The organism is Brevibacterium picturae, from assembly GCF_030453725.1.
Lineage (GTDB): Bacteria > Actinomycetota > Actinomycetes > Actinomycetales > Brevibacteriaceae > Brevibacterium > Brevibacterium sandarakinum_A.
The window spans coordinates 1-57,174 of record NZ_JAKDJU010000003.1; the positions used below are offsets into that span (position 1 = coordinate 1).

53 protein-coding genes and 2 tRNA genes are annotated in these 57,174 nt (G+C 62.8%); 13 read left to right on the forward strand and 42 right to left on the reverse strand.

Annotation, left to right across the window (positions count from 1 at the left end; translation table 11 throughout):
- Positions 1 to 84: 84 nt before the first annotated feature.
- Positions 85 to 486 carry a globin gene (locus tag L0G76_RS00675; RefSeq protein ID WP_304355512.1) on the forward strand — a complete coding sequence of 134 codons (402 nt, stop codon included), beginning with the start codon at positions 85 to 87 and terminating at the stop codon, positions 484 to 486.
- Between the two features lie 88 nt (positions 487 to 574).
- On the opposite strand, the gene L0G76_RS00680 is transcribed toward L0G76_RS00675, so the two are convergent.
- The gene (locus L0G76_RS00680) at positions 575 to 1,246 is read right to left on the reverse strand and encodes a DUF8185 domain-containing protein (protein ID WP_304355513.1); all 672 of its coding nucleotides are present in this window, start codon (positions 1,244 to 1,246) and stop codon (positions 575 to 577) included.
- Positions 1,243 to 1,692 carry an acyl-CoA thioesterase gene (locus L0G76_RS00685; protein WP_487246973.1) on the reverse strand — a complete coding sequence of 150 codons (450 nt, stop codon included), beginning with the start codon at positions 1,690 to 1,692 and terminating at the stop codon, positions 1,243 to 1,245. The genes L0G76_RS00680 and L0G76_RS00685 overlap by 4 nt, the downstream gene beginning before the upstream one ends.
- 184 nt (positions 1,693 to 1,876) lie before the next feature.
- On the opposite strand from L0G76_RS00685, the gene L0G76_RS00690 reads away from it, so the two are divergent.
- A complete protein-coding gene (locus L0G76_RS00690) occupies positions 1,877 to 2,785 on the forward strand; it encodes an acyl-CoA thioesterase (RefSeq protein ID WP_304355515.1) in 909 nt (302 codons plus the stop codon).
- Positions 2,782 to 3,012 (forward strand): hypothetical protein, encoded by a 231-nt coding sequence (locus L0G76_RS00695; protein ID WP_304355516.1) that lies wholly within the window; start codon positions 2,782 to 2,784, stop codon positions 3,010 to 3,012. The genes L0G76_RS00690 and L0G76_RS00695 overlap by 4 nt, the downstream gene beginning before the upstream one ends.
- A 122-nt stretch (positions 3,013 to 3,134) precedes the next feature.
- On the opposite strand, the gene ettA is transcribed toward L0G76_RS00695, so the two are convergent.
- The 9 genes from ettA to L0G76_RS00740 form a co-directional block, all read right to left on the reverse strand.
- Positions 3,135 to 4,817, reverse strand: a complete 1,683-nt coding sequence (gene ettA / locus L0G76_RS00700; RefSeq protein ID WP_304355517.1) for an energy-dependent translational throttle protein EttA — start codon at positions 4,815 to 4,817, stop codon at positions 3,135 to 3,137.
- 66 nt (positions 4,818 to 4,883) lie between these two features.
- Positions 4,884 to 5,570, reverse strand: a complete 687-nt coding sequence (locus L0G76_RS00705; protein WP_304355518.1) for a DUF6993 domain-containing protein — start codon at positions 5,568 to 5,570, stop codon at positions 4,884 to 4,886.
- Between the two features lie 142 nt (positions 5,571 to 5,712).
- The gene (locus L0G76_RS00710; RefSeq protein ID WP_304355519.1) at positions 5,713 to 6,312 is read right to left on the reverse strand and encodes a single-stranded DNA-binding protein; all 600 of its coding nucleotides are present in this window, start codon (positions 6,310 to 6,312) and stop codon (positions 5,713 to 5,715) included.
- A 208-nt stretch (positions 6,313 to 6,520) separates the two neighbouring features.
- The gene (locus L0G76_RS00715; RefSeq protein WP_304355520.1) at positions 6,521 to 8,101 is read right to left on the reverse strand and encodes a GTPase; all 1,581 of its coding nucleotides are present in this window, start codon (positions 8,099 to 8,101) and stop codon (positions 6,521 to 6,523) included.
- Positions 8,098 to 9,795, reverse strand: a complete 1,698-nt coding sequence (locus tag L0G76_RS00720; RefSeq protein ID WP_304355521.1) for a dynamin family protein — start codon at positions 9,793 to 9,795, stop codon at positions 8,098 to 8,100. Before L0G76_RS00720 ends, L0G76_RS00715 begins: the two co-directional genes overlap by 4 nt.
- A 118-nt stretch (positions 9,796 to 9,913) precedes the next feature.
- Positions 9,914 to 9,987 (reverse strand) — tRNA-Arg (locus L0G76_RS00725).
- Positions 9,988 to 10,133: 146 nt separating this feature from the next.
- Complete coding sequence (locus L0G76_RS00730) at positions 10,134 to 10,340, reverse strand: hypothetical protein (RefSeq protein WP_304355522.1); 207 nt, start codon at positions 10,338 to 10,340, stop codon at positions 10,134 to 10,136.
- 129 nt (positions 10,341 to 10,469) lie between these two features.
- Positions 10,470 to 10,784 (reverse strand): thiamine-binding protein, encoded by a 315-nt coding sequence (locus tag L0G76_RS00735; RefSeq protein ID WP_304355523.1) that lies wholly within the window; start codon positions 10,782 to 10,784, stop codon positions 10,470 to 10,472.
- 23 nt (positions 10,785 to 10,807) lie between these two features.
- Positions 10,808 to 11,998, reverse strand: a complete 1,191-nt coding sequence (locus tag L0G76_RS00740; protein WP_304355524.1) for an acetyl-CoA C-acetyltransferase — start codon at positions 11,996 to 11,998, stop codon at positions 10,808 to 10,810.
- A 228-nt stretch (positions 11,999 to 12,226) separates the two neighbouring features.
- Between L0G76_RS00740 and L0G76_RS00745 the strand changes: the two genes are divergently transcribed.
- The gene (locus L0G76_RS00745; protein WP_304355525.1) at positions 12,227 to 13,762 is read left to right on the forward strand and encodes a cell division protein; all 1,536 of its coding nucleotides are present in this window, start codon (positions 12,227 to 12,229) and stop codon (positions 13,760 to 13,762) included.
- A gap of 424 nt (positions 13,763 to 14,186) precedes the next feature.
- Positions 14,187 to 14,882: an endonuclease NucS gene (nucS, locus tag L0G76_RS00750; RefSeq protein WP_304355526.1), complete on the forward strand. Its 696-nt coding sequence runs from the start codon at positions 14,187 to 14,189 to the stop codon at positions 14,880 to 14,882.
- 17 nt (positions 14,883 to 14,899) lie between these two features.
- On the opposite strand, the gene murA is transcribed toward nucS, so the two are convergent.
- The 29 genes from murA to guaB1 form a co-directional block, all read right to left on the reverse strand.
- Positions 14,900 to 16,213: a UDP-N-acetylglucosamine 1-carboxyvinyltransferase gene (gene murA, locus L0G76_RS00755; protein WP_304355527.1), complete on the reverse strand. Its 1,314-nt coding sequence runs from the start codon at positions 16,211 to 16,213 to the stop codon at positions 14,900 to 14,902.
- Positions 16,213 to 16,680: a DUF2550 domain-containing protein gene (locus tag L0G76_RS00760; RefSeq protein WP_092101682.1), complete on the reverse strand. Its 468-nt coding sequence runs from the start codon at positions 16,678 to 16,680 to the stop codon at positions 16,213 to 16,215. The genes murA and L0G76_RS00760 overlap by 1 nt, the downstream gene beginning before the upstream one ends.
- Before the next feature lie 22 nt (positions 16,681 to 16,702).
- Positions 16,703 to 16,963, reverse strand: a complete 261-nt coding sequence (locus L0G76_RS00765) for a F0F1 ATP synthase subunit epsilon (RefSeq protein ID WP_304355528.1) — start codon at positions 16,961 to 16,963, stop codon at positions 16,703 to 16,705.
- Between the two features lie 3 nt (positions 16,964 to 16,966).
- Positions 16,967 to 18,415 carry a F0F1 ATP synthase subunit beta gene (gene atpD, locus L0G76_RS00770; RefSeq protein WP_304355529.1) on the reverse strand — a complete coding sequence of 483 codons (1,449 nt, stop codon included), beginning with the start codon at positions 18,413 to 18,415 and terminating at the stop codon, positions 16,967 to 16,969.
- A gap of 27 nt (positions 18,416 to 18,442) precedes the next feature.
- Complete coding sequence (locus L0G76_RS00775) at positions 18,443 to 19,375, reverse strand: F0F1 ATP synthase subunit gamma (protein ID WP_304355530.1); 933 nt, start codon at positions 19,373 to 19,375, stop codon at positions 18,443 to 18,445.
- Between the two features lie 31 nt (positions 19,376 to 19,406).
- Complete coding sequence (gene atpA / locus L0G76_RS00780) at positions 19,407 to 21,041, reverse strand: F0F1 ATP synthase subunit alpha (protein ID WP_304355531.1); 1,635 nt, start codon at positions 21,039 to 21,041, stop codon at positions 19,407 to 19,409.
- An 84-nt stretch (positions 21,042 to 21,125) separates the two neighbouring features.
- Positions 21,126 to 21,932, reverse strand: a complete 807-nt coding sequence (locus L0G76_RS00785) for a F0F1 ATP synthase subunit delta (RefSeq protein WP_304355532.1) — start codon at positions 21,930 to 21,932, stop codon at positions 21,126 to 21,128.
- Positions 21,932 to 22,483, reverse strand: coding sequence for a F0F1 ATP synthase subunit B (locus tag L0G76_RS00790; RefSeq protein WP_092101697.1), 552 nt, complete (start codon positions 22,481 to 22,483; stop codon positions 21,932 to 21,934). The genes L0G76_RS00785 and L0G76_RS00790 overlap by 1 nt, the downstream gene beginning before the upstream one ends.
- A 19-nt stretch (positions 22,484 to 22,502) precedes the next feature.
- The gene (atpE, locus tag L0G76_RS00795; RefSeq protein WP_025776917.1) at positions 22,503 to 22,727 is read right to left on the reverse strand and encodes a F0F1 ATP synthase subunit C; all 225 of its coding nucleotides are present in this window, start codon (positions 22,725 to 22,727) and stop codon (positions 22,503 to 22,505) included.
- 79 nt (positions 22,728 to 22,806) lie between these two features.
- Positions 22,807 to 23,619: a F0F1 ATP synthase subunit A gene (atpB, locus tag L0G76_RS00800; RefSeq protein ID WP_304355533.1), complete on the reverse strand. Its 813-nt coding sequence runs from the start codon at positions 23,617 to 23,619 to the stop codon at positions 22,807 to 22,809.
- 206 nt (positions 23,620 to 23,825) lie between these two features.
- Positions 23,826 to 24,272, reverse strand: a complete 447-nt coding sequence (locus L0G76_RS00805) for a Cg1360 family ATP-synthase-associated protein (RefSeq protein ID WP_304355534.1) — start codon at positions 24,270 to 24,272, stop codon at positions 23,826 to 23,828.
- On the reverse strand, positions 24,269 to 25,378 hold the full coding sequence (locus tag L0G76_RS00810; protein WP_304355535.1) for an MraY family glycosyltransferase: 1,110 nt from the start codon (positions 25,376 to 25,378) through the stop codon (positions 24,269 to 24,271). The genes L0G76_RS00805 and L0G76_RS00810 overlap by 4 nt, the downstream gene beginning before the upstream one ends.
- Positions 25,379 to 26,029: an L-threonylcarbamoyladenylate synthase gene (locus L0G76_RS00815; RefSeq protein WP_304355536.1), complete on the reverse strand. Its 651-nt coding sequence runs from the start codon at positions 26,027 to 26,029 to the stop codon at positions 25,379 to 25,381. It lies immediately after the preceding gene.
- A gap of 54 nt (positions 26,030 to 26,083) precedes the next feature.
- Positions 26,084 to 26,971, reverse strand: a complete 888-nt coding sequence (gene prmC, locus L0G76_RS00820; protein ID WP_304355537.1) for a peptide chain release factor N(5)-glutamine methyltransferase — start codon at positions 26,969 to 26,971, stop codon at positions 26,084 to 26,086.
- Between the two features lie 34 nt (positions 26,972 to 27,005).
- A complete protein-coding gene (gene prfA / locus L0G76_RS00825) occupies positions 27,006 to 28,085 on the reverse strand; it encodes a peptide chain release factor 1 (RefSeq protein ID WP_304355538.1) in 1,080 nt (359 codons plus the stop codon).
- Between the two features lies 1 nt (position 28,086).
- Positions 28,087 to 30,231 (reverse strand): transcription termination factor Rho, encoded by a 2,145-nt coding sequence (gene rho, locus L0G76_RS00830; RefSeq protein WP_304355539.1) that lies wholly within the window; start codon positions 30,229 to 30,231, stop codon positions 28,087 to 28,089.
- A gap of 225 nt (positions 30,232 to 30,456) precedes the next feature.
- Positions 30,457 to 31,359 (reverse strand): homoserine kinase, encoded by a 903-nt coding sequence (thrB, locus tag L0G76_RS00835; RefSeq protein WP_304355540.1) that lies wholly within the window; start codon positions 31,357 to 31,359, stop codon positions 30,457 to 30,459.
- A 2-nt stretch (positions 31,360 to 31,361) separates the two neighbouring features.
- On the reverse strand, positions 31,362 to 32,450 hold the full coding sequence (gene thrC, locus L0G76_RS00840) for a threonine synthase (protein ID WP_304355541.1): 1,089 nt from the start codon (positions 32,448 to 32,450) through the stop codon (positions 31,362 to 31,364).
- A complete protein-coding gene (locus L0G76_RS00845; RefSeq protein ID WP_304355542.1) occupies positions 32,447 to 33,760 on the reverse strand; it encodes a homoserine dehydrogenase in 1,314 nt (437 codons plus the stop codon). Before L0G76_RS00845 ends, thrC begins: the two co-directional genes overlap by 4 nt.
- A 37-nt stretch (positions 33,761 to 33,797) precedes the next feature.
- Entirely contained in the window at positions 33,798 to 35,228 is a 1,431-nt protein-coding gene (gene lysA, locus L0G76_RS00850; protein ID WP_304355543.1) for a diaminopimelate decarboxylase, read from the reverse strand.
- Complete coding sequence (locus tag L0G76_RS00855) at positions 35,229 to 36,131, reverse strand: DALR anticodon-binding domain-containing protein (protein ID WP_304355544.1); 903 nt, start codon at positions 36,129 to 36,131, stop codon at positions 35,229 to 35,231. It lies immediately after the preceding gene.
- 85 nt (positions 36,132 to 36,216) lie between these two features.
- Positions 36,217 to 37,392 (reverse strand): MFS transporter, encoded by a 1,176-nt coding sequence (locus L0G76_RS00860; RefSeq protein ID WP_304355545.1) that lies wholly within the window; start codon positions 37,390 to 37,392, stop codon positions 36,217 to 36,219.
- 45 nt (positions 37,393 to 37,437) lie between these two features.
- Positions 37,438 to 39,987 carry an ABC transporter permease gene (locus L0G76_RS00865; RefSeq protein WP_304355546.1) on the reverse strand — a complete coding sequence of 850 codons (2,550 nt, stop codon included), beginning with the start codon at positions 39,985 to 39,987 and terminating at the stop codon, positions 37,438 to 37,440.
- Positions 39,984 to 40,739 (reverse strand): ABC transporter ATP-binding protein, encoded by a 756-nt coding sequence (locus L0G76_RS00870; protein ID WP_304355547.1) that lies wholly within the window; start codon positions 40,737 to 40,739, stop codon positions 39,984 to 39,986. The genes L0G76_RS00865 and L0G76_RS00870 overlap by 4 nt, the downstream gene beginning before the upstream one ends.
- Before the next feature lie 94 nt (positions 40,740 to 40,833).
- Positions 40,834 to 40,909, reverse strand: a tRNA-Arg gene (locus L0G76_RS00875).
- A gap of 87 nt (positions 40,910 to 40,996) precedes the next feature.
- On the reverse strand, positions 40,997 to 42,034 hold the full coding sequence (locus L0G76_RS00880) for a M15 family metallopeptidase (protein WP_304355548.1): 1,038 nt from the start codon (positions 42,032 to 42,034) through the stop codon (positions 40,997 to 40,999).
- 278 nt (positions 42,035 to 42,312) lie between these two features.
- A complete protein-coding gene (locus L0G76_RS00885) occupies positions 42,313 to 43,368 on the reverse strand; it encodes a hemolysin family protein (protein ID WP_304355549.1) in 1,056 nt (351 codons plus the stop codon).
- Positions 43,368 to 44,696 carry a hemolysin family protein gene (locus L0G76_RS00890; protein WP_304355550.1) on the reverse strand — a complete coding sequence of 443 codons (1,329 nt, stop codon included), beginning with the start codon at positions 44,694 to 44,696 and terminating at the stop codon, positions 43,368 to 43,370. The genes L0G76_RS00885 and L0G76_RS00890 overlap by 1 nt, the downstream gene beginning before the upstream one ends.
- 131 nt (positions 44,697 to 44,827) lie before the next feature.
- Positions 44,828 to 46,285: a GMP reductase gene (guaB1, locus tag L0G76_RS00895; RefSeq protein WP_304355551.1), complete on the reverse strand. Its 1,458-nt coding sequence runs from the start codon at positions 46,283 to 46,285 to the stop codon at positions 44,828 to 44,830.
- Between the two features lie 101 nt (positions 46,286 to 46,386).
- On the opposite strand from guaB1, the gene L0G76_RS00900 reads away from it, so the two are divergent.
- The 3 genes from L0G76_RS00900 to L0G76_RS16305 all read left to right on the forward strand — a co-directional run bounded on the left by L0G76_RS00900 (position 46,387) and on the right by L0G76_RS16305 (position 50,910).
- On the forward strand, positions 46,387 to 50,148 hold the full coding sequence (locus tag L0G76_RS00900) for a multifunctional oxoglutarate decarboxylase/oxoglutarate dehydrogenase thiamine pyrophosphate-binding subunit/dihydrolipoyllysine-residue succinyltransferase subunit (RefSeq protein ID WP_304355552.1): 3,762 nt from the start codon (positions 46,387 to 46,389) through the stop codon (positions 50,146 to 50,148).
- Positions 50,145 to 50,759 carry a GDSL-type esterase/lipase family protein gene (locus tag L0G76_RS00905; protein WP_304355553.1) on the forward strand — a complete coding sequence of 205 codons (615 nt, stop codon included), beginning with the start codon at positions 50,145 to 50,147 and terminating at the stop codon, positions 50,757 to 50,759. The genes L0G76_RS00900 and L0G76_RS00905 overlap by 4 nt, the downstream gene beginning before the upstream one ends.
- A gap of 76 nt (positions 50,760 to 50,835) precedes the next feature.
- Positions 50,836 to 50,910: a 50S ribosomal protein bL37 gene (locus tag L0G76_RS16305; RefSeq protein ID WP_371860662.1), complete on the forward strand. Its 75-nt coding sequence runs from the start codon at positions 50,836 to 50,838 to the stop codon at positions 50,908 to 50,910.
- 99 nt (positions 50,911 to 51,009) lie between these two features.
- Here L0G76_RS16305 and rsrA read toward each other — a convergent pair whose 3' ends face one another.
- Together rsrA and L0G76_RS00915 are read right to left on the reverse strand one after the other, a co-directional pair.
- Positions 51,010 to 51,282, reverse strand: coding sequence for a mycothiol system anti-sigma-R factor (gene rsrA / locus L0G76_RS00910; RefSeq protein WP_092101759.1), 273 nt, complete (start codon positions 51,280 to 51,282; stop codon positions 51,010 to 51,012).
- The gene (locus L0G76_RS00915; RefSeq protein WP_304355554.1) at positions 51,279 to 51,887 is read right to left on the reverse strand and encodes a sigma-70 family RNA polymerase sigma factor; all 609 of its coding nucleotides are present in this window, start codon (positions 51,885 to 51,887) and stop codon (positions 51,279 to 51,281) included. The genes rsrA and L0G76_RS00915 overlap by 4 nt, the downstream gene beginning before the upstream one ends.
- 197 nt (positions 51,888 to 52,084) lie before the next feature.
- Between L0G76_RS00915 and L0G76_RS00920 the strand changes: the two genes are divergently transcribed.
- The 5 genes from L0G76_RS00920 to L0G76_RS00940 are packed head-to-tail and all read left to right on the forward strand — an operon-like array spanning position 52,085 to position 57,059.
- Complete coding sequence (locus tag L0G76_RS00920; RefSeq protein ID WP_304355555.1) at positions 52,085 to 52,582, forward strand: DoxX family protein; 498 nt, start codon at positions 52,085 to 52,087, stop codon at positions 52,580 to 52,582.
- Positions 52,575 to 53,891 (forward strand): 3-phosphoshikimate 1-carboxyvinyltransferase, encoded by a 1,317-nt coding sequence (gene aroA / locus L0G76_RS00925; protein ID WP_304355556.1) that lies wholly within the window; start codon positions 52,575 to 52,577, stop codon positions 53,889 to 53,891. The genes L0G76_RS00920 and aroA overlap by 8 nt, the downstream gene beginning before the upstream one ends.
- Before the next feature lies 1 nt (position 53,892).
- A complete protein-coding gene (gene rsgA, locus L0G76_RS00930; RefSeq protein WP_304355557.1) occupies positions 53,893 to 54,930 on the forward strand; it encodes a ribosome small subunit-dependent GTPase A in 1,038 nt (345 codons plus the stop codon).
- A 9-nt stretch (positions 54,931 to 54,939) separates the two neighbouring features.
- Positions 54,940 to 55,746, forward strand: coding sequence for an inositol monophosphatase family protein (locus L0G76_RS00935; RefSeq protein WP_304355558.1), 807 nt, complete (start codon positions 54,940 to 54,942; stop codon positions 55,744 to 55,746).
- Between the two features lie 41 nt (positions 55,747 to 55,787).
- A complete protein-coding gene (locus L0G76_RS00940; RefSeq protein WP_304355559.1) occupies positions 55,788 to 57,059 on the forward strand; it encodes an aminotransferase class I/II-fold pyridoxal phosphate-dependent enzyme in 1,272 nt (423 codons plus the stop codon).
- Positions 57,060 to 57,174 lie beyond the last annotated feature (115 nt).

The window sequence follows — 57,174 nt, forward strand, 5'->3', positions numbered from 1 at the left end:
GCCCTCTCCGCTGCCCAGCGATGATGAGATCCGGTCGAGCGCCGATGAAGCCGGCACCGATTCCGCAGACGGAGAGGGCTGAGCGTGACGCAGACATCGAACGAGACCATCTTCGACGCCGTCGGTGGCCACCCCACCTTCACGCGACTCGTCGATGTCTTCTACGAGCACGTCGATCGGGACGAAGTCCTCATCGCCATGTACCCGGAGGGGCACGACCTCACCGGCGCCAAGCACCGCCTGCAGATGTTCCTCGAACAGTACTTCGGCGGGCCAACGACCTACCAGGAGGAACGGGGGCACCCGCGACTGCGGATGCGCCACTTCCCGTTCCCCATCGACTTCGATGGCCGTGACCGGTGGCTGACTTCGATGCGGGCGGCCCTCGACGATGTGGCTCTTCCACCGATGTACGACGAGATCTTCTGGGACTACTTCCAGCGTGCGGCCACGGCCATGGTCAACACCAACAGCAATCCGGTCTGAGCAGACAACTTCGAAGCGTCTTCTCGAGTCGTCGCCGTATCGTGAGGGTCACCGTCATATCGTGACAGGGCCGCCTCTGCGGGGCGTGTCAGGCTCGGGTGAGCAGATGCCCGCCCGGTGTCGAGATCCGCAGCCACCCCGAGGTCCCGAAGACGTCATATTCCTCGGATTCCCCCGCCGAGGCGTTCGCCTCCTCGGGCACGAAACGCAGCGCATCTGCAGCGAACGCGAGCCCGCCGGGCAGTTCAGTGCCGCCGACAGCGGTCATCGGCTTCGACCACACACGCGAACGCAGCGCCTTCACCGCGTGTGAGCCCGCGCCTTCCGGGGCACCGTCGCTGATCTCGGCGACTCCCGCCTCGGCGGTGGAACGAATGACATCACCGGAGATTCTGTCGCGGGACGCCCACTGGCCCTTCGGGGGCGCAATTCCGGTCCAGGACACCAGCACCGAATTGGGCGGCACCGGCAGTCGGGTGGCGTTCTCCGCTCTGGCGAAACGATCCTTGAGGTTGGCCAGAGGCACGACCTCATCGAGTCCGTCCTGCTCCGGTCCGCTCAGACGCAGCATGCGCATCGCGAGCACCAGCGGTGTGGAATCTCCGAGCCCATGGGGGTACAGGGGCGCAACGGTGGCGACAAGGACTGTCGCGGACACGTGCAGACGCATGGCTCCGTCGGGATCGAGCCTGTGGGCCAACGCGGTGAACGCGGCCAGGTCCTTCATCGCCAGCGGATCGGCGATCTCGAGTTCGGTCATCGGCGGCCCCGCATCGGAACGGCAGGTCGAATGACGTCTTCCATACTCAGTTTCTCCTTTTTGCTCAGGCGACGTGGGCGAGAGTTCTCTCTGTCCACGAAGACGATGACGGTCTCGGCCAGCGTATAGCCGACCGAACCATCGGGCTCGGCGATGACGTAGCCGATCGTCACGGACGCCGGCTTGACTTCACTGATGACCAGATCGATGGCGATGGGCCCCGCGCGGTAGCGAATCGGGCGGCGATATTCGATCGCGTGCGAGGCGACGAGCAGTTCGGTCGTCTCCGAGGCCTCGGCGAAGACCGCAGGGATCGTGATTCCCGATACCGTCTCCGCGATGCCCGGCTGACCCGGTGTCGTGGGAGCGTCGGTGCTGTGCGTCGGTGAGCCGAGGGCCCGGACGCGGGCCTCTTCGAGCAGACGCAGCTGGGTGACGTTATTCACGTGGCCATAGGCATCCATGTCACCCCATCTCAGCTCCAGCAGTACTCGCGTGAATTCGTTCAGATGGGGATCCGTGGTGCCAATGTGCATATGTCCCATCATGCCACTTTCACCGTTGCGGCAACGGCCGCGATAGGATCGTGACCACACGTTGGACAATCATTGTCGCAGGCTGGAGGCCCAAATGAGCGATGCGGAAGATACCACTGCCGAGGCGAACGTCGACACGCTGCGCAGAGTCTTGGAACTCGAGAGCCTGAGCTTCACCTCGGCGTCCCGAGAGAGTGACTACTTCATCGGACAGAACCAGTACAAACCCGATGGGCGAGTCTTCGGCGGTCAGGTCGTGGCTCAATCAGTGGTCGCTGCCGCTGCGACCCTGCCGGCGGACCGGCTCATCCACTCCCTGCACGGCTACTTCTTGCGCGCCGGCGATGTCAGCGAACCGATCGAGTTCGGAGTCGAACGCCTGCGTGACGGACGCTCGTTCTCTGCCCGACGCGTCCACGCGTATCAGAAGAACGCGCCGATCCTGTCACTGATCGCCTCGTTCCAGGAGGAGCAGGAGGGGTTCGAGCATGCCGAAGCCATGCCGGCCGGGCTGCCCGGCCCCCGGGAGTGTCCGGAACTGCGCGACATTCTGGCAGGCCAGGACTCTCCTCAGGTGACCGAATGGCTGAATAAACGTCCTTTCGAGATCCGTCCAGTTCAAGCTTCGCTGTATCTCAACTCCACCGATGACCGACAGCGCGAGCAGCAGCACATATGGTTCCGTGCGAGCTCGCCGTTCGGTGATGATCCTGTGCTCAATGCCGCTGCTTTGGCCTACGCCAGCGATTTCAACCTGCTGGAGCCGGTTCTGCGTCGTCAGGGACTGAGCTGGACCAGCCCGGGATTGAGGGTGGCCAGTCTGGACCATGCGATGTGGTGGCATCGCCGGGTCCGGGTCGATGAGTGGATGCTCTACGTTCAGGAGTCTCCCGCGGCGCAGGGCGGTCGCGGTCTCGGTTACGGTCGCATCTTCGCTCAGAGCGGGGAGCTGCTGGCCACTGTCGCTCAGGAGGGCATGGTCCGCATCAAGGCGCCACGGTGAGCAAAGACACCGCGATGATTGAGATTCTCGGGACGATCCTGTCTCGCCTGGTCAATGTCGCGCTCTTCATCATCATCACCATTGTGGTCCTGGTGTTCCTCCGGGAGGCCATGGACGTGAATCTGGGGGTGATTGCACTCATATCGATCGTCATCGGAGTCATCGGCACCGTCGCCGTCCGGTATCTGATCAAGCTCCTCAAGCGGGTCGGCGAGCTGTTCTCCTGACCGTCGGCAGCCTGAAGGCTGACCTATTCCAACAGATGATGCCCCGGTTGTGGACCGGGGCATCATCTGTTGGAACTCGGCTCTGCGTTCTGCATCGACTGCCCGCAGAGCACAGGGCTCGATCAGTCGCGAGTGAGACGACGGTGGGTCACGCGGTGGGGACGCGCCGCGTCTTCGCCGAGTCGTTCCACCTTGTTCTCCTCGTAGGACTCGAAGTTGCCTTCGAACCAGTACCATTTCGCAGGGTTCTCTTCCGTGCCTTCCCAGGCCAGGATGTGTGTCGCCACACGGTCGAGGAACCAACGGTCGTGGGAGACGACCACGGCGCAGCCGGGGAACTCCAGGAGTGCGTTCTCCAAGGAGCCGAGTGTTTCGACGTCGAGGTCGTTGGTCGGCTCATCGAGCAGCAGCAGGTTTCCGCCCTGTTTGAGGGTCAGCGCCAGATTGAGGCGGTTGCGCTCACCACCGGAGAGGACGCCGGCCTTCTTCTGCTGGTCCGGTCCCTTGAATCCGAACGCGGAGACATATGCCCGAGAGGGCATCTCGACGTTGCCCACCTGGATGAAGTCGAGTCCGTCGGAGACGACCTCCCAGAGGTTCTTGTTCGGGTCGATTCCGCCACGGGACTGATCGACGTAGGAGGTCTTGACGCTCTCGCCGATCTTGAGGTCTCCCCCGTCGAGCTCTTCGAGCCCGACGATGGACTTGAACAGAGTCGTCTTGCCGACGCCGTTGGGGCCGATGACACCCACGATTCCGTTGCGCGGCAGTGAGAAGCTGAGATCATCGATGAGCAGACGACTGTCGTAGCCCTTCTGCAAGTCGGAGGCCTCGATGACGATGTCGCCGAGGCGAGGTCCGGCGGGGATCTGAATCTCTTCGAAGTCCAGCTTCTTGGTCTTCTCTGCTTCTGCTGCCATCTCCTCGTAGCGAGCCAGACGAGCCTTCGACTTCGTCTGCTTCGCCTTCGGATTCGATCGCACCCATTCGAGTTCGTCCTTGAGGCGCCTCGACAGCTTGGCGTCCTTCTTCCCCTGGACCTGCAGACGTTCCTGCTTCTTCTCGAGATACGTCGAGTAGTTGCCCTCATAGGGGTAGAGGTGTCCGCGGTCGATCTCGGCGATCCATTGGGCCACGTGATCGAGGAAGTACCTATCGTGAGTGATCGCGATGACGGCGCCCGGGTAGGACGTCAGGTGCTGTTCCAACCACAGCACGGATTCCGCGTCGAGGTGGTTGGTGGGCTCATCGAGCAGGAGCAGATCGGGCTTTTCCAACAGCAGTTTGCACAATGCCACTCGACGACGCTCACCGCCGGAGAGCACACTGACTTCAGCATCCGGCGGGGGGCAGCGCAGCGCGTCCATCGCCTGCTCGAGCTGGGAGTCGAGATCCCAGGCGTCAGCGGCATCGATCGCCTCCTGCAGCTTGCCCATCTCCTCCATGAGAGCATCGAAGTCTGCATCCGGGCTGGCCATCTCTTCTGAGATCGCGTTGAAACGGTCGAGTTTCGCTTTGATCTCACCGACGCCCTCTTCGACGTTGCCGAGGACCGTCTTCTCCTCGTTCAGGGGTGGTTCCTGCAACAGGATGCCCACGCTGTAACCGGGGCTGAGGCGAGCTTCACCGTTCGACGGGTGTTCAAGCCCGGCCATGATCTTGAGAATCGTTGACTTACCGGCGCCGTTCGGACCGACCATGCCGATCTTCGCCCCGGGGTAGAAGGACATCGACACGTCATCCAGAATGACTTTGTCACCGTGCGCTTTGCGCGCCTTGTGCATGGTGTAAATGAATTCGGCCATAATATCTTCAGGCTATCGGTTAGGCACACCCAAGTGCCAATTGGGTCGCACTGTGAGAATCAGGTGTCAGCCGCCGCCCAGTGAGGGCGCTTCGCCGGACGCAGAACCCTCCGCGGATTCGCCTTCCGACGAAGAGTTTCCGGACGTGCTCCCCTCGGATGACGAGCCATCTGACGAGGTGCCTTCGGACGACGATTCCTCCGCTCCCCCGTCAGCTGATGACGGGCTCTCAGTGGGCCCGTCTTTGCCGTTGATGTCCTCACCGGGCATGTGGCCGGCGCCGTTCGAGTCGCCGTCCTCTTCACGTTTGTCGCCCTCGGGTGCCTTGACACCCTTCGGACGCTCGACCTCGCCGAGCAGACATGACCCGGTCGATTCGCTTGGTGGCATCAGCTCTGCCGTGGCCTTGCCCTTCCGAATCTCCCCGATGACGCAGCCCTTATCGGTCTTGACACCGAACATCTTCGCAGGAACGTCGTTGCCCAAGGGCGAGTCATCGATCGTAGCTTCGAGCTGATCCGCATCGTACCCGGCATCGATCATGGTCGTGAAGAACTTCTTCGTCGACGGAACGGTGTCTTCGTCGCCGGTCAGCGGTTCGAGCGCTGAGACCACCTTGTCGACCTCAGCGGCCGGCGTTTCCGGAGTGCGAACAGGCGTGGGCTGAGAATCATCACCGCCGAATCCCAGCAGCGAACAACCCGACAGAGCTAAGGTCAGAGCTCCGAGACTCACGAGGGGAACGAGACGCATCAACAACCTCAGCAGATGGGAATGATTAACAGTCTCACCTTAGCCGATTGCTGGCACATTCACGCCCAGATCCGACATGATCGCGCGTTGACCAGCCCACGAATCACTCCCACGGCGAGGCCCGCCCCGAGGACGGCACGGTTCAGAACGGTGCTGCTGCGCTGACCGTGTCACGTGCGATCGCATCAGCGACGTCACCGGAGTCGCCCCCGTCTTCGTGCCCGGCCTCATCTTCCTCGGTCCCATCCACGTCGTGCGCAGAGTCGGGACTCGTTTCACCGGAGCTCTCCGGCGCGCCGCCCGAGACCTCACCGTCGAGACCTGCCCAGCCTGATTCACTGCCTGGTGCTGCCTGTTGTTGACCCTCCTGCTGCCGGTTGGCACTGCTGGCCTTCTGGTAGTTCGCGGTCCCGTACCGGAGGTCCGGGCCGATGTGTTCGGCAACGACTGTCGGAGCGATACCGCTCTTCTCCTCCGTCGACCATTCTCGGATCTTCAGAGTTCCCTGTACCACGACGAACATGCCCCGTTGCAGACTCATCGAGCAATTGCTGGCCAGGGGCCCATAGCAGTCGACGCTGAACCACGAGGTCGTGTCGGCGGCATACTCTCCTGTCGTTTTGTCGAGTCGCCAATGATTGACGGCCAGGCGGAAGGAAGCGCAGGCCCTGCCCGACGGCAGCGTCCGGCTCTGCGGATCGGCGGCCAAAGTACCGCTGAGATTGATCGGAATGATGGACATTGTGCTGCCTCGTTTCTTGGGAACGGCTCATGATGGTCCTGATGGATCACCCATAGGGGGCGAAACAGCCTGTATCGGCCGATCAGGTGAACCACCATTGAGCGTGCCGGGCAGCGACGGTGTCCAGGCATGAAAAATGCCCTGTGGATGAGCGTCGGCCATCCACAGGGCATCTGCGCATGAGTCGGGGCTCATGTGCACAGAAGTGTCAGTGCAGGGTTTCGTAGGCGTGCCGGTGCTCGTTGATCACAGCATTGACCGGTTCCAGATAGGAGCTTTGGGCAACACTGCCAACGGCGTCGCGAAGCTTGCGATCGACTTCATCGGCAGCCTCGTCTGCTCCCTTGCTGCGCGCGGATTTGGCGATCATCGACGTCACAACGGATCCGATGATGCCCACCACCAGCAGCCCGATGGTCACGAACCAGCCCCACCCCGGGAGAGTTCCCGGGGCAAGGACGGCGAGGAGCGCAGCGGCGATGACGCCCAGCAGACCGAGGATCGTGGCGACGAAGAAGACGATCTGCAGCACGTTGGCCACAGACCACCATCCTGGAGTCCGAGGCTTGATATCCACAGCGGTGACGGCCGAGTCGAGAGTTTCGGACAACTCAGTCGTGCTGGCCTTCTCAGCTTCCGCGACGGCGCTCTGCCATGGTCTGGGCAGGGTGGACACGGACTCTGCGATGAGCTCATGCGCCATCAGGCGCACCTGAGAGCTCTGCGCCCTGCTTGTCGCCGGCACCGAGGCGCGGATGAGCTCGTCCCTGCCCTGGCCGTGCTTAGCACCCAAGGGGTCGGGCGCATTTCTCTGCATCCATGCCAGCACCGGATAACCGGTCTTGCGGTAGGCACGGCGAATATAGTCTTCGTGGACGGTCTGCGCGACAGCCTCGACTCCGGCGGCATCAGACATGGTCTCCACCAGGCGTGATGCCCCCGGGCGCTCGCCCGGTGCAACCACGGGCTCGCTGAGTTCGCTCTGCAACCTCTTGGACATGGCCTGCATGTCTGCCAGGAGCCTCTCGGAAGCCGCCTGCTTGGAGTCGACCGTGTCGGCCAGGATCGACCTGACCTGAGGAATTCCCTCACGTGAGACCGCCGAGGTCATATGCACCTTGGTGTCGGTGAGTCCGTCCTCGACGAGCAGCTGCTGCAGGTGATCGGCGGCCGCCTTCTGCTCTTCCGCGCTGAGTTTGTCGATCTGATTGAGAACAACGACCATGTTCGAACTGTTCTCTGCCAGCTTCGCCAGGTATTCCGAATGCAGCGAGAAATCTGCGTACTTCTGCGGATCAACGACCCAGAAGACGACGTCGACGAGTCCGACAAGTCGGTCTGACTCGACTCGGTGCTTGACCGCAGTCGAATCGTGGTCTGGCAGATCAAGCAGGATCAGGCCATGGAGCTTGCGCTGATCGTCACCGTCGAGTGCCGATTCTCGCCACGTGCGACTGCGTTCGGGGACATGCAGCCAGTTGAGGATGTCGTTGCCGCCTTCGCCCCACACGCACGCGGTGGGACGTGAAGTCGTCGGGCGCCGGACACCGACTCTGGCGATGTCCAATCCGGCTACGGCATTGAACAGTGAGGATTTCCCGGAGCCGGTCGATCCGGCGAAGGCCACAACGGTGAACTCCTCTCCCAAGCCGAGGCGATCCTCGGCACGGTTGAGCAGGTTCTGTGCGTCCGTGCGGACATCTGGACTCAGTTTGTCTGGCCCCAGAGTCAGGGTCTGTCGGATGCCTTCGGCCCGACGCCTGATCTCGGACTGTGCAGGATCATTCACAATGCCACCTCAAGTCGATCACCGGAGGCGCGCAGAGCGCCCGATTGCCGCGCCGGTACCGCGGATAGTCGTAGTACGTTGTCAAAAGGCTCGCGGCAGCCGCCGACGATTCCTGCGGCCGTCGACAGGAACCGATCCCTGATCGATCCGATCAGGTTGACCGCTTCCTGCTCACCGAAGATCGTGCCCGCGAGGCTGAGGGCGACATTCGCGTCATTGCGCGAGGCAGGGTCGTCGCCGTACGTGTACTTCGGGTCCCAGAATGCCGCGTATTCGACGACAGCACACACACCGGCCACGCCGAACGAAAGGATCCTCGCCTTGGACTTCTTGCCCTGACCGATGTCTCGCACCAGCGCGTTCACCTCGTTCGACCATCCGCTGACTGCAGATTTGACCGAATCCTCGAGATCCTTCGCACCATGATGCAGTTCGGGATGAGCATCCAACAAGGTCGCTCCGGCCGGATCTCGCACCCACTGAGCGCCGATCTCATCGACAACGCCGATCGCCTGCTCCCGCAATGAGATCGCTGCACTGCGCAGAATCGCGACGTGCAGGGGCGAGGCGGCATCGTGTCTGCCGGTCACAGCGGAGGAGATCCTGTCGCGCATACGTGCCATCGTCGGCTCCAACCCGCGGAACAGCTGACCTGTTCCCACGAAGTCCTGCCACCGTGCATTGACCTCGCCTTGCAGCACCCGACCGTCGGAGAAGACTTCGGCCAGGCCCGCATCAGCTGCGTCGAATGTCCGATCAAGGCTGAGCTGCAGACGATCGAAGGTCGACTCCTGAGACTCTGCGAAGTCGGCCAGGGATTTCACCTGCGCAGGCATCGCACCGATCGAACCGGCGAGAGTGCGCTGCCGTATCCGCTCCTGCGAGCGGCCTTCCGAACTCACCTGGCTGATCCAGGACCGGATCGGGTAGATCGCCGAATGCGGCAGCAGCCCCTCTTCCAATTCGAGTTCGGCCACTGCGAAGATCGGGGAATTCGCCAGTCCCGATTCGGACAGCAGACTGGAAAGGTGGTGCCTGACCTCACGGTTCGCCTGCGGCGGTACCCGATCGAGCACGATGGCCACCGAGGTGTTGCGGGCCGCGGCATCCTTGAGCAGCGCCCAGGGCGCGGCATCGGCATAGCGGTTTGCCGTGGTCACGAACAGCCACAGGTCCGCGCTCATCAGGATGCGGCGTGCCAGCTCACGGTTCGTCTCGGCAATGGAGTCGATGTCCGGGCAGTCGAGGATGGCTGTGCCCGGCTCGACGTCGTCATCGGCGATGAGCACGACGGACGGAGTCGACGTCGCGGGGTCCGTGCTTCTCGGCAGATCGGACAGGAAGGACTGAGATTCGAAGAACTTGGCGTCAGCGGGATTGTGGATCACGATCGGGTTTCCCGTCGTCGGCCTGCGCACCCCGGCCGGACTCACGGATCGTCCCACCAGAGAATTCACCAAGGTGGACTTCCCGGCACCGGTCGACCCGCCGACGGCGATCATAAAGGGCATCTGTGTCCGATTGATCCGCGGCAGAAGGTAGTCCGTCAACTCTGAGGAGAGCTGACGGTGAAGTTCGCGACCGTCGGCGAAGTCATCGGTCTGCAGGGTGAAGCGGGTTTCTGAGACTCGCTTCGCGATATCGCTCAGCGCCCCTCCCACTGGTGGCGTCACGGCACTCTTGCTGTCTGTCATCACGCATCCACTCTCTACGTTTTCCCAGCTGTGCACCAATTGCCACGCCGTGTCGGAAGGTAATTGCTCACTGCGGGCAAACATCATAGGGCCCGTGGGGCCCTCAGCTCACGAAAAGTACCCCCGGCGGGGCTCGAACCCGCGACCTACCGCTTAGAAGGCGGTTGCTCTATCCAACTGAGCTACGGAGGCTCAAATATCCTAACCGATGCCCGATCCAGAACAGAAAGCGGTCCTCGTCGGTGTTTCGGACAATGGTATCCGAAACACCGACGAGGACCCTTGCAATCAGGCAGTCACTCGAACCCCACCGCATCAGGGGGTGATCAACGCGTGAGTCAGTACTGGCGAGCGACACGCTCCAGCGACTTCCGCACGGTCACGAATGCGACCATCACAAGTCCGGTCAGCGCCAGTATGACTGCCACTGCTTCGATGGCGAAGGCGAAGTCGACTATGACCGGAAAGAATCCGGCAGCCATGAAACCAAGCAGGGCCACCATCGTCAGTGCGGTGGCTGTAGTGAAATACGTGGAACCATTCATTGTTCATCTCCTTCTTCCTTAATAAAAGAGTAAACCCGAATGAGACCTGCGTCACCAGAAAGTGCCCGTAAAGTTCATGAGCACGCAACTTACCGACCGGTACCATCTCAGACCCGGCCTGGTCTCAGATCAGCTCCCACCGCGGACGTCGATAGCCTTCTCCAGCCGCTCGAGTTTGCCATCGATCTCACCCGTGTACCCAGGACGGATGTCGGCCTTCAGCACCAACGCCACTCGTGGTCCGAACTCACTGACAACCTCGGTGGCGGCTTTGACCACGGCGAACACTTCGTCCCATTCGCCTTCGATCGTGGTGAACATCGAATCGGTTCGGTGCGGCAGCCCCGAACGTCGAACCACCTCCACAGCAGCGGCAACTGCATCGTGGACGGATGCGTCCGCATTGTCACCGCCGCTGGGGGCGATGGAGAATGCAACGAGCATGATGCTCTCCTTTCAGCTCAGGTTCAGTTCTGTCCGGGCACGGACACGATGAGCGAGTCACCCTGGCCGCCCCCGCCGCAGAGTGCAGCGACACCCGTGCCGCCACCTCGGCGCTGGAGTTCGAGGACCAGAGTCAGAACGATGCGCGCTCCGGATGCTCCGATCGGGTGGCCCAGCGCAACAGCACCACCATTGACGTTGACCTTCTCCGGATCGAGGCCCAGGTCCTTCGAACTGGCGAGTCCGACTGCAGCGAAGGCTTCATTGATCTCATAGAGGTCGAAGGAATCAGCCGCAACTCCTTCCTTCGCGGCAGCCGCCTGAATTGCTTGTGAGGGCTGATGCTGGAGCGAGGAGTCCGGACCTGCAGTCCAACCGTGCGACCGGATCTCAGCGAGGATCGGCGCACCGAGGGCCTCGGCCTTCTCACGAGACATGACAATGACCGCGCATGCGCCATCGGAGATCTGTGAGGCGTTGCCGGCCGTGATCGTGCCGTCCTTGCGGAAGGCGGGCCGCAGCTTGGCCATCGACTCCGGGGTGGTCTCGGCGCGCACGCCCTCATCGGTGGAGACGGTCACGTCTCCCTTGCGTCCGGCAATGGTGACGGCTTCGACCTCTTCGCCGAATGCGCCCGATTCCCACCCCTTGGCCGCACGCTGATGAGATCGGGCGGCGAAGGCGTCCTGGTCCTCACGGGAGAATTCGAAGTCACCGGCGTTGGCTTCCTCGGTCAGACCGCCCATCGCCTGGTCGGTGAAGGCATCCCAGAGACCGTCGTAGTCCATATGGTCCTTGACCACGACGTCACCGTATTTGTAGCCCGAACGCGACTTCTCCAGCAGGTGGGGAGCCAGACTCATCGACTCCTGCCCTCCGGCGACCACAACGTCGTATTCCCCGGCCCGAACCAGCTGGGCAGCCTGGGTGATCGCGTTGATGCCTGACAGACAGAGTTTGTTCACGGTGACACCGGGGACTCGCATCGGGATGCCGGCTTCGACAGCGGCCTGCCTCGCCGGCCCCTGACCGAGTCCGGCCTGCAGAACCTGGCCCATGATGACGTACTCGACGTCCGCGCCCGTAATGCCCGCCCGGCCGAGTGCGCCGGCAATCGCCTTCCCGCCCAGCTGCACAGCTGTCAGCGACGACAGGCCTCCCTGCAGACGCCCGAACGGAGTGCGCGCACCCGCGACGATCACTGCTTCAGCCATATTTCCTCCTCAGGTATTCGAACCCCGCTCACGCACGGGGAAGTCGATGAAATGCTGTCTGCCCCAAGGGTAGTCCAGCTGTCTGTGGCCTCGATCACGGGGTCCATGTCACATGCTGGGAGGACGGGTCCGGACTTGAGGATTCGCACCCAACACTCATGGTGCGTCCGTTACAGTAGGGGGTGGACGATTTGACCACATCCCTTGACACGACAGGAGTCCACTTCAGTGACGCCCACCGAAGAATTCCGCACAGCGATGCGCGGCTATGAAAAAAGTGAAGTTGATTCTCGCCTACAACAGCTGCGCACCGAGGTCGAGTCCGTCCGAAAGGCCCTCTCCGATGCGCGTAGTCAGGTCATCAACGCCGATCGTGCGAAACTTCAGATCGCCGGTGAACTCTCCGAGTCCAAAGCCCAGCTGAAGAAGGCCGCCAATGACAGCGCCGAGGCGGCAGGCCCTCCCGGAAGCCGCATCGATCATCTGCTCAAAATCGCAGAGTCACAGGCACGTGAGACCCTCTCCCAGGCGAATTCCGATGCCGAAACGATCCGCAACAAGGCGCGGGCCGAAGCGGCGTCTGCCCGCGCCCGCATGCACACAGAGAGCAACGACACTCTGTCCAACGCCCGTTCAGAAGCCGATGCGATCATCAGTTCGGCCGAGATGCGCGCAGACGAGACCGTGAAGGCCGCTGAGAAGCGTGCCGACGAGCTCAAGGCGACTGCGGAGCGTGAGTACAACCAAGCCAAGGAAGCCAACGAGGCTGCCACGAAGGAAGCCCGCGAGAGCCTCGAGCACGAGCTCGCCGAGCTCAAGGCCACCTCGGAGAAGCAGGCTGCCGACGTTCGGGCCGAAGCCAAGACCCAGGCCGATGAGTCCATCAGCGCCGCTCAGGCACAGGCGGATGAACTCCTCGCCGCTGCCAAGGCCCGTGACGAGGCGTCGACCAAGGCTTCTGACGAGCTGGATGTCGAACTGGCTGGGAAGCGGCAGGCAGCCGAAGCGGAGCGCAAGAAGCGCTACGACGAGGCTCAGGTCGAGAACAAGAAGGTCATCGACGAGGCTCAGGCACGTGCGGCGAAGGCGGACACAGAGGCCAAGGAAGCCGCTGAGAGGGCCGAGACGACACGCTCCGATGCGGTGAAGAAGGCCGACGAGATCATTGCCGACGGCAAGACCCGCGCACAGTCCCTCATCGGCGAAGCCCGAGCGACGGCCGAGGCCACGATCGAGGAGTCGGCTGCCGAAGCCAAGCGCAACGTGGCATCGGCTCAGTCACAGGTCGACCTGTTGACCAAGCAGCGCAAGACGATCACTGCTCAGCTCGATCAGCTCCGTTCGCTGTTCGCCATGCCCGGTGTGATGGGTGGCGATTCCGTCGACCCGGACAAAGCTGAGTCCGCATCCCACGCCACCGAACAGATCGCCGATGAGCAGGAGCTCACCGATCTTCTGGCAGAAGACCCCGAAGAAGCAGACGACGCTGAAGACGTCGCTGCCGACGATGCGGACGCCGGATCGACGAAGGCGAAGGACTCAGCCGACGCTTCCGAGGAATCGGAGGCTCCGGCGGCTTCGGACAAGGACAGCTCGGCCGAGGCAGCGCAGTCCGAGACCGACGAAGCCGTCTCAACTGACGACGAGGACGAGTCGGAGGACTCGGACCTGCCCAACGGAGCCACCGATGCCGACACGATAGCCATCGACGCTCAGGTGTCAGGAGCGTCCAAGGCCACTCCGTCGAAGAACTCGCTGCGCTGAGGACTGCAGTCGTCACCAGCCCGCGCTATTGAGAAGGGGCCAGTTCGCAATGAACTGGCCCCTTCTTGCGTCCCGATCTCACCTGTGTCGATGCCAGTCACCGGAATCGCTGAAAACATCTCGTATGCCAGTGCCGGCGAGACTCCACCCCAACCTCCGTGCCGTGATCGGCCGCCTGCCGCCAAGCGACGATGTGCGGAGTCGACGATGCCACGTTCTGTCCGCATCCGGGACAGACATAGACCTTGCCCTGCGAATTGCCGGCGACATTCTGCACCGACCACGTCCCGTCGGGCAGATTTCGGCTTCTGCGCAGCCCGTTGACGGAGTCGGAGAGCTCACGTGGGGCCTGTTGCCATTTGTTTTTGCGACGCGAGGAGGTAGATCGTGGCATCTGCCCATTCTCTCACGTAGGGTGAAGCGCGTGCGTCTCGTCATTGCTGAATGCTCCGTTGATTATGCTGGTCGTCTGACCGCCCATCTGCCGATGGCCACCCGTCTCATCATGCTCAAGGCCGACGGCTCGATCCTCATCCATTCGGATGGCGGGTCGTACAAGCCCTTGAACTGGATGACTCCCCCGTGCTCGATCAACGTCACCGATCCGAGTCAGGAGCAGACTGCGGCCGGTCTCACCGAGATATGGACGGTGTCACAGACCAAGACCGGTGACAAGCTCGTCATCTCCATCGCCGAGGTGATCGCCGATGACCAGCATGAGTTCGGGATCGATCCCGGACTGGTCAAGGACGGCGTGGAGGCTCACCTGCAGGAGCTGCTGGCCGAGCACATCGAGACCCTCGGAGACGGCTACAGCCTGGTTCGGCGTGAATACATGACTGCCATCGGCCCCGTCGACATCCTTGCCCGGGACCACGGGCACACTTCCGTTGCCGTTGAGATCAAACGTCGCGGCGACATCGACGGGGTGGAACAGCTGACCAGGTATCTGGAACTGATGAATCGCGATCCACTGCTCACGCCTGTGCGGGGAGTATTCGCCGCACAGGAGATCAAACCGCAGGCCCGGACCTTGGCCGAAGACCGTGGTATCCGCTGTGTCGTCTTAGACTATGACGCGCTGCGGGGTATGGACGACCCTGACTCACGGCTGTTCTGAGTCCTGCTCGAAACGTCCTATTCGAAGCTGAGGATGTCCGCCTTCTCGACGCGTTCGATAGTGGCGCCGAGACTGCGCAGATTCGTGACGAAATTCTCGTAGCCGCGTTCGATGTGGTCGACACCGGAGACTTCTGTGACTCCGGCGGCTCGCAGGCCCGCCATCACGAGGCCGGCGCCGGCGCGGATATCGGAGGCTTCCACCTCGGCGCCGGAGAGACTGTCGCTGCCGGTGATCAGGGCATGGTTGCCGTCGACTCGCACCTTCGCCCCCAGCCGGGCGATCTCCTGGACGAATCTCCAGCGGGCTTCGAACAGGTTCTCCGACAGCAGACCGACTCCGTCTGAGACCGAGTTCAAGGCGATGACGAACGGCTGCAGATCCGTGGGGAAGCCGGGAAACGGCATCGTCGCGACACGAATCGCGTGCGGCCGTTCTGCACCGATGACACGGAACCCTCCCCCGCGCGTGCCGTCGCCCAGCTCGATCTCGCCGAGGTCGTCGACCGTGGCACCGGAGTCGCGCAGTTTGATAGCGATGTTGGGCATCAGTTCCAAGCCGACGCCTTTGACTCTCACATCGCCACCGGAGAGTGCTGCGCCGAAGGCATAGGTTCCTGCCACGATCCGGTCCCCCACCGTACGATGGTCCACGGGACGGAGCTCATCGACCCCGGTGATCGTGATGTCGGCCGTGCCGATTCCACTGATCTGGGCACCCATGCTCACGAGCATTGTGCAGATATCGACGATTTCCGGCTCCTTGGCCGCATTCGAAATCGTCGTCACTCCGTGAGCGAGCGTTGCCGCCATCACGAGATTCTCCGTCGCTCCGACGGAGGGAAATTCGAGAACGATCTCGGTTCCACGAAGCCCGCCGGGTGCTTCCGCGACGAAGTAGCCGTGGTCGAGATGCACCGTTGCACCGAGGGCCTCGAGGCCTGCCTGATGCATGTCGAGGCCGCGGGAGCCGATCGCGTCGCCGCCGGGCAGCGCTACGTGCGCTGAACGCATCCGTGCGGTCAGGGGGCCGAGGACCGAGATGGATGCCCGCATTGCGCGCACCAATTCGTAATCGGCTTGGATGCCGACCTCAGCAGGAACGTCGATGCTGACCGTGCCGCGATCGGCATCGTAGTCGACGACGCAGCCCAGCCGCATGAGCAGCTGAGCCATGATTCGCACGTCGAGGATCGCGGGCACATTGGTGATCGTTGTCCGGCCAACGGCCAGCAGACTGGCCGCCATGAGTTTGAGGACGCTGTTCTTCGCTCCCCTGATGTCGACATCGCCGAGCAGTCGACTCGGACCGGTCAAACGAAAGACATCCATCAGGTGAACCTTCCCATCGTCGGGTTGAATCCAGGCGGCGATGATTCCAACCAGGAGGCCATTGTCGACAGTGACTCGGTGTCCATGGCCAGTGATACGGAACGAGGGCGGCCGTCGGCCTTCCCGTAGGAGCAGTCCACCACAACTGCATCGGGCAGCACCGAGTACTGTTCCCCGGACGTGGGCTTGCGGCGGACGAGAATATCGAGATCGGCGCGCGGCAGACGAACTGCGGCGCGCCGAGTCAAGGCAAAGACGGGGTACCAGTCCAGTGATGCCACCGAGAACACTGCTACGCCCAAACGCCAACGTGGGCGAGAAGCGGATTCCTCGCCCACGTTGATGGAGCAGTCAAAAGCACCGGACAGCTTCGAAATCGACCTGCGTCGAATCGTCACCACAACGATCAGAGCAAGGGCGAGTCCCACTAACGAGAGCAGAACGATCAGCAGGACGGAAGGGTTCACGGTTGCCAGTGTAATTGACGGATCAGAGAAGTTCGGCCTGATCAGCGGCGATGATGACGCGATTATTCTCGACTGAGAGGAATCCGCCATCGGCCTGGACCCGGATGGTCTCCTCATTGCTCGTGAGAATACGTGCTTCACCATCGGCTACAACACCCAGGACAGGCTCGTGGCCTGGGAGTATGCCGATCTCACCGTCCGAGGTACGGGCGATGACGCGCTTGGCCTCACCGGCCCATACCTGCTGGTCGGCTGCTACGACGTTCACATCGAGGACAGCCATGGCTTACTTCTGCATCTCTTCGTAGTTGCGCATGACGTCGTCAAGCCCACCTACGTTGTAGAACGCCTGTTCCGGAATGTGATCGACCTCGCCCGCGCAGAGCTTCGAGAACCCTTCGATGGTGTCGGCCAGCGGAACCGTCGAGCCGGGCACCTGGGTGAACTTCTCAGCGGTGTAGGTGTTTTGTGACAGGAACTGCTCGATGCGACGCGCACGGTGCACGACGAGCTTGTCCTCTTCACCGAGTTCGTCGACGCCGAGGATGGCGATGATGTCCTGCAGCTCCTTGTTCTTCTGCAGAATCGCCTTGACCTCATTGGCCACGCGGTAGTGCTCGTCACCGACGATCAGCGGATCGAGGATGCGCGAGGTAGAGGTCAACGGGTCGATGGCCGGGTACAGGCCACGCGAGGCGATGTCACGGTTGAGCTCGGTCGTGGCGTCCAGGTGAGCGAACGTCGTTGCCGGTGCCGGGTCGGTGTAGTCATCGGCGGGAACGTAGATCGCCTGCATCGAGGTGATCGAGTGACCACGCGTCGAGGTGATGCGCTCCTGCAGAAGTCCCATCTCGTCAGCCAGGTTGGGCTGGTAGCCCACGGCCGACGGCATGCGGCCCAGCAGGGTCGAGACCTCGGAGCCGGCCTGCGTGAAACGGAAGATGTTGTCGATGAACAGCAGCACGTCCTGATTCTGGACATCGCGGAAGTACTCCGCCATGGTCAGCGCCGACAGCGCCACGCGCAGACGGGTGCCTGGCGGCTCGTCCATCTGGCCGAAGACCAGGGCGGTGTCCTTGAACACGCCTGCTTCGTCCATCTCCATGATGAGGTCGTTGCCCTCACGGGTGCGCTCACCCACACCGGCGAACACCGAGGTGCCGCTGTGGTTGTGTGCGATACGGAAGATCATCTCCTGGATGAGGACGGTCTTGCCGACGCCCGCACCACCGAAGAGACCGATCTTTCCACCCTGGACATACGGGGTGAGGAGGTCGATGCTCTTGATGCCGACCTCGAGCATCTCAGTCTTCGACTCGAGTTCGTCGAAGGCAGGCGCGGGCCGGTGGATCGGCCAGCGCTCACTGATCTCGAGCTGTTCACCGTCCTCGAGGTTGAGGCAGTCACCGGTGACGTTCCACACATGGTTCTTGGTCACGTCGCCGACCGGAACGGTGATCGGAGCGCCGGAGTCGACGACCTCCTGGCCGCGGACCAGTCCATCGGTGGGCTGCAGGGACACGGCACGCACGATGCCGTTGCCCAGGTGCAGTGCAGTCTCGAAGGTCAGCTTGCGCGTGCCTTCGGAGAGTTCCACCGACGTGGACAGGGAGTTGTAGATCGCTGGCACGGAGTCGAGCGGAAACTCGATGTCGACAACCGGGCCAATGACTCGGGAAATCCGGCCGAGGGCTGTGCCCTGCGCCGGGGAGGTATCCGTAGCTGTGGCAGTCATGGTCTCTTTCTTCTCTGCTCTCGCCGGTCAGTCGCCGGCTGACGATGCCGCGAGGGCATCGGCCCCACCGACGATCTCGGTGAGTTCCTGGGTGATTTCCGCCTGGCGAGCCGTGTTGGCCAACCGGGTATAGGTCTTGATGAGATCATCCGCATTTTCGGTCGCGGTGTGCATCGCAGCCTGACGCGAAGCCTGTTCGGATGCCGACGCGCTCAACAGCGCGGACAGGATCCGCGAGTCGATGTAGCGCGGCAGCAATGAGTCCAGGACGGCCTCGGCACTGGGTTCGAACTCGTAGAGAGGAAACGCAGCCGAGTCCTTCGCCGGTTCGGACGCGCCGTCGGAGGCGACCTCGTCCGCATCGACGACCTCGAGCGGAAGCAATCGCCGGTATTCCGGATCATGCTTGACGCTGGAGACGAACTTCGTGAACACAATGTAGATCTCATCCACACCGTTCTCCGCGGAGTCGGCGTTGAAGCTCTGCAAGAGGGCTTCGCCGATCTCCCGAGCATTCTCAGGAGTCGGCATCTCGGAGATGCCGGTCCAGGCCTGTTCGATCGCACGATCGCGGAACGTGTAGTAGTTCTCAGCCTTACCGCCGACGGTGAAGAGCGCAACGTCCTTGCCCTCGCTGCGCAGCAGCCGAATGAGTTCCTCGGCTTCGCGCAACAGGTTCGCCGAGTAAGCACCGGCGAATCCACGGTCTGGGCCGACCACCAGCACTGCGGCTCGGCTGACAGACTCAGGCTCGGTCGTCAACACGTGGTCGACGTTGGACTCACTCGACACCGCCGAGACCGCACGGGTCAGGGCGTTGGCGTATGGGCTGGCAGACTGCGAACGTGCAATGGCCTTCTGAATCCGTGAAGCAGCGATGAGCTCCATGGCCTTGAAGATCTTCCTCAAGGACGAGGTGGAGCGGATCTTCTGCTTGAAGACCCTCTGCTGGGCTCCCATCAGTTCTTCCTTTCGCTGTTACGGATCAGATTCAACGCTTCTGCCGAACGATCTGCTCCTGCTCGACCTCATCGGAGGAGGCGGCGGCAGTGTCTTCGCTGCCGGCCTTGGATCCGCTGGAGTCGGAGCTGACGAAGTTCTTGGTGAACTCGGCCAGGGCTTTGTCCAGCTCTGCCGAGGTGTCGTCATCGAGCTTGAGCGTCTCACGAATGGTCGTGAAGACGCCGGTCCTGCGCTCGATATGATCATGGAGCTCGGTTTCGAACTTGAGCACGTCCGATACAGGAATCTCATCCAGGTAGCCATGAGTACCGGCGAAGATCGACACGGTCTGCTTCTCGAAGGGCATCGGGGTGAACTGAGACTGCTTGAGCAGCTCCGTCAGGCGTGCACCACGAGCCAGATCGCGCTTGGTCGTCTCGTCGAGGTCGGAGGCGAACATAGCGAACGCTTCGAGAGAACGATACTGGGCCAGCGAGATCTTCAATGTGCCGGAGACACTCTTGAGTGCCTTCGTCTGTGCAGCGCCGCCGACACGGGACACGGACACACCGACATCGACAGCTGGACGCTGGCCTGCGTTGAAGAGGTCCGACTGCAGGAATATCTGACCGTCGGTGATCGAGATCACGTTGGTCGGAATGAACGCACCGACGTCGTTCGCCTTGGTCTCGATGATCGGCAATCCGGTCATCGAACCGCCGCCGAACTCATCGGAGAGTTTGGCACAACGCTCCAGCAGACGCGAGTGCAGGTAGAAGACGTCACCAGGGAAGGCCTCACGGCCCGGCGGACGACGCAGCAGAAGGGAGACTGCACGGTATGCTTCTGCCTGCTTCGAGAGATCATCGAACACGATGAGGACGTGCTTGCCGTCGTACATCCAGTGCTGGCCGATAGCCGAACCTGAGTACGGGGCGAGGTATTTGAAGCCTGCAGGGTCGGAAGCGGGAGAGGACACGATCGTGGTGTATTCCAGGGCACCCGCTTCTTCGAGCGAACGGCGGACGCCGGCGATGGTCGAACCCTTCTGGCCGACGGCGACGTAGATGCAGCGGACCTGCTGCTTCGGATCGCCCGTCTCCCAGTTGGCCTTCTGGTTGATGATCGTGTCGATCGCCAGAGCGGTCTTACCCGTCTTGCGGTCGCCGATGACGAGCTGACGCTGACCACGGCCAACCGGGATCATCGCGTCGATGCTCTTGTAGCCGGTCTGCAGAGGCTCGCGCACCTCCTGGCGATCCATCACACCTGCGGCCTGGAGCTCGAGCTCACGCTGACCGACGGTCTCGATATCACCGAGGCCGTCGACCGGCTGACCCAGAGGATCGACCACGCGACCGAGGTATCCGTCGCCGACGGGAATGGAGAGAACCTCACCGGTCCGGTAGACGTTCTGCTCCTCCGCGATCCCGGAGAACTCTCCGAGGACGACGACGCCGATCTCGCGCTCGTCCAGGTTCTGTGCCAAGCCCAAAGTGCCGTCTTCGAACCGGAGGAGTTCGTTGGCCATGGTGCCGGGCAGACCCGATACGTGGGCAATTCCGTCACCAGCGGTGACGACCTTGCCGACTTCGGACTTTACCGAGCTCTCGGGGTTGTACGAGTCAACGAACTTCCCAAGAGCGTCCCGGATCTCCTCCGGGCGAATTGTCAGTTCCGCCATCTGGTTTCCCTGCTTCCTTTACTCAAAACTTGTGTCCGACGACCGGTGGGCCGCCTGTGCTGCCGGACTGACCGGCCCCTCGATTTACTTAGCGAGCTTGCGCTGTACTTCGGCCAGACGATCAGCCACTGTGGAGCTCATCATCTCGTCGCCGACCTGGACCCGGACTCCCCCGACGACTGCGGGATCGACCTGGACGTTGAGGACGAGCTCACGTCCATAACTCGCAGCCAGAGCGGTGCCGAGCTTCTGGGTCTGGGCTTCGCTCAGCGGTTTGGCGACTGTGACATCGGCAACGGAACGCTGCTGTCGTGCGGCGAGGATATCGCTGTACTGATCCAGAGCCACTGCCACGTGGAGTCCACGCGGGTAGAGCGCCGCCTGCTCGATCAGCGTGATGGTGTCGGCCTGCGCCTTACCTGCCAGCAAGTCTGCGATCAGCGCACGTTTCGTCTCTGCCGACGCATCGGAATCCAAGGCGCGCGCCAGCTCATGTTCGCTTTCGCACAGACGGGCGAAGCGGAAGACCTCTTCTTCCACCTGTCCGAGTTGACCATTCGCCTGAGCAGCGGCAGCCATCGCTGTCACTCCGACGACTTCAAGGCTGGTCACCAAGTCCTGAGTTCTGGCCCAACGCTGACTCACGGCCAGTTCGCCCAGACGCAGAACAGTTTCGGTGGTCCGAGTCGAGAACAGAGTCCGCAGCAGCTGCTGCTTCTTCTCGGCTGACTCGGACGAGTCGGCCAAGGCCTTGCGCAGCGTCACGTTCTCGGCGAGAACCGCAACGATTGCCAGCTCCCCCGTACCGATTTCTCGCGCGTCGCCACGAGAGATCTCAGCATTGGCGGCTTCGAGTACGGCCTGCAGGGACAATCTGCTCGACTGGAGCATCACGCCCCCTTGACCGGCTGTGCCGAAGACTGTGACTCAAGATCGGAGATGAAGCGGTCGACCACGTTGGCAGAACGCTGATCGTCGGTGAGAGATTCGCCGACGATGCGCGATGCCAGATCAGTGGCGAGCGTTCCGACTTCCGAGCGCAGCGACACCATGGCGGACTGACGCTCAGCTTCAATCTGGGTCTGAGCCTGAGCGACGATGCGCTCGGACTCCGAATGAGCCTGTGTCTTCATATTGGCGATGATCTGGGCGCCTTCTTCCTGAGCCTCGGCGCGCAGTCGTGCAGCTTCTGCACGGCCGTCGGCGAGCTGCTTCTGATACTCAGCCAGAGCCTGATCGGCTTCGGCCTGCACCTTCTCGGCCTTCTCAATTCCACCCTGAATGCGCTGGGCGCGCTCGTCAAGGGTTTTGTTGAAGGCCGGGAGGACGTACTTCCAGACAACCAGGAAGACGATCAGCAGACAGATGGCACTCCAGATGATGTCGTACCAGGCCGGGAGAAGCGGGTTCTCAGCCGAGGCAAGAATGTGTACCGGAGTCATCGATTAGTCCTCTTCGTGATCAGGGCAGGAAGAACGGGGTGGCGATGCCGATCAGGGCCAGGGCCTCGATCAGCGCGATGCCGAGGAACATGTTTCCGCGCAGTGCGCCGGCCATTTCAGGCTGACGTGCGGTTCCCTCGATGGTCTTGCCGATGACGATACCGACACCGACGCCCGGGCCGATAGCGGCAAGGCCGTATCCGATAGTGCTGACACTGCCGGAGACTTCAGCGAGCATATCCATTGAATGCTTTTCCTTTCATAAAGAAGTCGGGTGGTTGGCCCGACCGTGCAACTCGTGAGTTACGGTTCTGGGTGTTAAATCAGTGGTCGTCCGCGATAGCGGCATTGATGTAGACGCAGGACAGAAGAGCGAAGATGTAGGCCTGCAGGACGACGATGAGCATCTCGAGGATGAAGACGAAGAATCCGCCGGCGAAGGTGATGATCGAGAAGAACTGGAAGCCGTTGGCCGCATCGATGAGGAAGAAGCTCGTCGCTGAGAAGCAGAGCACGAGAAGCAGGTGGCCGACCATCATGTTGGCGAAGAGTCGGATCGCCAGGGTGAACGGCTGAGTGACGAACTTCGTGATGAACTCGATCGGGATGAGAAGAATGTGCATCGGCCATGGGACGCCGGGCAGGATGAGCGAATCCTTGAGGTAGCCGCCGAGTCCTTTCTCGGCGATGCCGGCCCAGTGATAGGTCACGTAGACGACGAGGGTGAGGACGATCGGCAGACCGATGACGCCGGTGCCCGGCATATTGAGGAATGGGATGAGCTTCGTGACGTTCCAGAACAGAATGCCGAAGAAGATCGCCACGATGAGCGGCATGAACTTCTTCGCCTTTTCCTTGCCCATGGTGTCCTCGGCAATGCCGACGGTGACGAATTCCATGGCCAGCTCCATCGCGGACTGGAAGCGACTGGGAACGAGCTTCATCCTCTTCGCCCACACTGCGAGCAGAACGACGACTGCCACTGTGGCAATGACGCGAATGAGCATCACCCGGTTCATTTCAAAGGGAGTGCCTTCGAAGAGGAACGCGGCGGGGAAGAACTCCGCCATGGACGGGGCGTGATAACCACCTTCAGCGGCTTGGATCATTGTGTTCGCAGCGTTGAGTGTTCCCACGTTTCCTTAACTCTCCCATGGTCAAAAGCCTTGATGGCCTGGCCTCATCCACGCATGACCTGCGTGGCATTAGGTTCAGGAGCGACATGGAGCGACAAATGGCTCCAGCACCGCAACAACTCTACCAATTGTAGAGAGCTGCCGACAAATCCATCACCTTTGACTGTACATCTTCTGGCAGCGGTTTTCGTGCTGGTCGCGCGCGTCTATTTCGCCTCGGGATCCACATAGGGCACGCGCCCTTTGACCACTGTCAGGGCTTCGACCAGCGAGGATCCGATCACGGCGGCGACAATCGTGAAGAATGCCACAGTTCCGTCCAGCCAGACTGCGTCTTTGAGCCGCCAGATCACGATCATGAAGATGAAGGCCTTGAAGAGAAAGCCCATCCCTAAGAATCCGGCGATCGCTGTCAGCCCCATGTTGCGGCCCGCATACATGATGACCAGAGTGATGATGATGAAGACCGCGGCCAGGCCCCCGCCCACGGCGCCGCCGTTGAGGCCCTGTGTTCCGGCGGCCAGGTATCCGATGCCCATTCCGAGCACGGCGACCGCGACGACCAGAATGATGCCGCGGACAAGCATCGTCTTCCAGACTCTGGTCCACGCTGCCTGAACGTAGGTTTCCTGACGGGCAGACTCATCGGTCATGAGATTTCCTCTCTGGCTTTCTGTCGGACCCGCAGTGGGTAGAAGGTGAAGATCAGGGTGATGGCGAACAGTCCGCCGACGATGCAGACCACGTAGATCCAGGGCATCAGCAGCAGCATGACGGACCCGAATGCGATGAGCGCGGTCCACGTGTAGAGGATGAGCACCGCCCGCGCATGCGAATGTCCCAGGCTGAGCATTCTGTGGTGGAGATGTTTCGCGTCTGCGGAGAAGGGAGATTGACCGGCCAGGAGTCGACGGACGACTGCCAGTCCCAGATCGAGCAGGGGCAGGAACATCACCGCGATCGGCAGGATGATGGGCAGGAAGGTCGCGAATGCTCGTTCTTCGCCGATCAGCGCCGGGTCGACCTGTCCGGTCACGCGGATCGTGGAAGCGGCGAGCAGCAGGCCGATCAGCATCGAGCCGGAGTCGCCCATGAAGATCCGTGCCGGGTTGAAGTTGTGCGGCAGGAATCCGACGCAGGCGCCGACGAGAATCGCGGTGATCAGCGACGCGAGATTCGCGTACGAATCGGGTGAGGCATCGCGGGCCAAACCGTATGAGTAGATGAAGAATGCGCTGCCGCCGATCGCGACCACTCCAGCCGCCAGTCCGTCGAGACCGTCGACGAAGTTCACGGCGTTGATCGTCACCAGGACCACCAGGATGGTGATGATGATCGACATCCTCGGCGACCCGATGATGACTCCGCCGAAAGGGATCGACAGCAGGGCCACACCGTTGATCGCCATGAAGCCGGCAGCCAGCGCCTGCCCGGCCAGCTTGGTGATCCAGTGGAGGTCCCAGATGTCGTCGATGATGCCCAGTATGCACAGCACGGTGGCGGCGCCGGCGATGCCGATGATAGGGGCCATATCGACGAAGATCCGCTGCAGGAACGGCGTCTGTGAAGCAAAGGCGAGGGCCACGATCACTGCGCCGAACATTGCAACTCCGCCCAGCCTCGGCGTCGGAACGGAATGGACATCCCGTTCGCGCAGGGGCGAGAAGATGAGGCCGCGTTCGGCCACCCGCTTGACCATCGGGGTCAACAGGTAGGCCACAAGGGCCGAGATGATGAGGATGAAGAGGTAGGCGCGCACTCAGCCGTCCAGGTCGAGGATGTCGGGGACGATCTCGCGCAGCTCGGCGATGGAAACCGGCCCCTCGCGCACGATTCGCGGGACATCGCCGGTGAGGTCGATGATCGTCGAGGATGCTCCCGACGTCCGCGCTCCCCCGTCGACGTAGATGTCGACGTCATCGCCCAACATCTCCATTGCCTCATCCGCCGAGGTGGCCGCGGGCTCTCCGGATATGTTGGCACTCGATACGGCCAGTGGGCCGGTTCGGCCCAACAGTGCCAGAGCGTATTCGTCATCGGGCATGCGCACCGCGACGGTGCCGTGAGTGTCGCCGAGGTCCCAATCCAAGGACGGCTGGGCATTCGCGATGATCGTCAACGGTCCGGGCCAGAAACGGGAGGTCAGCGCCAGCATCGTCTCATTGACCCCGTCGACGAGGCCGAACACGGTTTCCGCACGCGGCACGAGGACGGGCGGCGGCATGTCGCGTCCGCGTCCCTTCGCTGCGAGAAGAGCGGATACCGCGGAGGCGCTGAACGCGTCTGCGGCGATCCCGTACACGGTGTCCGTGGGTATGACGAGCAGGTTGCCCGTCTCACTGACCCTGGCGCATTCGTCAAGGACAAGATCACGGATGTCGCTTTGTGTGACGTCGAATCGTCTCGACACGAATTCTCCGTTTCGAATCGTGGTTGTCAGTGGCCGGAACCGGGCTGTCCACGGTCACGGGTCGACCTCGCTGACACGGTGAGCCACCGTGTAGCGGTCGCGTCCAGTGTAGTCCGGGTAGGTGACGGGGTGTCTGAGACTGGCCGTCGACATGATGAGTTCACAGGCTGCGCGGCCCTGTTCCTCGGAATGCTCCATGATGAAGAACCCACCGGGTCGCAGCAGCTTCTCGGCCTGCAGCAGGATGAGTGCCGGGATCTCAAGGCCGGTCGAACCTCCGTAGAGTGCGGCCGAGGGATCGTGATCGCGCACCTCGGCGTCGCGGGGAACAGCCTCATCAGGCACGTAGGGAGGGTTGGTCACGACGACATCGGCGCTGCCCCACAGCTCGGGACTGTCATCGGCGAATGTCGTCGCGTCGCCGGAGATCAGGTCGACGATGGAGCCGGAGAGGTTCACCGCCGCCAGATTCTTCAGCGACCAGTCGAGGGCCTCGGCTTCACGCTCGACGCCGATGATGCGAAGTTGCGGATATTCGGTGGCCAGGGACAACGTGATCGCGCCCGAACCCGAGCACAGATCGATGACGAAGGGCACGTGTGTGTTCTGCTGCCGCTCCAGCTCCTCGAGGACCTCTGTGACGAGCAGTTCGGTCTCGGGCCGTGGAACGAAGACACCGGGCCCGACCTGCAGCTCGAGGTGGCGGAAGGCCGCGGTGCCGATGAGGTGCTGGAGGGGAACACGCAGACGTCGCCGATCGATCAGCTGAGCGAAGATCTCGGTGACCTCAGTGGGAACGGTATCGCCCAAGAGTCGTCTGTGTGCCAGCACGGAGGCATCGATCCCCCACGCGTGGGCGAGCAACGCGGTGGAGTCGGGGTCGGGATTGGGCACGTACGAGTCGGCCAGCAGTCTTGCCGCACCGCGCAGAACCGTCGACACGTCCCCCTCGGGGGCGGGCGGGCGCTGATTCAGGTCAGTCCCCCAGCGCGTCGAGTCGCGCGGCTTTGTCAGCCGCACGGCATGAATCGATGACAGGATCGAGCTCGCCGCCGAGAACCTGGTCGAGGTTGTAGGCCTTGTACCCGGTCCGATGGTCGGTGATCCGGTTCTCGGGGAAGTTGTAGGTGCGGATCCGTTCCGAACGGTCAACAGTGCGTATTTGGGAACGTCGAATGTCCGCCGCCTCGGCTGCGGCTTCCTCCGCTTGCTTGGCCAGGATGCGGGCCCGGAGCATGCGCAGTGCCGCCTCTTTGTTCTGCAGCTGCGATTTTTCGTTCTGGCAGCTCGCGGTGATGCCTGTGGGCACGTGGGTGATGCGCACAGCGGAGTCGGTGGTGTTCACGGACTGACCGCCCGGGCCCGAGGACCGGTAGACGTCGATGCGCAGATCGTTGTCGTCGAGCGCGACTTCCTCTGGTTCGTCCACTTCGGGAAACACCAGCACTCCGGCAGCGGAGGTGTGGATGCGTCCTTGGGATTCGGTCACGGGAACGCGTTGGACCCGGTGGACTCCGCCTTCGAATTTCACCCACCCGTAGGCACCGTCGTCCTTGGCCTTCAGCGCCAGGGTCACGTCTTTGTATCCGCCGAGATCCGAATGCGTGGCATCCAGGATCTGGGCGGACCATCCGCGCGAGTCGCTCCAACGCTGGTACATGCGCAGGAGATCTCCGGCGAACAGCGCCGATTCGTCTCCACCCTCACCAGCCTTGATCTCGATGATGGCATCACGCGCATCGTCGGGGTCGCTGGGAACCAAGAGGTCTCTGAGTTCGGCCTCCACGTCGGTGGCCTCTTCATGCAGGCGTGCGGCCTCAGCGCCGAAATCGGCGTCGTCGGCGGCGAGTTCTTCCGCGGCGACGGCGTCGTCTTCGAGCTGGGCGAACCGACGGGCGGCGATCGCCACCTTGTCGAGTTCTGCGTAGCGCCTTGTCAGCTTCTTGGCGCGGCCAGCGTCAGCGTGCACGGCAGGATCGGAGAGTTCCGCCTGCACACGCGCATGCTCGTCGAGCAGTGCGCTGACGCTGGCCTTGAGGGTGTCATCGTCAGCCATCTCAGTTGTTGTCGGTGGAGGACTTCTGCAACGGTGTCGTCTTCTGCACCTGCATGAGGAATTCGACGTTCGAGCCGGTTTCCTTCAGCTTCGACATGAGGAGCTCGACAGCCTGCTGCTGTTCGAGTCCGGCCAGCAGACGACGCAGCTGCCACATGACCTTGGTCTCTTCGGACGTCATCAGCATCTCTTCGCGACGGGTGCTCGACGCGTTGACGTCGACTGCCGGGAAGATGCGCTTGTCGGCGAGCTGACGCGACAGGCGCAGCTCCATATTGCCGGTGCCCTTGAACTCCTCGAAGATGACCTCGTCCATCTTGGATCCGGTCTCGACGAGCGCCGTGGCCAGAATGGTCAACGAGCCGCCGTTCTCGATGTTGCGGGCAGCACCGAAGAATCGCTTCGGCGGGTAGAGCGCGTTCGCGTCGACACCACCGGAGAGGATCCGACCCGAAGCGGGCTGAGCAATGTTGTAGGCGCGGCCGAGGCGAGTGAGGTTGTCAAGGAGCACGACGACGTCGGAGCCCATTTCGACGAGACGCTTGGCGCGTTCGATCGCCAGTTCTGCGATCGTCGTGTGGTCATCGGCTGGACGGTCGAAGGTCGAAGCGATGACTTCACCCTGCACCGCCCGCTGCATGTCCGTGACTTCCTCGGGACGTTCGTCGACGAGGACGACCATCAGGTGGACTTCCGGGTTGTTCTCGGTGATCGCGTTGGCCACCTGCTGCATGATCATCGTCTTGCCCGCCTTCGGAGGCGCCACGATGAGACCACGCTGGCCCTTGCCGATGGGAGTCACGAGATCGATGAGTCGCGTCGAGTGCAGCTTCGAGGTCGTTTCGAGACGCAGCCGCTCCTGTGGGTAGAGCGGTGTCAGCTTGGAGAAGTCGACACGGCTTCGCGCGTCGTCGATGGTCAGACCGTTGACGGAATCGAGGCGCACCAGGGCGTCGAACTTCTCACGCTTGCTGTTGCGGTCGTTGTCTCGCGGCTGCCGGATGGCACCGGCGACGGCGTCGCCCTTGCGCAGCTGGTTCTTGCGCACCATCGAGGCCGAGACGTAGACATCGTTGGGGCCGGGCAGGTAGCCCGAGGTGCGCAGGAATGCATAGTTGTCATGCACGTCGAGGATGCCGCCGACCGGGATGAGCACGTCATCATTGCGGATCTCCGGCTCGTCGTTGCCGCGTCCTCCGCGACGTTTGCGGTCGCGTCCGCGGCCGCGGCGGTTGCCGCGATCGTCGTCATCGTTGTTGCTGCGGCCCCGACGGCCGTTGTTCCGGTCGTTGTTGCGATCGTTCCCACGGTCGTTGCGGTCGTTGTCGTCGTTCTGACGGTTGCGACCATTTCCGCGGTCGTTGTTGCGGTCATTCCCACGGTCGTTGCGATCGTTGCTGCGGTCATTCCCACGGTCGTTGCGATCGTTCCCACGGTCGTTGCGGTCGTTGTCGTCGTTCTGACGGTTGCGACCATTTCCGCGATCGTTGCTGCGGTCATTCCCACGGTCATTGCCGCGGTCGTTGCGATCATTGCCGCGGTCACTGCGGTCGTTGCCGCGGTCGCTGTCATCGTCCTGACGACTGCGGTCGTTTCCGCGATCGCTGTGGTCCGAACGTTCGCCCGAGTCTTCGGAGCTGTGTCCGCTGTCCTCGTTCTGGCCCTCGGAGCCACGTGAACGCGAGCGGCCGCGACGCGAACGCTGTTTGTCGGGTTCACCAGCCGAGTCGGACGAGGTGTCGTCTGCGTCCGAGGTCTCGGTGACCGCGGAGGAATCGGCGGAAGTCGAGGCGGCATCTGCGTTCTGCGAGCCGGCGGCGTCATCCTTCGACGCCGAGGCTGTGCTGCGACGAGACGGACGTCCCTTTGCTTCGGCCGGTGCCTCGTCGGAACCGCCGGAATCTTCCTTAGCTTCCTTCTCGGAGGCTGCAGATGAGGCCGGTGCGGTCTTCGGGGCTGCTTGAGCCTGGCCCGAACCGCCCTCTGAGCCTTTGTGGTTGTTGATGGCGTCGATCAGTTCGCCTTTGCGAAGTCGACGGTACCCTTTGATCCCGAGTCCCGCCGCCATTTCCTGGAGCTGGGGCAGACGCAAAGCGGTCAGACTGCCGGTGCGTGGTGTGGAATCTTGAGTAGTGGTTTCAGACACGAAGGTCCTTCTCCCTCTTTCGGCCGTGCGGCAAGAGCCGTTTACTCACGGCGACGGAAACACCGTTGACGGTGCATTGTGAAAGATAACCTGCCTAAGAATGAGCAGGAGACGTTCCAGAATGTGTGAAATAGACAGTGGGTTCTCGATGCATACCGCAGAACCCGATCACTGACGGAACTCCCTCAGTTTACGTGCTCAACGGCGATCATGCGAATCCGATGCCTAATTCTTTTGCTTCACCCGATATCCTCCAAGGTCAATGGAGGTGTGTATGAGCGTGACTGCTGCAGGAACCAGCGTCCGGGGAACCGACCCCGCAAGCACGAGGACGGTTGGTCCGGCGCCTGAGATCACCGCGGGCAGGCCATCGGCTCGCAGCGCGTCGACGAGTGCCATCGATTCCGGGTACGCGTCACGCCGGTATTCCTGATGCAGGCGTTCGTCGGTGGCCTCCAGCAGAACTGAGGCATCGGTGACGAAACCGTGGATGAGCAGCGCGGCTCGAGCGGAGTTCTCCGCAGCGACTGAATGGTCGACGGATGCGGGGATCACGCTGCGGGCGATCTGGGTGTCCAGTCGCACATCGGGCACCAGCACGGTCACCTCGGCGACGGTGTTTGCCGGGATCTGCCACGACCGTGCAGGGTCCGGAAGGGCGATCGTCAGTCCCCCGGAGACTGCGGGCGCTGCATTGTCCGGGTGTCCCTCGAGATCGGAGGCGAGTTCGAGCACCCGCTGTCTGCTCAGTCTCTCACCACCGGCATGGGCACCGACCTCACCGGCCAATGCGATTGCACCCACGATCGCGGCCGCTGAGGAACCGAGACCGCGGGAATGCGGTATCCGATTGACACACTCCAGGCTGAGTCGCTCCACCAGATCGACGGGAGCCTTCGGGTACTCGGCTCGGAGCACATCGCCGATCACTCGCATGATGAGATGGGACCGATCCGTCGGCAGGGTCTCGGCACTCTCCCCCGCCACTCTCACGCAGCTGCTGGGGTCGACGGGTCCGTCATGGATCGTCAGGGTCAGTGTGTCGAAGATCCCCAGTCCGAGACCGAAGGAGTCATAACCGGGGCCCAGGTTCGCCGAGGTGGCAGGAACCTCGATCTGGATCCTCACGCTCACCTGTCTTCGAGCCCGAGAGCCCGTGCGGCACTGACGGCATCGACAGAGACCCGCTGCGGCTCGATCTCGGATCCATCGGCCATGTGCAGTGCCCAGCTGGGATCCTTGAGCCCGTGACCGGTCACGGTGACCGCGATCCTCGCCCCGGCAGGGACCTTCCCCGCTTCGGACATCTTCAGCAGTCCAGCCACCGATGATGCCGAACCGGGTTCGACGAAGATGCCCTCTTCTCGGGACAGGATCTTGTGTGCGCGAAGGATTTCGTCGTCAGTGACCGAGTCGATGACTCCGCCGGAGGAGTCACGGGCCTCGATGGCCTGCTGCCAACTGGCCGGATTGCCGATCCGGATGGCTGTGGCAATCGTGTCGGGTTCGTCCACGGGGTGGCCGAGCACGATCGGAGCCGAGCCTGCGGCCTGGAATCCCCACATCTGCGGCAGTCGAGTCGAGGCTCCGATCTCCTGGTACTGGCGGTAGCCCTTCCAGTATGCGGTGATGTTGCCCGCGTTGCCCACGGGCAGCACGTGGATGTCAGGGGCGTCGCCCAGGACGTCGACGACCTCGAAGGACGCGGTCTTCTGACCCTCGATGCGATCCGGGTTGACGGAGTTGACGAGGTGGACGGGGTAGGACTCGGAGAGCTTCCGGCACAGAGTCAGACAGTCATCGAAGTTTCCGTCGACCTCCAGCAACGTGGCCCCATGGGCGATGGCCTGGCTCATCTTGCCCGGAGCGATCTTGCCCGTGGGCACAAGCACGGCGCAGGTCAGTCCGGCCTTGGTCGCGTACGCCGCCGCTGAAGCCGAGGTATTGCCTGTCGATGCGCAGATCACGGCCTTTGCACCGTGGGCCGCGGCCTTCGTGATGGCCATCGTCATGCCCCGGTCCTTGAAGGACGCTGTCGGGTTGAGGCCTTCGTACTTCACCCACACCTCGGCGCCGGTGAGCTCACTGAGCTTCTGCGCGCGGATGAGCGGAGTTCCGCCCTCCCCCAGCGTCACGGCCGGTGTGGTTTCGGCGATGTCGAGGAGGCTGCGGTATTCCTCGACGACACCCTGCCACTGCTTTTTGGGGAATTCGCTCATTGGGATTGTCCTTCTACGCGGATCACGGAGTTGACGGCGCGCACCACGGAGAGATCGCCGAGGCGCTCGACGGTCCCCCGCAGGATCGCGTCGGTATTCGAGTGAGTGGCGAGCACGAGCTTCGCGTGCTGAGTGCCCTGGTCGTCGGTCTCGCCCACCGTTTGACGCATGAGCTCGATCGACGCGCCTTCGTCGGAGAAGACCTCGGAGACGGCGGCGAGGACACCCGGGCGATCGACGACGTCGAGTGTGATGTGGTACCGGGTGGTGATCGCCGATATCGGCAGGATCGTCGAGTCCTTGTGGAAGGGGCGCTCGTACTGGCCACGACCGCCGAGGACCTTCCGACGGGCCACGGAGACGACATCGCCGAGGACCGCAGACGCCGTCGGCTCGCCGCCGGCACCTTGCCCGTAGAACATCAGCGAGCCTGCCGCTTCGGCCTCGATGAAGACCGCGTTGAAGGCACCGCGGACTGTCGCCAGCGGATGACTGCGCCCGAGCAGGGCCGGGTAGACGCGTGCCGAGAGGCCGGCGCCCGCGGACGAGTCGCTGACACGTTCGCAGACGGCGAGGAGTTTGATGACGAATCCCTGGTCCCGAGCCGTAGCGACCATGTCGGGGGTGATGTCTGCGATGCCTTCGACGTGGACATCGTCAATCGTGACCGGAGCGTGGAAAGCCAGCGAAGCGAGGATGGCGGCCTTGGCGGCGGCATCGTGGCCACCGACGTCGGCAGTCGGGTCCGCCTCGGCGAATCCCAGCTCCTGCGCGGTCCCAAGCGCCTCATCGAAGCTCCAGCCCTCGGAGTCCATCTGATCGAGGATGTAGTTGGTCGTGCCATTGACGATGCCCATGATCCGATCGATCCGGTCCCCCGCCAGTGAGTCGCCGACCGGGCGGATGATCGGAATGGCACCGGCCACTGCGGCTTCATGTTCGAGGCGAACGCCGGCGGTGTCTGCTGCGGACATGAGCTCACCGTAATTGGCTGCCAGCAGTGCCTTATTGGCGGTGACGACGGAGGAACCGTGGTCGAGCGCCGACCGGATGAGGGTTTTGGCCGGCTCGATGCCGCCCATCAGCTCGATGACGATATCGGCGCCGGCGATGGCAGTCTCTGCATCCGTCGTCAGCAGGCTCGGGTCGATCCCCGGACGCTGCCTCGAGGTGTCGCGGACGACAATGGCGCTCAACTCGAGGGGCGCACCGATCCTTTCAGCCAGAGCCTCGTTCCGGTTCTGGATGCGGGCGGCCACTTCGGCGCCGACGACTCCACATCCGAGCATGGCAACTTTCAAAGCCTGCATATGTTCACCTTTTCACTGTCTTCAATGGCACTCACACTTACTCTCCGGCGCTCATTCCCGGGTCGCTGCGCAACATCTGAGAGTAGTCCTCGGGCGTCACGATCCACTCAACCTTATCCGCTGTCACGGCTAGGACTCCTGGTTTGGGCAGGTGGTTGTAGTTATTGGCCAGTGACCGGCAGTAGGCGCCGGTGCTCGGGACCGCGACGAGGTCGCCCGAGGACACATCGGCTCCCATGTATTCGTCTCGGACGATGATGTCGCCGGACTCACAGTGCTTGCCCACGACACGCACGATGGCCGGTTCGGCACTGGAGTTCCGATTGGCCAAGCTACACGAATAGTCAGCATCATAGAGAGCTGTCCGGATATTGTCGCTCATCCCACCGTCGACTGCGACGTAGGTCCGGATCCCGTTGTCCGTGTCGACCTCTTTGACGGTGCCGACCCGATAGAGGGTGAACATGGACGGGGACACGATCGCACGTCCGGGCTCGATGGAGATGCGGGGCACGTTCGTGCCCAGTCCACGGCATTCCTTGGCGACCACCTCGGCGAGTTCCTGCGCCATCTCTGCCACTGGAATCGGTGTGTCCTGTGAGGTGTAGCGGATGCCGAAGCCACCGCCCAGATCGACATCGGGCAGATCGACACCGTGTTCGGCCATGATTTCGGCCCGCAGTCCCAGCACGCGGGCGGCAGCCACCTGGAAGCCGGAGATGTCGAAGATCTGTGAGCCGATGTGGGAGTGAAGTCCGTCGAAGCGCAGGTGAGCGGAATTCGCGACCGCCTCGGCGGCCTTCGCTGCTGTGCCGGCCGATACGGACAGGCCGAACTTCTGGTCCTCATGAGCTGTGGCGATGAAGTCGTGGGTGTGTGCCTCGACTCCCACCGTGACGCGCAGCATGACCGGGGCAACGGTTCCCTTTGCGGCCGCAATCGATTCGAGGAGCGTGATCTCGTCGAGGCTGTCGACGAAGATCCGACCCACGCCGTAGTCGAGAGCATATTCGAGCTCGGCGACAGACTTGTTGTTGCCGTGCAGGCCGACCCGGTCCCCAGGGACTCCGGCTGCACGGGCCACCATCATCTCCCCCAGGGAGCACGTGTCGAGGCCCAGGCCGGCTTCGTGGACCCAGCGGGCGACAGCGGTGCACAGAAAGGCCTTTCCCGCATAGAAGACATCGACTCCGGCCAGACCCTTCTCCGTGGAGAAGGCGGCCGAGTACGCACTGAGGTAGTTCTGCGCGCGGGCGGTGAAGTCCGCAACGTCCATCACCAGGGTCGGGGTGCCATAGCGTTCGGCGAGGTCGGTGACACTGTGCCCGGCAACGGTGAGGACACCGGAATCGGATTTCGTCACATTGTCCGACCAGAGGCTGGGCAGGAGCGCGTTGACGTCATCGGGATAAGGCAGCCACACGGGTGCGGGGGTGGCATGCATGGGGCCGGCGATGTGGGCAGGCATTTACATCCTCTCGGGGGCGGAAGCGCCCAGTAGTCGGAGTCCTGTGGCCAGGACGATGATGGCGGCACGGTCGAGGACCAGCCGGGAAGCGTGGAGTCTCGTGATGTCCTCATCAAGGTTCGGGGTCACGGGGCAGGTATTCGCCCAGTCGTGGAACAGCTGGGAGGTGGTCTCGAGGAGGTCGGTGATGAGCTGTGGTTCGCGTAAGTCCGCGGCGCGGCGGACCGTGGAGACGAAATCGCACAGTGCGGCAGTCAGCGCGGTCTCTGCGGAATCGATCAGGGTGTCCGGGTCGAAGGCGAAGGCCCCGATTCCCGCCGAGGCACCTCGGCGTTCGACTCGACAGGCTGCTGCGTGTGCGACCTGAACGAAGTAGACAGGATTGTCTGGATGGGCTGTGCGCAGAAACCCCTTGTCGCGCAGATGCATTGACGCGGTGGTCCCTCGCGCGGCCATGAAGCGGCGCACATCCGTACCGATCGCCGGATGCGGCACACGCAGTTCGGGGCTGGCGGCGAGGCGTTCATTGACCGTGGTCTCGATCCGCTGCGCTGTGGCGCGATCCGGGCCGAATTCCCGGTTGGCATCGACGATGTCCGCGGCGCTCCGGGCGAGGCTGCGAGTGCTGACTGTGATGTTGAGGAAGCCAGGTCCCGCCACATCGACTCCGGCCACCCTGGTGTCTTCGCGCAGAATCGACGCGATCTCCTCTGCCAGGTTCCTGGGGTCGGTGCACAGAGCCTGAGCGCTGCGCAGTGCGATGGTTGAGGTCCAGTCCCCGTGGTGCCGTGCCCTCGACCGGCGGAGGGTCGGGTCCGGAACACGGTCGCTGACGATTCCTCGTGCGGCGGCGATGCTGGCCAGCGCACGCGCCAGAGCGGTCTGCAGAAGTTCCGGGGTCACCCGATCAGATTACTCGTCTCCGCTTGTCGACGGCGAATCAGACTTCACAGTCGTCATCATCGTCTCGGTTGACGACGTCTCCCGATCAGATCGAGCCGGGGCGGCAGGCCGAGAAGCTGACGGTGAACTTCACCGCGGTGGAGGCCAGCACCACGGCATAGGCAGGCCACATCGCATCGACGCTCTGGATCAGGAACGCGAAGATCAGTGGCCCGGTTGCGGCCATCAGGTAGCCGCCGCCCTGGACGAAACCGGACAGCGCGGCCGAGGCTTCGGCACTGCGAGAGCGCAAGGTGATCAGGGTCAGTGCCAGTGGGAAGGTCGAGATCCCGATGCCCAGCAGGACCGTCCACAGCACGGGCGCGGCTTGGGGGATGAGCCACAGACCGATGTATCCGACTGCCAGGCACAGGCAGAAGGCCGCGACGATCGGTGATGCGGTGCGCATCTTCTGCGCGAGCAGCGGCAGAACGAACCCGAGGACAAGCGGAATCGCAGTCACCAGGGCGAGCATGGCTCCCGCGAATGCCGCGTCGAAGCCCGAACGCGTCAGCAGGGTGGGCAGCCAGGTGAATAGGATGAAATTGTTGAACGAGGTCAGCCCGGTCATCGTCATCAGCGCCCAAGCACGGCGGCTCCTGATCAACCGCCGCAGTTCGCTTCCGCCGACGACCGTTGCTGAGACCTGTGAACGGGGTACAGGCTTGAGCACCGCGATGACGGTCCAGACGACGACCCCCACTGCGGCCGAGCCTGCCCATACGAGCAGGGACCCTCGCCATTCGAGTTTCCCCGCCAGAGGCACTGCCACGAGCGGGGGGATGAATGTCCCCAGCTGCAGCAGACCCACGTGCACTGTCGACAGCAGTGCGACGCGGTCGGGGAAATAGGACTTCACGATGGGAGGCACGACCACGTTGCCGATGCCCATGCCCAGCAGGGCGAGAACGCTGAGGCCGAGGAAGATCGCAGGAGAGTCGACAACCGCGCGCACGCCCAGCCCCACCGTGATCATGATCATCACGGCCAGAGTGATCGTCAGTCCGGAGAAGCGATTGTACAGTCGTGGCGTGATGAAGCCGCTGAGTCCGTAGAGCAGCGGCGGCAGCATCCCGATGATTGCGAGGAAGACCGCGCTGAGGTGGATGTCGGAGCCCATGGCATCCAACAACGGTGAGAGTCCTGTCACGCCAGGACGGAGGTTGAATGCGGCGACAACGATTCCGATGACGATCAGAGCCGGTGCCCACGCGGATTTCATGCTTGCATTTCTATCATCTTGTCCGCTGCGCCGGCACCGGCGGGGTCAGTTCTCCTGCTTGAGCCCCTCGACCGGCGACAGCCGCGCAGCGCGTCTCGCCGGTGCCAGAGCGGAGAGCAGTCCCGCGAGGGTCGCCACGAACAGGATGCCCAGAGCTGCGGGAAGAGACCAGTCGACGATGAGCTGATCGGAATAGTCGTTCGTCATCAGCGAAGTGCCGACGACGCCGAGTGCCCCGCCGAGGACGAGCCCGATCAGTGCCGACACCGAGGAGATGAGAGCGGCTTCGAGTGCGAGGAGCATTCTCAGCTGGGCGATGCTCAGCCCTAGGGCTCGGAGCAGAGAATTCTCACGCCGACGCTCGATCACCGACAGACTCACCGTGTTTGAGACACCGAGCAGGGCGATGAGGACCGCGACGAACAGCAGCGCCACGGCAGAGATGAGGAGGATGTCGATGAGTTCGGAGTATTGCCCCCGGGCCACTGCCGAACCGACGACCTCGTCGCTGGTGACGTCGAGTTCTTCCGCGACGTCCTGTTGGATCCGGAAGATGTCGGAGACCGTGGCATTCGGATCGACCTTGACCAGGACCGAAGTCGAGGTTGGGGACACGCCCAGGTCGTTGCCGACGTCCGGAGTGGTGAAGAACACCAGACTCGAGTCACCCGCCTTCTCGACGGGAACCGTCGCTTCGGTGAGGCCCTTGATGCGAATGCTCTCAGAAGTGAAATCGCTGGGTACGAGCACTTTCCCTGCGACGGGTGTCTCGGCGCCCTCGCTCAGAACGGTCTGCGCGGAATCGGGGTCGATGACATAAAGATCAGGCGGCGAATCCCCGTGATCGCCGAGAACCTGTGCCCGATGAGCGACGGCGACGGCCTCCACGCCCGCGATCTCACGCACGCCATCGGATTCGTCCCGGTCGACCGTCGTTTCGAGCGGGACAGCGATGTCGACGGGATAGCGCTGGTCGAGGCCGAAGGCCAACGTTGCCTTCGTCGACATTCCGCCGACCAGAATCGTAGCCACCAGGGTGACACCGATGATGAGTGCGGTTGCAGTCGCCGCTGTTCGTCGGCGATTGCGCAGGGTGTTCAGTGTGGCCAGTCGACCCGGGAGGCCGAATGGGCTCAACGTCAGGTCACCGATTGCCGCCACGATCGGCGGAATGATCATCACCGAGCTCAGGACGAGGCCGAAGACGAGGAGCACGCCCCCGACTGCTCCGCCCAGGATCCAGCTCTCCGAGTGCTCGATCAGACAGACAGAGGCGACGAGGAGCACCACTCCGAGTCCGATGCTCGACCATCCGATGATGGTGCGCAGCCTGCTGTGGCGCGATGGAGCCAGGGATTCGTCGAGGGGCTCAAGTGCTTCCAGAGGCGTTACCGCGATCGCGCTGCGAGCAGGTCGGATGGTGGCGAGGACCGTCAGAAGCACGCCGACGGCGATGCCGATCAACAGCGCTGAGGGTGGCACGCTGAGGCGCAGGTAATCGAAGTCGTCGGACCAGATGCGTTTGGCCCCTGCGGCGAGGCAGAAACTGAGGCCTGCACCCGCAGCCACCCCGACGATCGAACCCAGCAACCCGACGACGGTCCCCTCTGCGACCACAGACCCGTAGAGCTGAATTCGTGAGGCGCCCAGGCAGCGCAACAGGGCCAGTTCGCGTCTGCGCCCAGCCACGATGACGGAGAAGATGTTCGAGACGACCAGGATCGCCACGATGACGGAGATGCCGGCGAAGACCAGAAGCAGCGAGGTGATGACCTCATTTCCGCCGGAGAGGCGATCGGCTTTGACGTCGATGGCGTCACCGACCGTCATCGCCTCCAGACTTCCGTGCAAGGCGGAATCATCGATCGTCGATTGCAGGCGCGTACGGACAGCAGCCGGGTCGGCATCGTCATCAAGCGCGATCTGGATCGCGATGACATCCCCCTGCTGGGCGAAGTACTCCTGATAGCTCGCCGAGGTGGTCATCGCGCGGTGCATCCCGGCTGTCGACGGACTGCTGCCCATGGAGGCCAGACCGACGACCGTGAACATCGTATTGCTCTGGCTCGGCCCTCGATAGACGGGCATGGCATCGTCGTCGGGTTCGACGGACACCGAGTCGACGGAGAACCGGATCTCGTCTCCGATGCCCACGCCCAGATCCTTCGCAGTTGCTTCGTCCAGAACCAGATCCGTGATCGAATCGGGGCGGGTGCCGTCGATGATGGAGAACGTGTCCAGCCCCGAGTCCGCAGGAGCGGGGCTCAGAGCGAACGTGCTCTCCGAGAACGATTGACCTCGTCCGGTCGTCATCGTACGAGCGTTGACGGCCGCCGAGTTCACCCCGTCGACCTGTCTCAGCGGATCCGCCAGAGGAGAGACCTCTTGACCGTTGACGAAGACGTCTTGGGCAGGAACGATGACGAGGTCGGACGCGGAGAACGTCTGCCCGACGGTCTCCTTCAGACTGGCCTGCAAAGATGAGCTGATGATGAGGGTCGAGGCGACGAAGCCGGCCGCCAGAGCAATGCCGAGAGCCACCGCGAGGAAACGCGCCCAGTGGATTCGAATCTCCGCCAGAGCGACTGCGATCACAGATCGCTCAGTTCGCCCAGCGCGGAGACCACGGATTCCCTTGACGGCTGCTGCACCTCTCCCCCGGCACGGCCGTCTTTGAGGAGCACGACTCGGTCGGCGTGTGAGGCGGCCACGGGGTCGTGGGTGACCAAAATGATCGTCTGCCCGTATCGGGCGGTTGCTCCGTGCAGCAGAGCCAGCACTTCCGCTCCCGACTGTGAGTCGAGGTTGCCGGTGGGTTCGTCAGCGAAGATCACGTCCGGGCGGGTCAGGAGTGCGCGAGCGACGGCAACACGCTGCTGCTGTCCGCCCGAGAGTTCGTGCGGGCGGTGGTTCAGCCGGTCCCCCAGCTCGAGGCGTTCGACGACTTCGGCCTTCCACGCCGAATCGATCCTCTTGCGCGCCAGGGACACGGGCAGTTCGATGTTCTGTTCGGCACTGAGCGTGGGAACCAGATTGAATGCCTGGAAGATGAATCCGACCCGGTCGCGGCGCAGCTGGGTGAGTTGTTTGTCATTGAGTCCGGTGATGTCCTGTCCACCGATGGAGATGGTGCCGGAGTCCACTCTGTCGAGGCCTGCGAGGACATGCATGAAAGTGGATTTTCCCGAACCTGAGGGCCCCATGATCGCGCTGAACCTGCCGGCTTCGAAGTTCACGCTGATGTCATCGAGTGCTGTCACGGCGGTGTCGCCTCGGCCGAAGCTCTTGTGCACCGATTGTGCTCTGAGCACGACATCGCCGCTCGTCATATCCGGAGAAATCGACATCACGGCCTTCGTCAGCTGGTTGAGGTTCGTTGCAGACCACCTTAGTCGGTGGTAGCAGAAACCGCCCGCCTCAGAGATTGAGGAGGGCGGTGCGTGGTGCCCGCGACAGGATTCGAACCTACGACCTTCTGCTCCGGAGGCAGACGCTCTATCCACTGAGCTACGCGGGCAACGGATGCAATGCTATCACCGTCGTGTGGTGCTTCCCAAAACGAAACCGCGTGCAATCGAGTCTCGATCGCACGCGGTCTCAAGTATCAGGCGCCCTTCAGATCCTTGCGCCCTGGAACGTATTCCCAGTGCCAGAGTTCGTAGGCGTTGCGCTTCGCCCAGTCCGGGTTCTCCCAGCCGTACTTCTCACCGTTGGCGACGAGCCAGTCATACTGGACGCCGGTTCCGTTCTGAGTTCCTGCACCGAGATCGAGCGCAATTCCCCAACCGTGGTTGGAGGTGCCGGGGCGAGCGGCGAAACCGGGTTTGCGTTCTGCGACGGAGATCTGAGATTCCAGTGAGCGATACGAGTCGGTGACTGCCAGTTCCTTGCCTGTGTCCTTCTTGAATGCAGCGTTCATCTTGGCGAAGGACACTGCGGCGTCTGAGCGCAGTTTGTGGTTGCCGACGCCGATCTCGCACAGCCAGTCCTCGGGGACCTCACCGTTCGATGCCTCACCCTTGGGCGCTTCGCCTTCGCATCCGGGCAGAACTGTTTTGGTGATGGCACGCGAAGCGGCCTTAACCTTGGTCTGTTTGGCACTCGGGGCGCCGATGGCCATGCTCGTCTTCTCGTCGTCTGCCTTGATGTCGGCCGAGACGGATTCGGAGTTGATGGCGCGTGTCTGGGTATCGGCCGCAGTCTCGTCGACCTTGACTTCCTGATTGCCGCTCATGTTGCCGGCGACCATGACGGCGGCGATCGCGGTTCCTGTCACGGACACGGTAGCCAATGCGGAGAAGGTCGTGACACGACGTCGACGCACGGAGCGCAGAAGCGATCCGTCTGATCCGCGGCTGCCCATGTGAGCGGCGACGAAAGCGGAACCGTTGTGGGCAGGTCGTGCTTCGGCTTCCTTGGCCATCGCGGCCCGTCGCGGCGAACCGGCGGACGCTCTGGCCTCTGCCGCCATCGCGGCGCGGCGCGGCGACAGTGTTGCTGAGGGGTTCGGATCCGAGTGCCGTGACACCGATGTCGCACTCTGCTTGGAGAAGACAGTTGGAACGCTTGAAGAGGTGTGCTGCTTACGCAGATCGCGTCGGCGAACCAATGGCGCCTCTGCGGTCGAGGACTCACTCGACATATTACTCCGTACTGTTGTCCGTATTTCGGCCGCCATGTATCCGGGCGAACGAAAACCTTATGTCACAACACTATAACGAGCTCGTTACAGATTGTCACCTTGCGTTCACACTTGGCGTGTGACCTGGTGTTTAACACGTTTTGGCCCCCCACCAGAGCGTCGCAGAACGCGTATCTGCGGGCTCCGTCGGGGGCCATTAGTAACATATTGTTACAAAAGAACGGGCCTTTGGATGACGCGTGTCACACATTCATCGCCGTACCTGCGTGATGTCATGCTCAATATTGGTATCGGCCCCGCTGCATGGCGTCCTGAACTTCGCCGACGAGCTCTTCCAGAACATCTTCGAGGAAGAGCAGACCCAGCACATTCCCCTCCGCAGACACGACCCTGGCCACGTGGATGCCGGCCTTCTGCATCTGGGACAGGGCCTCTTCCACCTCATCGCCCGATGTCACAGTGAACAGGGGACGGAACCGTTTTCCGGGAATCGGCGCACCGTATTCGAGGTCGCTGTCGGCGTAGAGGACGTCCTTGATGTGGAGATAGTCCTGCGGGTACCCATCCTCGTCGACGACGAAATAGCGGGAGAAGCCAGTCTTGCCGACCAATGTCACTAGCTCATCAGGGGTCACCCTCGAGGAGATGGTGATCAGCTCGGACATGGGCACCATGATGTCGGCGGCGGTCTTGTCGCTGAACTCCAATGCCCCCTTGAGCAGCCCTGTGTCGTCGGTGAGCAGACCTTCGCGCTTGGACTCGGCGACGATCGACTCAACCTGCTCGATCGTGAACGCCTCGTTGACCTCGTCGCGAGCCTCGATCTTGAACAGATGCAGGATCGAGTTGGCGAGACCATTCAGCGGTCGGATCACGAAGCCGAACACTCGCGACAGGAAGACGAGCGGGGGCGCCAACAGCATCACGGCGCGAGCCGAAGCGGCCAGAGCCATATTCTTCGGCACCATCTCACCGATCACCACATGCAGGTAGGTGACGACGCCGAGCGCCAGGACGAACGAGATCGTCGAGGACAGACCTGCGGGAATTCCCAGTCCTTCAAGGGGACCGGAGAGAAGATGGTGAATTGCCGGTTCTGCGACGTTACCCAGCAACAGGGAGCAGACGGTGATACCCAGCTGACAGATCGCCAGCATCACCGACACATGCTCCATCGCGTAGAGAGCGGTCTTCGCTGCGCTCGAGCCCTCCAGCGCCCGCGGCTCGAGCTGCGAACGTTTGGCCGCGACCACGGCGAACTCGGCCGCGACGAAGAAGGAGTTGCCCAGCAGCAGGACCACGAGCCAGACGAGGCCCATCCAGTCAGCACTCATCAGAATTCACCACCCTGCTCATAGCCGACCGTGTCGGTCGCCCGAAGGAGAATGCGCAGTCGCTCGATGCGCCGGCCGTGCATCCGCTCGACGCGGATCAGTGCGTCATCGGTGCGGATCTGGTCACCGGGTTCAGGTATTCGGCCCAACTCTTTGAGGACGAAACCGGCCAGAGTCTCGTAGTCGGAATCTTCCGGTATTTCCAGCCCGATAGTCGACGTGACTTCGTCGGGACGAAGCTGTCCGGGGACGATCCACGTTCCATCACGCGCGGGCCGCGCAGCCACTCGCATCCGATCGTGTTCGTCGGCGACCTCGCCGACGAGCTCTTCGACGACGTCTTCGAGTGTCACGACACCGGCTGTGCCGCCGAATTCGTCGACGACCACGGCCATCTGCAGGCCCTTGGCACGAAGTTCCATGAGGAGCGGATCGAGCAGAAGCGTTTCGGGAATCTCGGTCACCTCGGTCATCAGTCCCCCAGCATAGGCATCGTCTCGGTTCGACAGGGGAACCGCGAACGCCTGTTTGACGTGAACGACGCCGACGATGTGGTCCTTGTCCTCCCCCGCGACCGGGAATCGCGAGAATCCGGTCTCGCGGGCCTGTTCGATGATCGCTCGCGCGGTCGTGTCCTTGACCACCGATGACATCCGGGTGCGAGGAGTCATCACGTCCTCTGCCGTGCGCTCAGAGAAGCTCAGAGTCCGCTGCAGAAGATCGGCAGTCTGCTCGTCGAGCATTCCCTCCTCCGCGGAGTGCCGAACCAGAGACGTGAGCTCTTCGGGTGACCGACCGACCGAGCCCTCCTCCTGAGGTTCGATGTCGAAGGACAGCAGGATCTTGTTCGCGGTGCCGTTGAGCACGCTGATCACGGGCTTGAATGCGACGGAGAAGAGATACTGCATCGGCGCGGCGATGCGACCGGTGGCCAGCGGCACTGCGATCGCCAGATTCTTGGGCACCAGTTCGCCGAAGATCATCGACAGGAACGTGGAGACGATGAGTGCGATAGTCAGAGCAATCGGAGCCGCGAGTCCCGGGCTGACACCCATCGCTTCGAAGACCGGAGCCAAGAGCTTGCCCAGGGACGGCTCCATCAGGTACCCGGTCAGCAGAGTGGTGATCGTGATGCCCACCTGGGCCGCGGACAGCTGCGTCGACAGGTGGGTCATCGATCGGCGCAGCGTCTTGGCGCCGAACACGCCCTGCTCCACCGCCTTATCGGCAGTGTGACGGTCGAGAGTGAGAAGGGAGAACTCCGCTGCGACGAAGACGCCGGTGCCGCAGATGAGCAGGAGTGCTAGTGCAAGGTACAGCCATTCCATCAGTGACTATCCCTGCCGTTCACGGTCAGGAAATCACTGTGAGTGATGCGATCAGCCCCCGAGGGGTGAGGATCATCGTCTGGGGCGCCGGCTTCCCGCCGGCTGGGACTGTCACTGTGCATGAGGAGATCTTACCAACTCCGAGACAGAGGTCGTCCCTCGTCATATCCGGCAGCGCTCTGGACTCCGACCGTAGCGAGTTCCGCGAATTCTCTGAGACTGCGGGCCCCCGCATAGGTGAAGGAGCTGCGCACTCCCGAAGTGATGCCGTCGAGCAGGTCCTCGACTCCAGGGGATTCAGGGTCGATGTACATCGTTGACGAAGAAATCCCTTCTTCGAACAGTCCCTTGCGCGCGCGGGAGAATGCGGATTCGGTCCGAGTTCTGTTGGCCACCGCTCGAGCCGAGGCCATGCCGAAGCTCTCTTTGTACTTCCGACCTTCACCGTCGACGAGAAGATCCCCCGGGGACTCATGGGTGCCGGCGAACCACGAACCGACCATGACCTGCGAAGCCCCGGCCGCCAGAGCCAGCGCCACATCACGGGGATAGCGCACTCCCCCGTCCGCCCACACATGAGCCCCCATCTCCCGGGCTGCCTCGGCACATTCGCGAACCGCCGAGAACTGCGGACGCCCGACTGCGGTCATCATGCGCGTGGTGCACATAGCACCGGGGCCCACACCGACCTTGATGATCTGGGCACCGGCGGACACGAGGTCCCGAACGCCGTCAGCGGTGACGACGTTGCCGGCGACGATGGGCACTCCGAGGTCAGCAGCCGCGATCGAACTCAAGGTGTCGAGCATCTTCGCCTGGTGGCCGTGCGCAGTGTCAACGACAAGCACGTCGGCACCGGCGGCGACCAGGGCAGAGGCCCGCTCAACGGCGTTGCCGTTGACTCCGACCGCGACTGCGATCTTCAATCTGTTCTGATCATCGAGGTTGGGGGCGTAGATCGAGGACCGCAGCAGCGACTTGGGAGTCAGGGAACCCAGCACTCTGTCATCATCATCGACCACGGCGGCGAACGGTGTCCTGGATTCGTTCATGGTTTCGAACAGCGACTCCAGCTGTGCGCCGTCTGACCAGTCGACGTCTGTGGACCTGATCACATGCGGTGTCGCTTCGAGCAGTTCGGACACCGATGTGAACCGGTCGACGTCCTTGAGATTCGCCGAATCGATCACGCCTTCGAGCCTGCCCGTCTCGTCGACGACGACTCCGAAGCCGTGGGCGCGCTTGGCCAGAACGTGCAATGCGCTCAGCACCGTGTCTTCAGGGGAGAAGCGCAGCGCTGAATCGAAGACGCGATCGCGGCTCTTCACCCAGGCGATCGTGTCCTGAGCCGCAGACAGGGGAATGTCCTGCGGCAGAACAGCGAGGCCGCCTCGGCGGGCCATGGTCTCAGCCATTCGCCGGCCGGAGACTGCGGTCATATTCGCGGCCACGATCGGGGTTGTGGAGCCGGTGGGGTCGGTCGTGGACAGGTCGACGTCGAACCGGGAAGTCAGCGAAGACGCGTTGGGTACCAGGAAGACATCCGAGTACGTCAGATCATTATTCGGGTCATTTGAGATGAAACGCATAACACTATTGTCCCCTATGCGGACATACGCGGGCACATCGCGTTAGGCTGGTCATGTCGTTAAGCAGCAATTCTTGAATCAGGAAGTAGGCGATCAACGCCGTGTCCGTCAATACTCCGAACCGCACCGTCGACGACTTCGGGTCGAATGAGTGGTTGGTCGAGGAATTGTATGAACAGTACAAGTCCGATAAGAACTCCGTCGACCAGTCGTGGTGGCCGTTCTTCGACAAGTACGAAAAGAACGGGGGTGGGGCAGCAGCGAAGACTGCGGACGCCGAACCCACCGAGAAGACCGGCACCAAGGCAACCGCAAAGCCCAAGGCGAAATCGACCGCGAAGACTCAGACGAAAGCCGCGGACAAGTCCGCCAAATCAACAGCGGACTCCGCACCCGACGACAGCCCCCGCGGGGTGTCCCCTTCCTCCGCTCAGGCAGAGACCCTGAAGGCAGAGACCAAATCCGTGCCGACGGTCGTCGTCAAGGACACCGAACCCAAACCGGCTCCCGAAGAGACAGTGACGCCGCTGCGCGGCCCGGCGAAGCTGATCGCCAAGAACATGGACGATTCGATTGAGGTTCCCACGGCAACCTCGGTGCGCGCTATGCCCGCCAAGGCCCTCATCGACAACCGCATCGTCATCAACTCGCATCTCAAGCGGACCCGAGGTGGAAAGGTCTCCTTCACCCACCTCATCGGCTTCGCCGTCATTCGGGCACTGCGGAACTTCCCCTCGCAGAACGTCTCCTATGACACCCGCGACGGCAAACCAGTCATGGTCTCCCCTGCTCACATCAACTTCGGCCTCGCGATCGACGTGCCCAAGAAGGACGGTTCGCGCACGCTCATGGTGCCGAACGTCAAGAAGGCCGAGACACTGACCTTCCGCCAGTTCGTCGATGCCTATGACGGCATCGTCGACAAGGCTCGGCAGGGGAAGCTCACGGGCGACGACTTCGCCGGCACCACGGTGTCACTGACCAACCCCGGCGGAATCGGAACCGTGCACTCCGTGCCGCGTCTGACCAAGGGCCAGGGATGCATCATCGGGGTCGGGGCACTCGACTACCCGGCAGAGTTCCAGGGTGCCAGTCAGAACACGATCAACAAGCTGGCAGTGTCCAAGGTGCTCACGCTGACGTCGACCTACGACCACCGTGTGATTCAAGGTGCAGGGTCCGGTGAATTCCTCAAACTCGTCCACAGCTACCTCCTCGGCGAAGATGGCTTCTACGACGACGTCTTCGAGTCGCTGCGTCTGCCCTACGAACCCGTGCGCTGGGTTCCCGATGTCTCCGCCGAGGACCAGGACGATGTCAACAAGACCGCACGCGTCATCGAACTCATCGATGCCTACCGCACCCGCGGTCACCTCATGGCGAACACCGACCCGCTCGTGTACCGCCAGCGCTCGCACCCCGATCTCGACATCAACCAACACGGACTGACTCTGTGGGACCTCGAACGCGAGTTCCCAACGGGCGGCTTCGGCACCACTCCGATGATGCCCTTCCGCAACATCCTCGGACTCCTGCGCGAAAGCTACTGCCGCACGATCGGCTTCGAGTACATGCACATCGCCGATCCGCTGCAGCGCCGCTGGTTCCAGGCCAAGATCGAGGTCCCCCACCAGGAGCTGACACGCTCGGAGCAGGGTCACATCCTCGGTCGTCTCAACGCGGCTGAAGCATTCGAGACCTTCCTGCAGACGAAGTACATCGGGCAGAAGCGCTTCAGCCTCGAGGGTGGAGAGTCAGCAATTGTGCTCCTCGACGAGGTCCTCAACCAGTCGGCAGACACCGGCATGGAACAGGTCGCCATCGGCATGGCTCACCGGGGACGCCTCAACGTGCTCACCAACATCGCAGGCAAGTCCTATGCGCAGATGTTCCGCGAGTTCGACGGAACGATGTCCCCGGACAGCGTCCAGGGCTCCGGCGACGTCAAGTACCACCTGGGCACTGAAGGGTCGTTCACCTCGCCGGCCGGCAATTCGACCGACGTCTACGTCGCCGCCAACCCCAGCCACCTCGAGACGGTCAACCCGATCCTCGAAGGCATCGTGCGCGCCAAGCAGGACTTCATCGACCAGGGAGAAGCCGGCTTCACGGTGCTCCCCGTCCTCGTCCACGGTGACGCGGCCTTCGCCGGTCAGGGTGTCGTGACCGAAACCCTCAACCTCTCGGAACTGCGTGGCTACAGGACCGGTGGAACGATCCACATCATCATCAACAACCAGGTCGGATTCACCACGCCCCCGGCCTCGGCCCGTTCGTCCTTCTACTGCACCGACGTCGCGAAGTCGATCAACGCACCGATCTTCCACGTCAACGGTGATGACCCCGAATCCGTCGTGAGGGCAGCACGTCTTGCGTTCGAATACCGTCAGGAATTCAATCGCGACGTCGTCATCGACCTCGTGTGCTACCGTCGTCGCGGTCACAACGAGGGCGACGATCCGTCGATGACCCAGCCGCAGATGTACTCGCTCATCGAAAAGAAGGGTTCGGTGCGCAAGCTCTACACCGAATCGCTCGTCGGCAGGAAATGCATCACCGACGAAGAAGCCAGCGAAGCGCTCAAGGACTACCAGTCGAAGCTGGAATCGGCATTCGCCGAGACCAAGGAGGCCGAGACCGGCTCCTCCGATGGTGATGCCTTCAACGCCCCGCACGTACCCAGCGACATCGAGGCATTCAACAATGCCGAGACCGCGATCAGCACCGAGACACTGCAGCACATCGGAGAAACCTTCGCCGCGGTTCCGGAGAACTTCACCATCCACAAGAAGCTGCGAGCCCTCCTCGAGAAGCGCAAGGAGATGTCGCTGTCCGGGGGCATCGACTGGGGCTTCGCGGAGCTCCTGGCGTTCGGATCGCTGCTCATGGACGGAATCCCGGTCCGCCTCGCCGGCCAGGATTCCCGTCGCGGCACCTTCGTGCAGCGTCACTCGGTGCTCATCGACGCAGTCAACGGCAACGAGTGGACTCCTCTGCAGAATCTCAGCGATGAACAGGCCCGGTTCTGGATCTACGATTCGCTGCTGAGCGAATACGCGGCGGTCGGATTCGAATACGGCTATTCGGTCGAGCGCAAGGACGCCCTGGTCGCTTGGGAAGCCCAGTTCGGCGACTTCGCTCAGGGCGCCCAGACCGTGATCGATGAGTTCATCTCGTCCTCCGAGCAGAAGTGGCAGCAGAATTCCGGAGTCGTCATGCTCCTGCCTCACGGCTACGAGGGACAGGGGCCCGATCACTCCTCTGCTCGCATCGAGCGCTACCTGCAGCTGTGCGCCGAGTCGAACATGACCGTGGCTCTGCCATCGGACGGCGCCTCGTACTTCCACCTCCTGCGTCGCCACGCGATGACGACGAACAAACGTCCGCTCATCGTCATCACGCCGAAGTCGATGCTCCGGCTCAAGGCCGCAGCGAACTCCCCCGAGGATTTCACCACGGGAACGTTCGAGCCCGTCATCGACGATGCCGTCGTCGACCCCGAGCAGGTCGACCGCGTCGTGCTGGTCTCCGGCAAGCTCTACTGGGAGCTGCTGGCTCAGCGTGAGAAGAGTGAGGACACGAAGACAGCACTCGTCCGCGTCGAGCAGCTCTACCCGCTCGATGAGGACTCCATCGCGGCTCTGCTCGATCGGTATCCGGACAGCGCGCAGCTGGTCTGGGCACAGGAGGAGCCTGAGAATCAGGGCGCTTGGCCGTTCATGGCACTGAATATGCCACAGCTCCTGGGCGATCGTGAACTCACTGTGATCTCCCGTCCTGCCTCGGCGGCGACCGCCACCGGGCTCAAGCATGTCCACGAGGTCCAGCAGCAGGAGGTCATCGACAGGGTCTTCCGCCGGTGAGCTCCGCGACCCCGACGACCGTTGCTGTGATCGGTGGCCCTCTGGTCGCCGGTCTCGGCGACGGTCGTGGCCTCGGATGGGTCGGACGTGTCACGGCCAGGACGCTGCCCAGCCTCCCCGATCTCAGAGTCTTCCCCCTGGCTGTACCGCAGGAAGACTCGTCAGGGCTGCATGCTCGCACCATCGCAGAGGCATCACTGCGGTTCACCGACGACGGCGACAATCGGCTGGTGCTGGCTCTGGGTTCAGGCGACCTCGACTCGGGTCGTTCAGTTGCCCGCGCCCGTCTCGATGTGGCCAATGTCCTCGATGAGGCGCTGGCACGGAAGGTGTCGGCGTTCGTCATCGGCCCTCCCCCGGAGTACAACTCCGAACGGAATCGTGCGATCGCTGAGCTCAATACGAGCTTCTCAGATGTCGCAAAGCGACGCGGCATCGCCTATGTCGATACGTTCACACCTCTGCTCGGCCATCCCGTGTGGCAGCGTGAGATCGCTTCCTCGAGAGACCATCTTCCTGCTCAGGAAGGCTACGGCCTGCTCGCCTGGCTGGTGTTGCACCGTGGGTGGTTCCCGTGGCTGGGCGTCCAGGATGCCATGGGTGAGGCCTGACTCGATCTGACCGGCGGCGCTTTGCCCCGGCAGGACGGTCATGAAAGAATGGAACATCTAGCGAAGGAGTGTAATCATGAGCAAACGCAGCCGTAAGCGTCACGACCGCCGCCGCAACAAGGCGAACCACGGAAAGCGTCCGCTCGGCTGATTCTTCGGAATCACGCGAGCACATGAAAGTGGGCGGGAAGAGCAATGCTCTTCCCGCCCACTTTCATGTGCTCGGTCTTTCATGCGTTCGGTACGGCAACTATGCGTCGGCTCCCGGCCAGACCGTCTGCTCGGTGGCGATTCGCTGGCGAATCTTCTCCCGCAGTCCCATCGGTGCCTCTTCCCGGCTGCAGGACCGGCGCACCAACTCTTTGAGCAGCGCTTCGATCTCGTACTCGTCATGGCACGACGGGCAGTGTTCAAGGTGCACGGAGATCTCTCGGATCTCCGTCGTCGTCAGTTCTCCGTCAAGATAGTGGTAGATGCGCATCAGAGATTCCGCGCGCACATTCTCACAGCACTCATCGCTCATTTCGCACCTCCCACAGGTTTCGAGAAGCCGCGATCCGCTGCATAATCGGCGAGCATGTCGCGCAGCTGACGGCGCCCACGGTGCAACCGCGACATCACGGTGCCGATCGGCGTATCCATGATCTCGGCGATCTCCTTGTACGGCAGACCTTCGACATCGGCATAGTAGACGACCATGCGGAAGTCCTCCGGGAGCTCCGAGAGCGCGTCCTTGACGTCGGAGTCAGGCAGATGGTCGAGGGCTTCGAGCTCCGCCGAGCGACCGCCGGAGGACGAATGACTCGCAGCCTGGGCGATCTGCCAGTCTTCGATGTCTTCGCTGCCGTGTTCCAGCGGCTGTCGCTGCTTCTTCCGGTAGTTGTTGATGAAGGTGTTCGTCAGAATCCGATACAGCCAAGCCTTGAGGTTGGTTCCCGGCTTGTACTGGTGGAATGCCGCATAGGCCTTCGCATAGGCCTCTTGGACGAGGTCCTCAGCATCGGCGGGGTTTCGGGTCATTCGCAGCGCAGCTGCGTAGAGCTGATTGAGATACTCCAGAGCGTCACGCTCGAAACGAGCCGAACGTTCGGCCTTCGTCTCGGGGACTTCTTTGACTGATTCGGTCATCGTAGTCAATGGTACGCCCGTTCTCTCGAGGACGGCAGTGGCGTTCACAGACTTCTCCTTCTGCCTTTCGACTCGGCACCGACAAGAGCCTGCCCGCCGGTGCGTGTTCTCTCATTCAACACCGGGGCGAGGCCCCACTATTCCCGGACAACCGTTATGCTTGCCAGTGAGATGCCCGACACGTAGGAAGGACCATAGTGTCTCCAATCAGATTCCTCGCACGGCCCATGCTGGCCGCCGGTTACATCAGCAATGGGGTCGACCGTCTGCGCCGACCGGAAGCTGCGGCCGCCTCGATCGGCCCGCTGCTGAACATGGCGCGCAAACGCATTGACGTGCCCATTGATGCTCCTACCCTGGCACGTGCCACCGGAGCGGCTCAGGTCGCTGCGGGATCGCTGCTGGCGATCGGCAGATTCCCCCGGGTGAGTGCGACGATCCTCGTCGGCACCTACCTCCTCGACACCGTCGGCGAACGCATTGCCGCGGACAAGGCGACGTCGAAGGAGGACAAGCGCGAACGCACGGAGCGCACCCTCATCCGGACGTCGATGCTCGGCGGCGCGCTGCTGGCCAGCGTCGACACAGCGGGCAAGCCCGGTCTCTGGTGGCGCACACAGCATGCTGCCGAAGATCTCTGGTCGTCGGTCGAAGGCACCTCCAAACAGGCGATGAGTGCGCTTGGCGTTGACTGACACACCCGATTTCAGTGCACCCGCCACCGGTGACTGGCTCGCGCCGGTCGCCGGTGGCGTCGTCACCGCGAATGTCAGCGTTCCCGGTTCGAAGTCCCTGACCAACCGCTATCTCATCCTCGCAGCATTGGCCGAGTCCGAGTCATTCGTCCGTGGCTGGCTTCGCAGCCGCGACACGCAGCTCATGGTCGAAGCGCTCAAGGCCCTCGGGGCCGACATCGACGAGGTCGACGACAGCCTCCGCATCACTCCCATCGACTTCTCAGCCCACCTCGACGGTCCGCCGATCACCATCGACTGCGGTCTGGCCGGGACCGTCATGCGCTTCATTCCCCCGCTTGCGGCCGCCACCGGGCGCGAAGTCGTCCTCGACGGCGACGAGCAGGCCAGGGTCAGGCCGATGTCGGTGATCATCGATGCGCTGACCCGCCTCGGCGCATCCATCACGGCGGAGGACAACCTGCTGCCGATGACGATCCATGCACAGTCCCACCTTCGCGGTGGCCACCTCGCGATCGACGCCAGCGCCTCCAGCCAATTCGTGTCGGGCATGCTCCTGACCGCACCTGTGATGCCCCTGGGAATCGAGCTCGTCAACCGCGGTGAGTCCGTACCCAGCCGCGCCCACGTCGATATGACGCTCGAGGTCCTCGCCGATGCGGGAGTCGACGTCACGGAGCCCGAACCCGAACGATGGATCGTCGAACCGGGCCTCCCCCGGGGACTCGACGTCCAGGTCGAACCGGACCTGTCCAACGCTGCCGCCTTCGTCGCTGCCGCCCTGGCCACCAACGGCGACGTCACCGTCCTCGACTGGCCGGCCCATACGACACAGGCCGGCGATGGGTTCCGTGCCATCGCCGAAGCCTTCGGCGCCACCGTGACGCTGGACCGAAACGGTTTGCGCGTCCGAGGCCCCGAGGTCCTGCGAGCCGTCGACCTCGACCTCTCCGCCGTCGGCGAACTCACACCCGTCGTGGCTGCTTTGGCGGCCCTGGCCGACGGCACGTCGAACCTGACTGGCATCGGGCATCTCCGCGGGCATGAGACCGATCGACTCTCGGCCCTGCGCCGCGAACTCGGGGCCGTCGGTGTCGACGTCGATGAACATTCCACGGCACTGACGATCACCGGCTCGCGACTGCGCAGTGGGACGTGGCACACCTACAACGATCACCGCATGGTCATGGCCGGAGCCATCCTCGGTCTGAACGTCGACGGGCTGGTCATCGAGAATGCTGACACCGTGGCCAAGACCCTGCCGGAATTCACCCAGTTGTGGGAAGCCATGCTGAATCGCGGCGTCTGAGATGGCACGGATCTACCGCGACGAGGACTACCGCCCTCGCCCCAGCAAACGCGGTTCCCGGCCGCGGACGAAGAACAGGCCCAACCACGACGCTGCGATCGACGGACTCGTCACGGCCGTCGACAGGGGGCGGTATCGGGTTGTCGTCGCCGACGACTCCAGCAGTGTCCGTGACCTCACCGCATCGGGTGCGGCCACGTCCGACATCACGGCGGTGAGAGCCTCCCACCTGCGCAAGGACGCAGTGGTGCCCGGCGATATCGTCAAGCTCGTCGGCGACACTTCGGGCAGGAAGGGCTCGCTGGCACGCCTTGTCGAGATCAGCGAACGACGGACCGTGCTGCGGCGCAGCGCCGATGACACGGACCCGACGGAGCGGGTCATCGTCGCCAATGTCGACATCATGGGCATCGTCACCGCAACCGAGGATCCCGAGCCCTCCTACGGGCTCATCGATCGGGCCCTGACAGCGGCCTTCGATGCCGGCATCGTTCCCCTGCTCATCGTCACCAAGACTGATCTGAAATCGTCCGATGAGATCACACAACGATTCTCGGAGACCGGGGTCGAGATCGTGTCCTCCGGACTCCGACCCGACGGGTCACTCACCGATGCGAGGGTGTTCGACCGCCTGCAGAGCAAGGTCAGCGTCCTGGTCGGACATTCCGGTGTCGGCAAATCGACCCTGATGAATGCCCTGGTCCCCCGTGCTGAGCGAGCGACCGGCCACGTCAATGACGTCACCGGGCGGGGTCGGCACACCTCTTCGTCTGCGATCTGCCTTCGTCTTGACGGCGGGGGCTGGCTCGTCGACACTCCCGGGGTGCGCAGCTTCGGACTGGCCCACGTCGACCGCAGCACACTGCTCTCGGCCTTCCCAGAGCTCGTCGATGCCACTGCCGAATGTCCGCGTGGCTGCACTCATCAGGCTGATGCACCGGGCTGTCGGCTCGATGCCTGGGTCGCCGCGGGCAACGCCGGCTCTGGTGGAGTCTCACGGTTGGAATCACTGCGCAGGCTGCTGCCCACGACTGGATAAGGTGGAGGAATGAACGATCTCGACCTGGCGACCGAACTCGCCGAACTCGCCGACTCCATCAGCTATCCCCATTTCGTGGCACAGGACTTCACCGTCGAGACCAAACCCGATCTGACTCCCGTCACCGAATGCGACCGCGCAGTGGAGTCCGCGATCATGGAGCGCCTCAACCGCGAACGCCCGGAAGACAGTGTCCTGGGCGAGGAATTTGGCTCTCACGGGACCTCGCCGAGGCGGTGGATCGTCGACCCGATCGACGGCACGAAGAACTTCGTGCGCGGCGTCCCGATCTGGGCCACTCTCATCTCCCTGTACGACGGGCAGACACCGATCATCGGCATGGTCTCGGCCCCTGCCCTCGGGCGTCGCTGGTGGGCCGAGGCCGGGCACGGTGCCTTCACCTCGGCGCTGGGCGAACCGGCCAAACCGATCCAGGTCTCTGACATCGATTCGCTCGAGGATGCCTCCATGTCCTACGCGTCTCTGTCCGGGTGGAAGGACCTCGGGGTCCTCGACGAATTCCTCGGTCTCTGTGATTCGCTGTGGCGCACACGCGGCTATGGCGACTTCTACTCATACATGCTGCTGGCTGAGGGTGCGGTCGACATCGCGTGCGAGCCCGAGCTGGAGCTCTACGACATGGGCGCACTCGTTCCGATCGTTCTTGAAGCAGGTGGAACGTTCACGAACACGGCTGGGTTCCCCGGTCCATTCGGCGGCAATGCACTCGCCAGCAATTCCCGCCTGCAGGAACGTGCCCTTGATCGGCTGGGTCGAATCGCTCCTGCCGCCCGTCCTCCCCGCACTCAAGTATGAGTTCTCACCGAAACCCAATCATTTCAGAGGAAGAGGAACCGATGCCCGATGTGATGCGTGCCGATCTCTGGCATTCGATGGCTGATGCAGCCGGTCTGATCAGGGCCGACGGAACAATCGGTGAAACCATCTACGGACAGATGACGGCATTGGCCGAGCGGACCGGAGCCGTCAATCTGGGGCAGGGCGCACCGGGCACTGCCCCTCCTGCCGAGCTCATCGACGCCGCCGCTGATGCCATGCGCGAGGGATACAACCAGTACGCTCCGGGTCGGGGCTTTCCTGCTCTGCTCGAGGCTGTGGCTCAACAGCGGCGGCGGGACTTCGGTCACGAGATCTCGGCGGAGGACGTGCTGTATACGTGTGGGGCCACAGAAGGCCTCACCGCAGCCATTCTCGCGCTCCTGCCCCGTGGAGGCACCGTTCTCACTTTCGAGCCGTTCTACGACGGCTACCCGGCGGCTGTCGCCGCGGCGGGAGGCTCTTTGGTCACTGTGCCGATCCTGCCCACCGACAAGGGAGGCTTCGAACCGGACTGGGTTCGCTTCGACGACGCTGTCGGTGATGCCGAAGCCACTCCTTCGATCATCATTGTCAACACCCCACACAATCCCACTGGGTTCATGTTCAGCGCCGAAGACCTGGCTCGAATCGGCCATGCGGCAGTCGCCGCGGATGCTTGGGTTCTCACCGACGAGGTTTACGAGCAGCTCATCCTCGACGACGCGCCGCACGTGGCTCCGGCGGTTGCCATGGACGACAGTTCACGGGTTGTCACTGTCTCTTCGGCGGGAAAGTCATGGAACGCCACCGGCTGGAAGGTCGGATGGGTGATTGCTGAGCCCGAGGTCCTCCGCGCCATCCAAGCAGTCAAACAATTCCTCACGTTCACCGCGAGCGGCCCCCTGCAGATAGGTGTGGCGCGCAGCCTGGCCGACACCTCCGACTTCATCACCGAGAACCGTGCCTCGCTGCAGCAGCGCGCAGACGTTTTGGTGCCGGCATGTCGTGCCGTTGCCGGAATCATCGCGTCAACGCCGGCAGCCGGGTACTTCACCGTCGTCGACTTCTCGGCCCTGACCGATCTTGACGCCTTCGAGCTCAACGACCTGTTGGCCAGGCGGTACTCGATCGTCGGGATTCCCGTTCCTGCCCTGTGCCGGACCGGTTCCCCTGCACATACGGCATACCGGTCATCCATCCGCTACTCATTCTGCAAGTCTGCAGCCGATGTCGATCGCGGGGCACAGCTGTTCTACGACCTCGCCGCCGAGTTGGACCAGAATCCCGATGCGTTGCGCAGGGAGAGCTGATCTCACTGGCGCCGCTTGAGCACTGAAACAACTGCCCAGCGCAGATAGAGCAGGGGGCGGGACGGCATGATGGGCTACGCGCCCCCCCGATTTTTTTGGTGCGACCCCCACGCGG

Excerpts from the sequence above, each read along its gene's own strand:
- L0G76_RS00680 (WP_304355513.1), bottom strand. The coding sequence starts at position 1,246 with ATGACCGAACTCGAGATCGCCGATCCGCTGGCGATGAAGGACCTGGCC.
- L0G76_RS00690 (WP_304355515.1), top strand. The coding sequence starts at position 1,877 with ATGAGCGATGCGGAAGATACCACTGCCGAGGCGAACGTCGACACGCTG.
- ettA (WP_304355517.1), bottom strand. The coding sequence starts at position 4,817 with ATGGCCGAATTCATTTACACCATGCACAAGGCGCGCAAAGCGCACGGT.
- L0G76_RS00705 (WP_304355518.1), bottom strand. The coding sequence starts at position 5,570 with ATGCGTCTCGTTCCCCTCGTGAGTCTCGGAGCTCTGACCTTAGCTCTG.
- L0G76_RS00710 (WP_304355519.1), bottom strand. The coding sequence starts at position 6,312 with ATGTCCATCATTCCGATCAATCTCAGCGGTACTTTGGCCGCCGATCCG.
- L0G76_RS00720 (WP_304355521.1), bottom strand. The coding sequence starts at position 9,795 with ATGACAGACAGCAAGAGTGCCGTGACGCCACCAGTGGGAGGGGCGCTG.
- L0G76_RS00730 (WP_304355522.1), bottom strand. The coding sequence starts at position 10,340 with ATGAATGGTTCCACGTATTTCACTACAGCCACCGCACTGACGATGGTG.
- L0G76_RS00735 (WP_304355523.1), bottom strand. The coding sequence starts at position 10,784 with ATGCTCGTTGCATTCTCCATCGCCCCCAGCGGCGGTGACAATGCGGAC.
- L0G76_RS00740 (WP_304355524.1), bottom strand. The coding sequence starts at position 11,998 with ATGGCTGAAGCAGTGATCGTCGCGGGTGCGCGCACTCCGTTCGGGCGT.
- murA (WP_304355527.1), bottom strand. The coding sequence starts at position 16,213 with ATGGATGTCTTTCGTTTGACCGGTCCGAGTCGACTGCTCGGCGATGTC.
- L0G76_RS00765 (WP_304355528.1), bottom strand. The coding sequence starts at position 16,963 with ATGGCTGTCCTCGATGTGAACGTCGTAGCAGCCGACCAGCAGGTATGG.
- atpD (WP_304355529.1), bottom strand. The coding sequence starts at position 18,415 with ATGACTGCCACAGCTACGGATACCTCCCCGGCGCAGGGCACAGCCCTC.
- L0G76_RS00775 (WP_304355530.1), bottom strand. The coding sequence starts at position 19,375 with ATGGGAGCCCAGCAGAGGGTCTTCAAGCAGAAGATCCGCTCCACCTCG.
- atpA (WP_304355531.1), bottom strand. The coding sequence starts at position 21,041 with ATGGCGGAACTGACAATTCGCCCGGAGGAGATCCGGGACGCTCTTGGG.
- L0G76_RS00785 (WP_304355532.1), bottom strand. The coding sequence starts at position 21,932 with ATGCTCCAGTCGAGCAGATTGTCCCTGCAGGCCGTACTCGAAGCCGCC.
- L0G76_RS00790 (WP_092101697.1), bottom strand. The coding sequence starts at position 22,483 with ATGACTCCGGTACACATTCTTGCCTCGGCTGAGAACCCGCTTCTCCCG.
- atpE (WP_025776917.1), bottom strand. The coding sequence starts at position 22,727 with ATGGATATGCTCGCTGAAGTCTCCGGCAGTGTCAGCACTATCGGATAC.
- L0G76_RS00805 (WP_304355534.1), bottom strand. The coding sequence starts at position 24,272 with ATGACCGATGAGTCTGCCCGTCAGGAAACCTACGTTCAGGCAGCGTGG.
- prfA (WP_304355538.1), bottom strand. The coding sequence starts at position 28,085 with ATGGCTGACGATGACACCCTCAAGGCCAGCGTCAGCGCACTGCTCGAC.
- thrC (WP_304355541.1), bottom strand. The coding sequence starts at position 32,450 with ATGAGCGAATTCCCCAAAAAGCAGTGGCAGGGTGTCGTCGAGGAATAC.
- L0G76_RS00845 (WP_304355542.1), bottom strand. The coding sequence starts at position 33,760 with ATGCAGGCTTTGAAAGTTGCCATGCTCGGATGTGGAGTCGTCGGCGCC.
- lysA (WP_304355543.1), bottom strand. The coding sequence starts at position 35,228 with ATGCCTGCCCACATCGCCGGCCCCATGCATGCCACCCCCGCACCCGTG.
- L0G76_RS00860 (WP_304355545.1), bottom strand. The coding sequence starts at position 37,392 with ATGAAATCCGCGTGGGCACCGGCTCTGATCGTCATCGGAATCGTTGTC.
- L0G76_RS00870 (WP_304355547.1), bottom strand. The coding sequence starts at position 40,739 with ATGTCGATTTCTCCGGATATGACGAGCGGCGATGTCGTGCTCAGAGCA.
- L0G76_RS00880 (WP_304355548.1), bottom strand. The coding sequence starts at position 42,034 with ATGTCGAGTGAGTCCTCGACCGCAGAGGCGCCATTGGTTCGCCGACGC.
- L0G76_RS00885 (WP_304355549.1), bottom strand. The coding sequence starts at position 43,368 with ATGAGTGCTGACTGGATGGGCCTCGTCTGGCTCGTGGTCCTGCTGCTG.
- L0G76_RS00890 (WP_304355550.1), bottom strand. The coding sequence starts at position 44,696 with ATGGAATGGCTGTACCTTGCACTAGCACTCCTGCTCATCTGCGGCACC.
- guaB1 (WP_304355551.1), bottom strand. The coding sequence starts at position 46,285 with ATGCGTTTCATCTCAAATGACCCGAATAATGATCTGACGTACTCGGAT.
- rsrA (WP_092101759.1), bottom strand. The coding sequence starts at position 51,282 with ATGAGCGATGAGTGCTGTGAGAATGTGCGCGCGGAATCTCTGATGCGC.
- L0G76_RS00915 (WP_304355554.1), bottom strand. The coding sequence starts at position 51,887 with ATGACCGAATCAGTCAAAGAAGTCCCCGAGACGAAGGCCGAACGTTCG.
- rsgA (WP_304355557.1), top strand. The coding sequence starts at position 53,893 with ATGGCACGGATCTACCGCGACGAGGACTACCGCCCTCGCCCCAGCAAA.
- L0G76_RS00935 (WP_304355558.1), top strand. The coding sequence starts at position 54,940 with ATGAACGATCTCGACCTGGCGACCGAACTCGCCGAACTCGCCGACTCC.
- L0G76_RS00940 (WP_304355559.1), top strand. The coding sequence starts at position 55,788 with ATGCCCGATGTGATGCGTGCCGATCTCTGGCATTCGATGGCTGATGCA.